Genomic DNA, 57,671 nt, shown 5'->3' with positions numbered 1-57,671 from the left:
ATATAACCATAGAAACCCTAGACGGATGTTATGTTGAAATGGGAAGCGATTATGATTACTTCGGAAAAGAAGCACATATAGACAATTATAACTTGCCCAAAGAAGTGCTTGCAAATCGTAAGCTTCTTTTTGAAGGAATGCGCAAATTTGGCTTTAAAAATATACGTACAGAATGGTGGCATTTTAATTTTGGAAGTACGAGGAAATATAAAACAATGAATGTCCCCTTGCCTTGTGAATAAGAATTATTGTTTAATTAGAAGTTTTACCCTCCTCCCCTTTATTCAATTTAAATGGAATATCCGGACTGTTTTTATAAAGTTTTAATTCAACAACATCTGAAGGTAAATTAAAGTCTCTTTCCGCAAGTGCGACTTTTACTTCTTTAATTATCATACCACGTAATATTCTTGAGGCCCTTCTATAATCAACAGTATCTACCCAAAAGAATACTTTTAAGTTTACAGTGCTTGCAGCCAACTCATCTTCAATAACAAAGTTTTCGTGCTCACCATCGCGAACAATTTCTTTGTTGTTGTCTAAAACATCTTGGATTACCTTTTTAGCAGCATCAATATCATCTTCATACCCTAAACCTACTGTGAAATCGACTCTATAGAAACCATCTGCTGTATAATTTTCAACTGGTTTAGTTAACACATCACTATTTGGGATATAGATATCACGTCCATCAAAAGTTTTTATATGTGAATATCTAAAACTCAATTCCTTTACTTTTCCGAAAATATCATCAACTTTTATAGTATCATTAATATTAAACGGCCTGTTAAAAGCCAAAATAATTCCAGCTAAAAAATTCTTACCAATGTCTTGAAATGCAAATCCTAAAATAATAGCTCCACCACCAACTGCAGTTAATAATCCCGTAGCGATATCATCTAATCCAGCAACTCGTAGTGCAAGCATTATAGTTATAATAATTAAAATTACTTTCACCGCTTGTGCCAAAAATTTCGACATTAACGGATCTTCAGATTTTTGCTGAAAACGTCTTTTATAGAAGCTCGTTAACATTTGAGCAAGTAAAACACCAAGGATTATAACCAAAATGGCCAATGCAATTCGAGGTAAAATTTTTAGAAATTCCTCGTAATATTGTTGAAGTGAAAGCTTAATTGTTTCAGTAGGTGATTGTAATAGTAAGGGCATTTATTTTTTCTTTTAAAGATAGTAATAATGGTGAAACATTTCTTCACTTAAATTAGTCTTAAAGTTTAGGAGAGCAGTTTTCAAGATGTATCTTTGCGAAAAATTAAGTATAGTGGAACTTTCAGTAAAAACATTCAAGCTCATTAGCACTTTGGAGGCTATTTCATTTTTAGTATTATTAGGTATTGCTATGCCTTTAAAATATATTTGGGATATGCCAGAAATGGTACAAATCGTTGGTATGGCGCACGGAATCTTATTTGTGCTTTATGTTGGCGGTGCAATTTATATGTACAAAAAACTTAATTGGTCTATCTCCGATTTGTTTATTGTGGTAATGTGCTCTGTGCTTCCTTTCGGTCCTTTTTATGTTGAGCGTAAATATTTATAATGAATCAAGATACACTTCAAGAATATAGTTGCTTATTACAGAACTTCCTTATAAATGAAGGAATGTATCCCCAATGGGCTATTTTCTTAAACGTTGTTGTAAACTGTATCGTTGTTTGGATAGTAGTCTATTTCCTTGACATTATCTTTAGAAAGTTAATTATAGAAACCTTTAAAGCATTAAGCAATAAAACTGTTTCTACTTTTGATGATTACCTGGTTAAAAGTAATTTTCCAAAGTATATTGCGCACGTACTACCGTTGGGAATTGTACACAACCTAATTCCTATAATCTTTATAGAATCTCCTCTAATTACCAATCTTCTATTGGTTATTACTAAGGTTCTTACTGTAATTCTTTTAATTTATATTTTTAGAAGTATTCTACGAACCACTCGTAATTATCTTCAAGGTACCGAACGATTTAGGGACAAACCTATGGAGAGTTACGTTCAGGTAATGATGATATTTACTTGGGGAGTTGGTATATTTTATATCATTCAGATGTTAACTGGTTTTTCATTAATCAGTTTAACAACTCTGGGAGCTGCTTCAGCAGTAATTTTACTTATTTTTAAAGACACCATACTCGGTTTTGTAGCTAGTATTCAGGTTGCGGTAAATGATATTGTTCGAATTGGAGATTGGATTACTTTTAGCAAGTTTGGCGCTGATGGATATGTTACTGAAATAAACCTTGCAACTGTACGCGTTCAGAACTGGGATAATACTTATACAACAATTCCTACATATAGCTTAATTTCAGATTCTTTCCAAAACTGGCGAGGAATGCAAGAAAGTGACGGTAGAAGAATAAAACGTTCTATTTATATAAAGCAATCTTCCATAAAATTTTTGTCTTCAGAAGATATTGAAAAACTCAAAAAGATTCAGCTAATTAAACCTTATTTAGAACACCGTGAGAAAGAGGTTTCTAAGTTTAACACGCAAAATGAAGCTGATAAAGAATTGCTTATCAATGGCCGTAATCAAACGAACTTAGGTGTTTTTCGTCATTATGCCGATGCTTATCTAAACGAAAACCCAATTATAAACAAAGATTTATTTTTGATGGTTCGTCATTTGGCACCAACAGACAAAGGGATTCCTATTGAGATATTTTGCTTCAGTAAGGATAAGCGTTGGGTAACTTACGAAAATGTTCAAGCGGATATTTTTGATCACCTTTTGGCAGCTATCCCCTACTTCGATTTAGAGGTATTTGAATTACCTACAGGTAAGGATATCCAACGTCTTTGATTACTTGATTTCTAAGTACTTCAGAATAAAAATTTCAACCATCACAAGTCTTTAATTTGCGGTGAAATAGTACCTTTGCAAACTATGTCGAAAAATGAGGATTTTATAGAAGTTTTGGGCGCACGCGTCCACAATTTAAAGAATATTGATGTTCGTATTCCTAGGGAAAAATTAGTTGTTATTACAGGACTTTCAGGAAGTGGAAAATCTTCTTTAGCTTTTGATACAATCTACGCTGAAGGGCAACGCCGCTATATTGAAACTTTTTCGGCTTATGCACGACAGTTTCTAGGTAGTTTAGAACGTCCAGATGTCGATAAAATTGAAGGTCTTTCACCTGTAATTGCAATAGAACAAAAAACTACAAGCAAAAGCCCGCGTTCTACTGTAGGTACAATTACTGAAATTTACGACTTCCTTCGTTTGTTTTATGCACGTGCAAGTGATGCGTATAGCTACAATACTGGCCAAAAAATGGTTAGTTATAGCGACGAACAAATTAAACGTCTTATACTTGAGGATTTTGCCAATAAAAAAGTTAGCATCCTCGCTCCTGTTATTCGTTCTCGTAAAGGACACTACCGTGAACTATTTGAACAAATAGCCAAACAAGGATTTTTAAAAGTCCGCGTTGATGGTGAAGTCAGGGATATTGTAAAAGGAATGAAAGTAGACCGCTACAAAACTCACGATATTGAGATTGTAATAGATAGGTTAAAAGTTCCACCTTTTACTGAGCAAGCAGCAGTTAAAGAAACAGATAACGACAAACGAATTTCAGAAACCATAAATACAGCAATGTATCACGGTGATGATGTTTTGATTGTTTTAGATAACGACACCAATGAAGCGCGATATTTTAGTCGTTCCTTGATGTGTCCAACTTCTGGGATTTCATATCCTAATCCCGAGCCGAATAATTTCTCTTTCAACTCTCCAAAAGGTATGTGCCCTAATTGTAAAGGGCTAGGGAAACTTTATGAAGTAAATCTAAATAAGCTTGTACCAAACCCAAAACAATCGATTAAACAGGGTGCTTTGGCTCCGCACGGACCACAAAAAAGTAATTGGATTTTTAAGCAGTTAGAGTTAATTGCCGAACGATATAAATTCAAATTAAGCGATTCTTTTGAGAGTATTCCTCAGAAAGCTAAGGATATCATATTTTTTGGGGGAAATGAAAAGTTTGAGGTAGAATCAAAAGAACTTGGAATTACAAGAAGTTATAAAATAGATTTTGAAGGAGTAGCAACCTTTATTCAAAATACATTTGATGCCAACGAATCTACTTCGCTTAAAAGATGGGCTAAGGAATATATGGATAAAATTCCTTGTCCAGAATGCGGCGGAACCCGACTTCGCAAAGAATCACTTTACTTTAAAGTAAATGAAAAAAATATTGCCGAACTAGCCAATATGGATATTGTAGAGTTGGCAGATTGGTTTAAAAATTTAGAAAAAAACCTTTCAGAAACGCAGCTAAAAATTGCTTCTGAAATAATAAAAGAAGTACGCTCTAGACTTCAGTTTTTAATTGATGTGGGGCTAACTTATTTAGCATTAGACAGAAGTTCAAAATCTCTTTCTGGTGGAGAAGCGCAGCGTATTCGACTTGCAACTCAAATTGGTTCACAGCTGGTAGGTGTTCTCTATATTTTAGATGAGCCAAGTATTGGTCTTCATCAGCGTGATAACGAGCGATTAATTTATTCTTTAAAACAGTTAAGAGAAATTGGAAACTCCGTTATAGTTGTGGAACACGATAAGGATATGATTGAAAGCGCAGATTATGTTATCGATATTGGTCCTGCCGCTGGGAAATACGGAGGTGAAATAGTTTCAGAAGGAACTCCAAAAGAAATTGAAAAACACGATACCCTTACTGCAGACTACTTAAACGGTAGAAGAAAGATAGAAATTCCAGAAAAACGCAGAGAAGGAAACGGAAAAACATTAACGCTAAAAGGCGCTACTGGTAATAACTTAAAGAATGTTTCTGTTGAGTTTCCTTTAGGAAAGATGATTGGCGTAACAGGTGTTTCTGGTAGTGGAAAATCAACCCTTATCAACGAAACCCTCTACCCTATTCTTAATGCTCATTTCTTTAATGGTGTGAAAAAACCTATGCCTTACAAAAAGATTGAAGGACTTGAGAATATCGATAAGGTTATAGATATTAACCAGTCCCCAATTGGGCGTACACCACGTAGTAACCCTGCTACTTACACAGGCGTATTTTCTGAAATAAGAAATCTATTCGCTAAAACCCCAGAAGCAATGATTCGCGGGTATAAACCTGGACGTTTTAGTTTTAACGTCTCTGGCGGTAGATGTGAAACTTGTAAAGGTGCTGGACTTAGAGTGATAGAAATGAATTTCCTTCCAGACGTTTATGTAGAATGTGAAACCTGTCAAGGAAAACGATTTAACCGTGAAACTTTAGAAATTCGCTATAAAGGAAAATCTATTTATGATGTATTGGCGATGACAATCAATGAAGCAGATGATTTCTTTGAAAACATCCCTAAAATACACCGAAAAATAAAAACCATAAAAGATGTTGGACTTGGGTATATAACGCTTGGACAACAATCCACAACCCTTTCTGGTGGAGAGGCGCAACGAATTAAATTGGCAACAGAACTTTCAAAAAGAGATACCGGAAATACTTTTTATATTTTAGATGAGCCTACTACAGGATTGCATTTTGAAGATATTCGCGTATTGATGATAGTACTGAATAAATTAGTTGATAAGGGTAACACCGTTTTAATTATAGAACATAATCTCGACGTTATTAAAACCGTAGATTATATTATAGACATAGGCCCTGAAGGTGGAAGAAAAGGTGGGAAAGTAATGGCTTTAGGAACTCCTGAAGAAATTGCAGAACACAAAAAAAGTTATACTGCGCGATTCCTTAAAAAAGAGTTACTTTAGAGGATTATTCCTGATAGCTTGGAGTAAAGATTATTAACAACATTAAAATACTATTCAATAAATGAGAAACGAATTAACACCTAAAAACTGGAACCAAGTAAAAACAAACGACTCTTGGGCTATTTTTAAAATAATGGGAGAATTTGTTAATGGATACGAGAAAATGAGTCGTATTGGACCCTGTGTATCTATTTTTGGTTCAGCTCGTACAAAACCAGATCACAAATATTACAAGCTAGCAGAAAATATCGCCAAAAAAATTACTGAAAACGGTTATGGTGTTATCACTGGCGGTGGTCCTGGTATTATGGAAGCAGGAAATAAAGGTGCTCATTTAGCAGGTGGAACTTCTGTAGGACTTAATATTACACTTCCATTCGAACAACACGACAATCCATATATTGACAGCGATAAGAGCATAGACTTTGATTATTTCTTTGTGAGAAAAGTTATGTTTGTGAAATATTCACAAGGTTTTGTTGTAATGCCTGGTGGTTTTGGAACTTTAGATGAGTTTTTTGAAGCATTAACACTTATTCAAACTCACAAAATAGATAAGTTCCCAATTATATTGGTTGGCACTGAATTCTGGGGCGGACTTTTTGAATGGATTAAAACAACATTAGTTGAAGCCAAAAACATCAATGTTGAAGATTTAGATTTGGTACATTTAGTTGATACTGAAGATGAAGTACTAGTTATCTTAAACGAATTCTACAATGAATATAATTTAAGTCCTAACTTTTAATTTTCCATAAAAACTCTGGAGGTATTTATAATTTGTGGTATTCTTCTAGCAGTTCAGAATTTAAATTCATTAAAATATCTTGATAGCAAGAAGTATTTTATACTGTATTTTCTTTTGCTTGACTTTTCAAGCAATGGCTCAGCATACAATAAATATTAATGCTACGCTAAACCCTTCTAATAAAACGATTTCGATTGAACAGAAGGTAACGTATAATAATACTTCTAATGATACATTAAATGAAATTTACTTTTTCGATTGGGCGAATAGTTTTTCTGCTAAAACGACACCGCTAGGTAAACGTTTTGCCGACAATTACGAGAGTGCTTTTCACTTCGAGAAAAAAGAAAATCGAGGAAAAACAGATATTCATAAAATCTATAACAACTCGGTTATTCCCTTACAATGGCAACGTGATAAAGCAGTAGATATTCTAAGAATAATTCCTGACAAACCTCTTAATCCAGGTGATAATTATACTTTCAATATAGAGTATACTGTAAAAGTTCCAGATGATAAGTTTACGCGATACGGAGTAGACAAAAACAACAACTACAAACTGCGGTATTGGTACATTTCCCCTGCTGTTTACGATGGGGAATGGCAAGTTTATAGCAATAAAAATACAGATGATTTATATTTAACTCCTTCTCATATTTCTATAAACTTAAATATCCCAAGGATATACAATGTAACGTCAGATTTAAACGTCGAAATTGAAACCCTTTCTACTAAAGAAAAAACTATTCATTTAGAAGGGGAAGGTCGCAACAGCGCTGTTTTATATATTGAAAAAAATCCAAGTTTTACAACAATTGAAACCGATAAAGTCAGCATTGTTACAAATATTCAAAACAGCCGTGTAAACCCTCCTGTTCAAGCTTTAGTAATCGATAGAGTCGCTCAATTTTTACACAATAAACTTGGACCTTATCCTTTTGAAAAAATAGTAGTTAGTGAGACAGATTACAAAACAAATCCCGTTTACGGTTTAAACCAACTTCCAAGTTTTATTAGTCCTTTCCCTGATGGTTTTGAATATGATATGGAGCATCTCAAAACCATTACCCGCCATTATATAGACAACACTTTAATTTTCAATCCTAGAGAAGATTATTGGCTACAGGATGCTTTGCAGATTTATTTAATGATGGAGTATGTAGATACCTACTACTCTAATATGAAAATAATTGGAAGTTTAAGTAATTGGTGGGTAATACGTTGGGCACACGCAGCAAACCTTGAGTTTAATGATCAGTATCCGCTACTCTACTTGAATATGGCTCGTAATAATATTCAACAACCACTTACTATTTCAAAAGATTCGTTGTTGAAATTTAATATGAATATTGCCAATGGCTATTACGGTGGTAGTGGTTTCAAATATTTAAATGATTATTTAGGAGATAATATACTTAGTGAAAGCTTCAAGGAATTCTATACTCAAAATAGATTAAAACCTGTAAAAACTTCAGATTTCGAAACTTTTCTATCTGGAAAAACTGACCTTCCTATTAATTGGTTTTTTGAGGATTTTGCAAACACTCGAAAAACTATAGATTTCAAAATTAAGAAAGTTCAAAAACAAGGCGATTCCCTTATAGTTTCCATAAAAAACAATAGAAAATCTAAACTGCCCGTTAGTTTATACGGCTTAAACGATGACGATGTTGTTTATAAAACTTGGACCAAGCCAATTGATAGCATAAGCACAGTTACAATTCCTTCTAAGGATATTAAAAAGTTAGTCCTTAATCACAAAGGAGAAATCCCTGAGTATAATCGTCGAAACAATTATAAAACGGTAGATGGATTATTAAATAAGCCTATTCAGTTTAGGCTTTTTCAAGATGTAGAAGATCCTAGCTTCACCCAGTTTTTCTTTATGCCAATATTCGAGTATAATTTGTACGACGGGGTATCTGCAGGTATTAGACTGTACAACAAAACTGTGCTTCCTAAGCCAGTTCATTTTAGTTTTGAACCCCAATATGGTTTTCGTTCTAAGAAATTAGTAGGAGGTGCTTCTGTAAGTTATATTCAATATTTAGATGAAGACAAACTTTACAAAATGCGATATGGTTTTTCAGGAAATTACTACTCCTACGATCGTGGTTTGTTCTATAAAAAATTCACACCCTATATCACTTTCTCTTTTCGAAACGATGATTTAAGAGATAATGAAAAACAATTTATCAATCTTAGAAACATAAACGTTTATAAGGATAAAGATCCTAACGATCCCGATCAAGAGCCAAATTACAGTGTTTACAATATTCAGTACGTCTATTCAAATCCAAACCTTATTAATTATTTCAGGTCTGTAGTGGACTATGAAATTTCGTCTAAATTCAGTAAACTTTCGGCAAACTTGGAGTATAGAAAGCTATTTCTAAGCAATCGACAGTTAAACTTACGTTTTTTTGCAGGGGTTTTTCTTTTCAACGATACACGTGAGAATGAAGATTTTTTCAGTTTCGCACTAGACCGCCCTAGTGATTATTTATTCGATTATAATTACTACGGAAGAAGTGAAGACTCTGGACTTTTCAGTCAACAATTAGTAATTGCTGAAGGTGGATTTAAATCACAATTAGAACCTGCTTTTGCAAATAGTTGGATGGTAACAGCCAATGCAAGTACTAATATTTGGAAGTGGATATATGCATATGGCGATGTGGGATTAGTTCACAATACACATAGTGGTACTACCGCAGTTTTTGATAGTGGTATTAGATTGAGTTTGGTAGCAGATTATTTCGAACTCTACTTCCCCCTTTATTCAAGTTTAGGATTTGAACCTAACCTCCCCCACTATGACGAAAAAGTTCGTTTTATAGTAACCTTAAGCCCTCAAACGCTACTTGGTCTGTTTACTAGAAAATGGTATTAAAGTAAGTTTATATTAAAAGAACAAATTGTATAAGATTACTTTAATCAAGAAACAATAAATTATAAATTCCCTATATGGATTTCCTAAACAACTGGCGTATAATTATTCTACTTTGTCTAACTCTTGGTTTAGCTCCTTTTATGCCCGAACCACATCTTTGGGGAAAGTTAAAATGGATTGCAGGAGGAGCGAATGGGATGCAAGCTGCAGATTGGTTTGATGTATTATTTCACGGTTTTCCATTTTTACTACTCTTTAGACTACTGATTGTTAAGGGGTTCAAGATTAAAAAAGAATAAACCTATTACCCACTATTTTAATTAACTTCTACTAAGCAAATTGGCGTTGTAAAACCACCCTAAATTTGCTACTTTTGCAATTCCTAAAATTTATTGAAATGCAGACAGATCCTAAGACAAATACAGAGATTTCTTTTGAAGATTTTAAAGAAACAGTTATAAACGATTATAAAATTGCTGTAACTAGCCGTGAATGTAGTTTACTTGGCCGACGAGAAGTGCTTACTGGTAAAGCTAAATTCGGAATCTTTGGAGATGGTAAAGAAGTCCCTCAACTTGCTTGGGCAAAAGCATTTCAAAAAGGAGATTGGCGTAGTGGATACTACCGCGATCAAACCTTTATGATGGCTATAGGCGAACTAACTATTCAGCAGTTTTTTGCCGGGCTTTACGCACATACCGATATTACTGTAGACCCAATGAGTGGTGGAAGACAAATGGGTGGACACTTTGCTACGCATAGTTTAAATGAAGATGGAAGTTGGAAAAATCTAACAGAACAAAAGAATAGTAGTGCAGATATTTCACCTACAGCTGGGCAAATGCCTCGTCTATTAGGTTTAGCACAAGCTTCAAAGATTTTCAGAAATGTTGAAGGCTTAGAAGACAAAACAAACTTTTCTATAAATGGAAATGAAGTAGCTTGGGGAACTATTGGAAATGCAAGTACTAGTGAAGGTCTTTTTTGGGAAACCATTAATGCTGCTGGTGTTTTACAAGTACCAATGGTAATGAGTGTTTGGGATGACGAATACGGAATTTCTGTTCACGCAAAATATCAAACTACAAAAGAAAATATATCTGAAATCCTAAAAGGTTTTCAGCGTACCGAAACTGAAAAGGGTTATGAAATCTTTCGTGTAAATGGTTGGGACTATCCAGAACTTATAGAAGTTTACAACCGTGCGTCTAAAATTGCTCGTGAAGAACACGTACCTGTATTAATTCACGTACAAGAACTAACACAACCTCAAGGTCACAGTACTAGTGGTTCGCATGAACGTTACAAAAGTAAAGAGCGCCTAGAGTGGGAAGCGAAAAACGATTGTAATTTAAAAATGCGCGAATGGATGATCGCCAATGATATTGCAACAGACGAAGAGCTTTCTGAGATTGAAAAAGATATTAAAAAACAAGTACGTGACGGGAAGAAAGCGGCTTGGGATGCCTTTATAAATCCACAAAAAAGAGAACAAGAAGAAGCTGTTTTATTATTAGGAAACCTAGCGGAAAACAGTGCAAATAAAAACTTCATCGAGAAGATTAAAAACGAATTAGAGGCTGATAAAAGTCCATTGCGTAAAGACATACTAGGCGCTGCTCGTAAAGCATTGCGTTATGTTGTTAAAGAAGATTCTCCTGAAAAGAAACAATTACAAGATTGGATTACGAATTACTTCGAAATAATTCAACCAAAATACAGTGCACACCTTTACTCTGAAGCTGAAGAAAATGCTAAAACAGTAAAAGAAGTGCCTGCTACATATTCTGATGATGCGGAAGAAGTTGACGGTCGTGTAATTTTACGTGACAATTTTGACGCTATTTTTAGTAAACACCCAGAAGTTTTAATTTTTGGTGAAGATGCTGGTGAAATTGGAGACGTAAACCAAGGTTTAGAAGGAATGCAAGAAAAGTACGGCAAACTTAGGGTTGCCGATGCAGGGATTCGCGAAGCTACAATTTTAGGTCAAGGTATCGGAATGTCACTACGTGGCCTACGTCCTATTGCTGAAATTCAGTATTTAGATTACATTTTATACTGTCTTCAAATTATGAGTGACGATCTAGTTACTACGCGTTACAGAACAAATGGTAAGCAAAAATCACCACTTATTGTTAGAACTCGAGGCCATAGATTAGAAGGTATCTGGCACAGTGGCTCTCAAATGGCTGGTTTAATCCACTTACTACGCGGAATGTATATCTTAGTACCAAGAGATATGACCAAGGCTGCAGGGTTCTATAACACACTTCTAGAAACAGACGAACCAGCATTAGTTATTGAATGTTTAAATGGTTACCGTTTAAAGGAAAAAATGCCTAACAACCTTGGCGAACTTAAAACTCCAATAGGGGTTGTAGAAACTATTAAGGAAGGTACAGACATAACTTTAGTGTCTTATGGAAGTACATTACGTATAGTTGAAGAAGCTGCTAAAGAACTACTTCAAGCAGGAATTAATGCTGAAATCATTGATGTTCAGTCGCTTCTTCCTCTAGATATTAATCACGATATTGTTAAGAGTGTTCAAAAAACTAACAGATTGTTAGTTATCGACGAAGACGTTCCAGGAGGTGCTTCAGCATATATCTTAAATCAAGTTATTGAAGAACAAGGAGGTTATAGATATATGGATAGCAAGCCGCAAACTCTTTCAGCGAAAGATCACCGTCCTCCTTATGGAACCGATGGAGATTATTTCTCTAAACCTTCAGTAGAAGATGTTTATGAAAAAGTTTATAGCATTATGCACGAAGCAAATCCAACTGAATTTCCAAAATTGAGATAATTTATAATTAAAGGGGAAATCCCCCTAAATTCTAATTTAAATCAATTGATGTATTGTTTTTAAGAGAATTTATCATACATTAGCAATATAATCAATAAAAAAACAAGTTTATGTCACTAGTTAGCTTAAATAACAACAATAATAATAACGAGCTGCCGTAACAAAAACTTGTCGCGATATATAGCCCGTCAGGTTTCTTACCTGACGGGCTTTTTTTTTGCCTCCACTCCACCCCACTCGGGAATCAAAAAAAATTAAAGCGAAACCAATTATCGTTAAACTCAACTATTAACCAAATATTTAAATTATGTGTGGAATTGTATGTGCATTCAAACTAAAAGAGCCCTCTGAGGTACTTAGACCTCAAATACTATCAATGGCAAAGACTATTCGTCATCGCGGACCGGATTGGAGCGGTGTATTTACCAATGATAAAGCAATTATGGCTCACGAGCGACTAGCTATTGTAGACCCTATATCAGGGAAACAACCGCTTTATAGCAGTGATGGAAACCTTGTTTTGGCAGCAAATGGAGAAATCTATAATCATTCCGAATTGAGAAAGCAATTAAATGGTTATGACTTTCAAACTAAAAGTGATTGTGAAGTTATTTTGCCCTTATACAAAGAAAAAGGCGCAGCTTTTCTTGACGAAATGAACGGCATTTTCGGTTTAGCACTATATGATATTGAAAATGACAATTATTTTATTGCTCGCGATCACATAGGAGTAATTCCACTGTATATGGGTTGGGATCAAAATGGAACCTTTTATGTTGCTTCAGAATTAAAAGCCCTAGAAGGTACTTGTACAAAAATTGAACTCTTTCCTCCTGGTCATTATTTAGATAGCCGAGAAGGTGAAATTAAGAGGTGGTACAAGAGAGATTGGATGGAGTTTGACACAGTTAAAGAAAATGAAACTAGTATTGAAGACCTTAGAAATGCATTAGATGCTGCAGTAAAAAGACAATTAATGAGTGATGTGCCTTATGGTGTTTTACTTTCTGGTGGCTTAGACTCTTCCATCACCTCTGCCCTAGCCAAAAAATATGCAGATAAGCGCATAGAATCTGGCGATACCGAAGGAGCTTGGTATCCAAGGTTACATTCATTTGCAGTTGGTCTAGTGGGTTCCCCAGACTTGGCTGCTGCAAAATTGGTTGCCGATCATTTAGGAACTGTACATCACGAAATCAATTTTACAATTCAAGAAGGGCTTGATGCCATCAGCGATGTAATTTACCACGTGGAAACCTACGATATTACTACTATCCGTGCCTCTACCCCTATGTTTTTATTAGCGCGTGCTATCAAGGCAATGGGAATAAAAATGGTGCTTTCTGGCGAAGGAGCTGACGAAATTTTTGGTGGATATCTTTACTTTCACAAAGCCCCTTCAGCGCAGGATTTTCACGAGGAAAATGTGCGTAAATTAGACAAACTACATATGTACGATTGCCTACGTGCAAACAAATCATTAGCTTCATGGGGAATCGAAGGTCGAGTGCCATTCTTAGACAAAGAATTTATGGATGTAGCTATGCGACTAAACCCTAAAGATAAAATGATAATTGCTGGTAAAAGAGGTTCTCACGAAAAGCAAGCAATGGAAAAATGGGTGTTACGCGAAGCTTTTGGAGATATGTTACCTGAAGCTGTTGCTTGGCGACAAAAAGAACAATTTAGCGACGGCGTAGGTTACAGTTGGATTGACTCATTAAAGGAAATGGTAAACAATAAAGTAACAGATGAACAAATGGCAAATGCTCATTATCGTTTCCCTATTCAAACTCCTACTAGCAAGGAAGAGTTTTACTACCGTACTATTTTTGAAAGTCATTATCCTAGTGATGCCGCAGCTTTAACAGTGCCTAGCGTGCCTAGTGTAGCATGTAGTAGTCAAGTAGCACTGGATTGGGACGAAAGTTTTAAAAACATGAACGACCCCAGCGGACGGGCAGTTGCAAATGTACACGACGACGCCTATTAGAACAAATATTGAGTATTGATTCAAAAAGCATCTAAGAGTTTTCTTAGGTGCTTTTTTATTAAAGAATTTGATAGCGAGTTTACAAAGTAGAAATTAGATGAGGTGTTGAAAGTTAAATAGCAATTTAATATTTATACTAATTATTGGTTTATTTAAATTAAATCATCAAACCGACTACACACATTTGTATCTTATAAAATCATTTACACTGACATAAAAACAGTAAATAAAAAAATCCACTCTCCATTAAATAAACAGCGGATTTTATTTAAACGTTTAAGTTGTTACACTTCTCTTCTAACCACTTGGGTAATAGGTTTAATCTTTATAATTCCTAAGGCGTGTAAAACCTGCATTATTTTATAAGTAATATCAACCTCGTGCCAGCGAACGCCTCCAAAATTTGCGCGACTTGCGTGTTTGTGGTGATTGTTGTGGTACCCCTCACCCATCATTAAAAAATCAAAAGGCAAAAGATTTTTTGAGGTGTCCTTAGATTTAAAGTTAACATATCCGTAGATATGTGCGTACCAATTAATAATTACTCCGTGAATCGGTGCCATAAACAGCGCTACCGGGAAAAATAGCCATTGCCACCAAGCTGTTGCGAAGTAAAAGAAAAATGCGAAATACAGTATACTCCAGATAATTCTAGAGAAATAAGAACTTGCAAAACTGTCAAAGCGTTCCCATTGTGGAACATTCTTAGTGAATTTTTCGTCAACCTCAATGCGTTTCTCATTTATATCAGCGTATATGTTTTTAGTTCGCCACATCATTGAAAAAACGCTGGCATCGTATTTTGGTGAATGAGGATCGTTTTCAGTATCGGCATAGGCGTGATGCATTCTGTGCATAACACCATAACCATAAGCACTTAAATAATTTGATCCTTGAAAAAACCAGGTTAACACAAAAGTTATTCTTTCGGTTAGTTTGGACATTGTAAAGGATTGGTGAGCGGCATAGCGGTGTAAGAAGAAGGTTTGGAAAAATAATCCTCCGTACCAAAGTACCACTATAAATATCAATATTGTCATTAGCTATTTTTTTTTACAAACATACTTGCAATAGCCAAGCCAAACAATGAACCTAAATCAATTAATACGTTTCCGAATGCGACTTAACGCTTGTGGCGTCACTCCAATGTAAGAACTGATATATTTTAGCGGGATATCCTTGATAAAATCTTGGCGGTTTTTAAATAGCTTTAAATACCGCTCTTCAGCAGTTTCATTTAAGAGAGATTGCTCGCGTTTCGATTTTAATAGAAAAAGACGTTCGGCAGTTAATCTTCCAATTAAATTTCCAAATTGAGTATTAGCATAAACATCCTGTAAATCGGAGTACGAAATGCTATACATATGTGTATCCGATAAAGCCTCCAGCTCATAAAGTGAAGGCTTTCTAGTTAAAAACGAATCGTAGGCGCTTACAAATTGGTTTTTAAAACTAAAACTAAAGGTTACCTCCTTTTCTACAAATTCCTTTGGCAGGTAAAATCGGACAACCCCAGATTTAATAAAAGAAATGTAGTTTTCAATCTCTCCTAGTTTTAAAAAAACGGATTTCTTTCTAAAATTTCGCTCTATTAATCTAGAGGAAAAGTAATGCCAATCCTCATCAGATATTTTTGATATACCTTCAATATGATTTCGGACAAATTCCATTTATTCTTAATCGATACTTTTGAAATCCGTTTAAATAACTTTACTATATATTAAATGTTAACTGCTTCAGAAAAATTATTCTATGGCAACCACTTTTTATCAAAGTTTGGTTTGCGTTTTTCTAGGAATGCATCACGACCTTCTTTTGCTTCGTCAGTCATATAAGCAAGACGTGTAGCTTCACCAGCAAACACTTGTTGCCCAACCATTCCATCATCGGTTAAGTTCATTGCAAACTTCAACATTTTAATAGATGTAGGGCTTTTTGCAAGTATTTCTTGCGCCCATTCGTAAGCTGTATCTTCCAGTTCGGCGTGAGGGATAACAGCATTTACCATTCCCATTTCAAAAGCTTCTTGTGCGCTGTAATTTCTTCCTAAGAAAAAGATTTCACGTGCTTTTTTCTGTCCTACCATCTTAGCTAAATAAGCACTTCCGTAACCACCATCAAAACTTGTTACATCGGCATCAGTTTGTTTAAAAATAGCGTGTTCTTTACTTGCTAACGTTAAATCGCAAACCACGTGTAAACTATGTCCGCCACCAACAGCCCAACCTGGTACAACACAAATAACGGCTTTTGGCATAAAACGAATTAATCGCTGTACATCAAGAATGTTTAATCGGTGATATCCATCTTCACCTACATAACCTTGATGGCCACGTGCTTTTTGATCGCCCCCACTACAAAAACTATAAACCCCATCTTTAGAGGAAGGACCTTCAGCTGAAAGTAAAACTACCCCAATTGATGTATCTTCTTGCGCATCGTGAAAAGCGTCAAGTAGTTCGGCTGTAGTTTTAGGACGAAATGCATTTCTTACATCTGGTCTGTTAAAAGCTATCCTCGCAACACCATTAGATTTTTTATAGGTTATATCGGTATATTCTTTTGCTGTTTTCCAATTGGGAGTATTCATAATTATTATTTTTGTTTTCAAAGATAGCAGATATTGTTTAGTATCATTTTCTATCTTTTTTGAAATTAAACATAAAATCTCTGCGCGCTCTACGCCTCTGCGGTGTCAAATTTACCGTAAAGACATAGAGTTCACAAAGAAAAGATGCCTCAAAACCCACAAATAAATAACATTAAAATAAATAAACGATGCGCAGCCTTCTACTCCTCTTGGTAATTCTATTTACATTAAATCTATCCGCTCAAGAAAAATACAAATTCACAACTGTTACCGACCTTGAAACTACACCTGTATTAAGTCAAGGAATTACGGGAACTTGTTGGAGTTTTAGTAGTATTTCATTTTTAGAAAGTGAAATAATTCGTCTAACTGGGAAATATATCGATTTAAGCGAAATGTATCAGGTACGTAATACCTATCCCCTAAAGGCTGAAAACTACATCATGAGACAAGGAAAAGCACAATTTGGGGAAGGTGGACTTGCTCACGACGTAATGAATGCTGTGGAAAAATACGGATTAGTACCTCAATTGGCTTTTAACGGAATGCCTGACGGGGAAAGCAAACACAATCATGCCGAGATGTCAGCTGTATTGGAAGCCATGCTAAAAACCTACGTAGAAAACCCAGGAAGAGAATTAAGCAGTAAGTGGCGTGCAGCTATCGATGCTGTTTTGGATATATATATCGGTAAGAATGTAAACAGTTTTACCTTCGAAGGGAAACAATATACACCACAATCTTTCCTAGAAATGACTAAAATTCAGCCAAAAAATTATGTAAGTTTAACTAGTTTCACTCACGCTCCGTTTTATTCAAACTTTATTTTAAATGTTCCTGACAACTGGAGTAATGGCAGTTTCTACAATTTACCATTAGATGAAATGATAGCAACCTTAGACAATGCATTAGAAAACGGATATACTGTAGAATTAGATTGTGATGTAAGCGAGCGTAGCTTTTCATCTAAAGAAGGAATTGCAGTTGTGCCAGAAGATGATGAAAATAAACTGAAAGCACTAAGTTCTATTTTTCCTGAAAAAACAATAACTCAAGAGTACCGCCAACAGGAGTTTGAAAACTACAATACTACTGATGACCATTTAATGCATATCACAGGAATCCTTCACGATCAAAATGGCACTAAATATTATAAAGTTAAAAACAGTTGGGGAGACGACGAGAGTCGAGTTGCAAATGGTGGATATGTGTATTTTAGTGAAGCGTATATGCGTCTAAAAACTATTAGTATAACTATTCATAAAGACGCAATTCCAAAAAAGATTGCTAAAAAAATAAGTATATAATATAAGGCTTTAATTGTTCGTTTCAGAATAAAAAAGACTTGCTAAAGATTAGTTTAGTAGACAAATTATCTATTTATTCTTGGCTTAAAATTTGATATCTTTGTTTCGATGAAAAAATTATTGTTTCTTATATTATTATTCCCATTATTGGCTTCGGCTCAATTGGATTACGAGACCAATAAATATAAGTTAGATTTTGTTAAGCTTCCAGAAATTGAAAGTTTAACTACCACTTCCTTGTTATTTGAAGGAGATTTTCGATCTAAAGGTTTAAAAAGACTCCCATCTTTTAAGTTGAATAAACAAAATTATCGCGAACCGGTAAGTATGATTGATGCGATGATTACAAACCAAAGTTACGTAGAATCTGATCTTAAAATATCTTTAGACCCTAGAGAATACGGAGTTTACGGCGGTAATAGCAGTTATAGTGCAGATGGATCTACCAAAGTTAAAAACGAGGCATATTATGAAGCAAGCCGTGGATTTTTAAACGCAAACACTTGCCCTCCACACGGAATATGCGCACGTTGTGCACCTTTTAGACTAGGGCGTAGATATTACTAAGTTATTTACTAAAATCTACAACCCTATCTAAATATTTGAATTTAATAGGATTTACTTCAACTCAATACCATCATCTTTAATGATGATTTGTTTGTCTTTATAAAGCGTTCCTATTGCTTTTTTGAAGCTTTTCTTACTCATACCCAACATATTTTTAATAGTGTCTGGATCTGATTTGTCGTGAAGTGGAAGAAATCCTCCTGCGGCCTCTAATTCTTCTCTAATAAAATTAGCGTTAGGCTCTATGCTTTTATAACCCGGTTGTTGAAGAACTAAATCAATTTTATTGTCAGGGCGAATTTTCTTTACGAATGCTTTTAGCTTATCACCTGTACGGATATCTTCAAAAATGTCTTCTATATAGATCAATCCTTTATGAACACCATTAACAATAGCATTTGCTCCTTTTTCAGTTAAATGTGTTACTAAAATATCAACTTCTTGATAAGCTTCAACCGTTAGGTTTTCATTTTGAAGAAAATGGTTTGTTTTACTTGAACCAACTAAGCGGTTAGTTTTTTCGTCTATATATAAATAAACGATATACCAATTTCCTTTCTTCATTGGGCGTGCTTGTTCCTTAAAAGGCACAAACAACTGTTTTTCTAATCCCCAATCCATAAAGGCACCATATTCGGTAACATCGCTACAATGTAAATATCCGAAAGTATTTAATTGTAAAAAAGGGTCTAAAGTGGTTGCTATAGGACGTTCTTCATTATCAAGGTATATAAAAACCGTGATATCATCTCCTATTTCATATTCTTCTGGTTTGTATTTGTGAGGCAAGAGAACTACGTTTTCTTCGTCATCACCTAAATATAGACCCGGTTCGGTTTCCCTTAGGATCTCTAATGTATTGTATTCACCCAATTTTATCATAACTGCAAAGGTAGTGTTTTAAAGAAAATTAAAAATATAATAAACAATGGAAAACTTAACAAATTCTAATGTAATAAATTGGTCTTAGGCAATGAATTTAAAGTAATCCAAAAGCACTTTATCGTTGATAGTCGAAGGTGTAAAAATCTCTAACAAAGAAGGGCCTTCATCTGCTTGGAAGAATGTAGTAATTCCTTTACTTAATTCTTCTTTTTCAACTATAGATTGATACTTAAAACCATACATTTCTGAAAGATGTCTGGCAGTTAGATTGTGTTTGGTTTCAAAATAAGTATCAAACACTTTAGTGTCTTTTTCTCCAGGAAGAATTCTAAAAATACCTCCACCTCCATTATTTATTACAATAATTTTAAAATTCTTCGGTATATAATTATTCCACAGCGCATTGCTATCGTAGAAAAAGCTCAAATCTCCAGTAATAAATACTGTCGGCAACTTTGAAGCGTACCCTGCTCCTATTGCTGTACTTGTACTACCATCAATTCCACTAGTTCCTCGATTACAAAAAACTTCTGAGGATGCTGGTAAATTAAATAATTGGGCATATCTGATTGTAGCACTATTACTTAATTGTAGCTGAACACTTTGTGGAAGCTGTTTAAATATTTCAGAAAACACCATAAAGTCTGAATACGGAATTTGGGTTTCATATATATTATGACGTTGTAATCTATAAGATTTTAACGATAACCATTGTTCGCAATAGTCACTATTTACAGCATTTGTATTCGGAAGAAATTCAGTAAGAAATTTATTTATTGGCGTTTTAAAATGATGCGTTAAAGCAAAGAAAGTATCGTAAGCTTTTTTTGAATCTACGTGCCAATGTTGTTCTGGAGCATAATTTCTCAAAAACGCTTTAATTCTTTTAGAAACCACCATTCCTCCAAAACTCAATAATATTTCTGGTTGGAGATTTTTAAAATCCTCTTCTGTCAATGGAGTTATAAGCTGATCTATAGCAGAAATAAAATTTTCATTATGAAGATTTGAAGTTGTTTCGGTTAGAACTAAAACACTTTTATCTTTTGCTAAATGTTCGATAAAGCGTTGCTCTACACTATTTGGCGGCAGAACTCCAACCAAAATCATCTTGCGACTACTACTGTTCCACTTTCGTTGAAAAGGTGTTAAATCTTCTAATAAGTCGAAACTATCCAACCTAGCTTTAACGTTTTGTGGTGAAACTAATAGCTTGTCAACGGTTTGGTATAAAGGTTCGGAAAAAGGAATATTAATATGAACAGGTCCAGATAACTCAATTGCTGTGTTTAAGGCAACATTTATTTCGGTTTCATTTTTTTGTTGAAATTCATCACCCTCGATACAGTTGGCACTGTAAAGAATATGGTTATGAAAAACATTTTCCTGACGAATGGTTTGTCCATCGCCTATATCTATTCGGTCTGCAGGCCTATCTGCTGAAATAGCTATAAGCGGAATATCGCTATAAAACGCTTCCGTAATTGCTGGGTAATAATTTATTAGTGCAGAGCCGGAGGTGCAAACAACAGCTACAGGTTTTTTTAATTGTTGAGCCATTCCCATTGCAAAAAATGCAGCAGCACGTTCATCAACTATACTAAAGCACTTAAATTCCGGATGTTCTCCAAAACCTATGGTTAATGGTGCATTACGCGACCCTGGAGAAATTACGATATGATTAATTCCTTTATCCAAACATAATTGAATAAGGGTTTGTGCGAGGATTTTATTTGTAAATTTCATGGAGTGTAAAGGTACAAAGACACTGTAGATTTTAAAGCATTGGCTGCAACACTTGTAACATTGTTTGCATTTTATTTTGAGTTTCCTGCCATTCTTCTTTTGGATTAGACTCTAAAGTAATTCCACCACCAACAAATATACGCGCAACGTCATCTTCTATTTTCATACATCGTAAGTTTACCATAAGGTTAGCCGAAGTCCCATCGTTGAATATAGGACCAAAAAAACCTGTGTAAAATTCGCGATTGTACCCTTCATTTTCTAAAATGAATTCTTGTGCTATTTCTTTGGGGTTTCCACCTACTGCTGGTGTTGGGTGTAGAGCAGACGCTACGGCTGTGAGCGTTGTATTGTTATTTAGTTTACCCGTTATGTCTGTTCTAAGATGTAATAACGAACCAGCACGATGGGTATATGTTTTAGAAATCTCTAATGAAGAAGTCGCAGGTTTTAATTTATCTAAAATCATATTGGTTACCTGCTGTTGTTCATCTTGTTCTTTAGGTCTCCAAGTTACAGGCTCATCATTAATATAAGGTTGAGTTCCTGCCAAAGCCATAGTTGTAAACATATTATTATCTAAATTCACAAGTGTTTCTGGCGTAGCACCACACCATAAACCAGTTCTGGGATGAAACCAAATATATCGGAACGCTGTAGGATAAGCTGAGAATAAACGTTTTAGTAATTTATCAATAGAAAAACTTTGAAGCTTTACGTTTTTTGGGCGTGAGATAACAATTTTACTTGCTATGTCATTTTTAATTGCTTCTATTGTATTTTCTAACAGTTTAATATAATTACCTTCCTCATGTTCATCGTTTGAAACTGAAGTAACTTCTGCTGTAAACGGTGCTTTTACAAATTCAGAAATATAAATCTCTGACTCGATTTCAGGTATAAAAAAAGAAGAATTGTGATAGTTGAATGGCGAAAGTACAAATCCAGCTTTATTTAATTCTTTAATTTCGTGTAAGAAATCATCCTTTTGTAGAAGAGCTGATAAGTCATTACTATTTGGTTTACTGTATATTACAAATGGTAATTTCTTCAAATAATGATTTGAAATTTTCTTAGATAATAAATTAAAATTCATTATTTGGTTTTTGGTAAACTTATAGTTGTGAGTTTCACAAGAGAAACGAGATCGCCTTCTTCATTGGTAATCTTTATCTGCCATAGCTGAGTTGTACGTCCTTTATGAAGAATACTTGCGTGAGCATACACAAAACCTTCACGTACACTTTTTACGTGGTTAGCGGCAATTTCAATTCCGCGAACAACGATGTTTTCAGCGTTTAAAAAGAAATAGGCTCCTGCACTTCCAACACTCTCTGCTAAAGCGACAGATGCGCCACCGTGTAAAACACCGTCTGGTTGATGAACTCTAGGAGTTACAGGCATTTTTGCAATTAAAAAGTCATCTCCGACTTCCGTAAATTCTATATTTAAGGTTTCCATTAATGTGTTTTCACACATTTTTTTGGACATAGCTAAAATTTGATCTTTAGTGTACTTCATCTTATTAAATTACATTTGTAAAAATACAAAATTGAATACAACAAATGAGCACTGAAAAAGAAGCTTCTTACAAATCGGTCAACACTTATTCAACATTAAATACATTAACCGAAAACACTAAAAATGTTTGGGTAGTTTTTCACGGTTTGGGGTATTTAAGCAAATACTTTATTAGATATTTTTCTGAGTTAAATCCTGAAGAAAATTACATAATAGCACCACAGGCTCCTTCAAAATACTACCAAGACAGAAAATTTAAACACGTGGGCGCTTCTTGGCTTACCCGTGAAAATACAGTTATAGAAACTGAAAATGTATTAAATTATATAGATGCTGTTTTTAAAAAAGAAATAACTAGAGAAATACCTAATTTAATTGTTTTAGGATATTCTCAAGGAGTTTCAATTGCTTCACGTTGGATTGCAAATAGAAAAATAAATTGTGACAAACTAATACTTCATTCCGGAGGAATTCCTAAAGAATTGAAATCCTCTGATTTTGAATTTTTAAATCCTTCTACTAGGGTTATTTACTTATATGGTGATAAGGATGAATACATTACAGAAGCGAGAAAAACCGAAGAGCAATTAAAAGGAAGCGAGTTGTTTAATAACAGACTAGAAATTAAAGTTTTCGATGGAATCCATGAAGTTAATCGAAAATTTATAAATGAGATTGCTATATAAACTTACAAATCCTTTAAAAGTTAAATTTTCAAAAATTATCATCAATTGGTTTGGGATAGTGTTTAATAAATTATATTTTGGCCCCCGGTTACCTATTGGAAACCCCCACTTTCCAAGTATGTGACCTTAAAGCTTAATAATTGGTTAAAATAAAAAGCTTTAAAATTGAACGGCCCTTTCGGGGGCCGTTCTTTTTAGGTCTGTTAGTTCGAAATCTCAACTAACCACTTTTCCACATTTTAATTATAATTATCTAAGATTTTAAGAAGGTCAATAATTCTGCTATTTATTCTTTAATTCGTCTTTATAACTAAATTATACCTCAATTAATCAAAACAAAAAACCGCAACCTTTTCAGGTTGCGGTTTTGTATTAAGCTTATATAATCTTGCTTGTAAAAATCCCTCGACTATGCTTGGGATAAGCGATTGATCTATTTTCGCTTAGAGCGAAAATAGCTCTCAGCTTACTTTACTTCTTCGAAGTCAACGTCTTCCACATCACTGTTTTCAGTGTTGCTTCCTTGCTCAGCTCCTGCTCCAGCATCACCTGTTGGTGCACCTTGAGCATCTGCTTGCGCTTTGTACATTTCTTCAGAAGCAGTTTTCCAAGCTTCATTTATCTTATCTAAAGCTGGTTGAATTGTAGCTAAATCTTGTGATGCGTGTGCTTTCTTCAATTCTTCTAAAGCTTCCTCAATTGGTTTCTTTTTATCATCAGATAATTTATCACCAAATTCTTTCAGTTGCTTTTCAGTCTGGAAGATCATTGCATCCGCTTCATTCAACTTATCTACTTTTTCTTTTGCAGCTTTATCGCTTTCAGCGTTTGCTTCTGCATCAGCTTTCATCTTCGCGATTTCTTCTTCTGTTAATCCTGAAGAAGCTTCGATACGGATGTCTTGAGTTTTATTAGTAGCCTTATCTGTAGCGCTTACTTTAATGATACCATTAGCATCAATATCAAACGTTACTTCAATTTGTGGCACACCTCTTTGTGCTGGTGGAATTCCGTCTAAGTGGAAACGACCAATTGTTTTGTTATCGTTTGCCATTGGACGCTCTCCTTGCAATACGTGAATTTCAACACTCGGCTGATTGTCTGCAGCTGTAGAGAACACCTGACTTTTCTTAGTAGGAATTGTAGTGTTAGCTTCAATTAATTTAGTCATAACACCTCCCATAGTTTCAATTCCAAGAGAAAGTGGAGTTACATCTAAAAGAAGTACATCTTTTACATCTCCAGTTAATACACCTCCTTGAATTGCAGCTCCAACAGCTACTACTTCATCTGGGTTTACACCTTTATGAGGTTTCTTTCCAAAGTATTTTTCAACAGCTTCCTGAACTGCAGGAATACGAGTTGAACCACCAACTAAAATTACTTCATCAATATCGCTCTTGCTTAAACCTGCAGCTTTCATTGCAGTTTCACAAGGAACCATAGTTCTCTTAACTAAATCGTCAATTAATTGCTCGAACTTAGCACGAGATAATGTTTTAACCAAGTGTTTTGGTCCGCTAGCAGTAGCAGTAACATAAGGTAAGTTGATTTCTGTTTGTGCAGCAGAAGAAAGTTCAATTTTTGCTTTTTCAGCAGCTTCCTTTAAACGTTGTAACGCCATAGGGTCTTTACGAAGATCGAAATCTTCTTCAGCCTTAAACTCATCTGCTAACCAATTGATTATTTTTTGGTCAACGTCATCACCACCTAAGTGTGTATCTCCATCAGTAGCAAGTACTTCAAAAACTCCGTCTCCTAATTCAAGGATACTAACGTCATGTGTACCACCACCAAAGTCAAACACAACTACTTTTTGGTCTGTTCCTTTTTTGTCAAGACCATATGCAAGTGCAGCAGCAGTTGGCTCATTAATAATTCTTTCTACTTTAAGACCAGCAATTTCTCCAGCTTCTTTAGTAGCTTGACGCTGACTGTCATTAAAGTATGCAGGAACAGTAATTACTGCACGAGTAACATCTTGTCCTAAATAATCTTCTGCAGTTTTCTTCATTTTTTGAAGAATCATTGCACTTAATTCTTGTGGCGTATATAAACGGCCATCGATATCAACACGAGCTGTATCGTTATCACCTTTTACTACCTTGTATGCAGAATGTTCTGTTTCTTTTAAAGACTCAGAATATTTATTCCCCATAAATCTCTTAATAGAGCTAATGGTTTTTGTTGGGTTTGTAACAGCTTGACGTTTTGCAGGATCACCTACTTTAATTTCGCCACCTTCCACAAATGCGATTACAGAAGGAGTTGTTCTTTTCCCTTCAGCATTAGGAATAACTGTTGGCTCGCTTCCTTCCATCACGGAAACGCAAGAGTTTGTTGTTCCTAAGTCGATTCCAATTATTTTACTCATAATAGTATTGTTTGTTGTTTATGATTTATGTTGTGTATTCTTAATTTCGAGTTCTATAAGTCAATGATTGTGCCAACCAAATTGTACTGCCATCATGTCAGAAATAAATTTAAATCCGTCATTAATAATGGTTTAAATATATTCCTGAGCTTATCAAAAAGGTGAAATCCTATTATAACTACATTAAAAACATCATTTTTGTAAAATACACTACTTTTACAAGAAGCAGAATCTATAAAACACACAATTGAATAATAAAAAGCCTTCAAGACAATATATAGCATATATTATCCTATTAATACTTGCGGGGGAAGCTGCTTTTATCTTACCATTTGTGTTGGCACGGGTTTTTAGAGCTACTGTTCTTGAAGTTTTTCAAATCAATAATACAGAATTGGGATTTTGCTTCTCGGTATATGGAATAGTGGCTCTCTTCTCTTATTTATTTGGGGGTCCTTTAGCAGATAGATTTCCTCCTCGCAAATTGATGGGCACAGCTTTAATACTTACGGCATTAGGCGGACTTGTTTATGCCAGCTCCCCTACTTTTCAAACTTTAATAATTCTTTATGGTTTTTGGGGGTTTACAACAATTTTTCTATTTTGGTCGGCAATGATAAAGGCCACCCGCGTTTGGGGTGGAAATGACAGTCAAGGAAAAGCATTTGGCTTTTTAGACGGAGGACGTGGATTAGTAGGCGCTCTCTTTGGATTGCTTGGTGTATTTGTGTTTTCTCTGTTTGTTTCTGAAACTGAATTATCTTCTGAAGTTCAATTAAAAGCCTTCCACTATGTAGTATATACCTCCTCGGCCCTAGTTGCTATAATTGGAGTAATAGTATTGTTTTTCTTAAAAATTGATAAAGAAACTGAAGCAACAAACCTTGAGAAAATTACCTTTAAAAACATAAAAACAGTCCTAAAGTTACCTTCTGTTTGGCTCCTTATGGTTATTATTATATGTGCCTATGTAGGTTATAAAATAACCGACATATTTTCGCTTTATGCCAAGGATGTAATGTTGTATAGCGAAGTAGATGCTGCCAAAACAGGAACATTCTTATTATTTATACGCCCTATTGTAGGTGTTGTAATCGGATTTCTTGCAGATCGTTCTCGTCCTTCCATTTACCTGTGTATCGGATTTGTACTTTCATTTTTTGGAGGGTTACTTTTTGCATCTGGCATTTTGGACCAAGAAACAGATGTTTTATTCTTTCTTTCTATAATTGTTACAGCCGTCGGAGTTTACGCTGCTCGTGTTCTTTATTTCGCTGTTATGAAAGAAGGCGACATACCTTTAACGCTTACAGGAACTGCAGTGGGAATCATTTCCTTTATAGGCTATACACCAGAAGTTTTTGCAGGTCCCGCTATCGGTTATTTTTTAGATGGCTCCCCTGGTGAAAAAGGCCATCAGCAGGTATTTTGGATGCTGACAATCTTCTCGGTAATAGGATTTTTAGCGTCATTTATTTTTTATCGAATTTCTAAAAGTAAAAATAAAAACCTATTGGAATTGGCGGATAACGATTCCGCTTTTAAATGAGATTTATTTAGAATCGTTTTCCTATGATTATGATTTCTTGATTTCTAAGCATAATACATCTATAGTGAACTTATCTATTGCCTTGTATATAAGTCTCCCCTCTTTGTATTATCCCTTTGCCTCCATCTATTTAACGGGCTTCCACTCATTAATACATGTCGCTATTCCAAACTTTTAGTTAGCTACATCAAAAGTTTAGTTTGAGTTCATGATTAAAGACTATAGTTAATTCTAAATGATTTGAACTAAAACTAACAAAGCCTATCAGTATCAAAACACTTATCTCGTGTCTTCTCTTTATTTTTGTAGGTTTACCTGAAAAAAATGTTTTCAAGCATTAATTGTTAACAATTAACGCCTTCTGTTTAGCTAAATGTTTTAAAATTTCTTAGGTTTGACTCAAGAAAAAATTTATGGAAAGTATTAGTGTTTTTGACATGTTGTCGATAGGTGTTGGTCCGTCTAGTTCCCACACTTTAGGTCCTTGGCGCGCAGCATTGCGTTGGATTGAGGAGTTGAAAGATGATAATAAATTTGATGAGGTAGTATCGCTAACTGTAGATCTATATGGCTCGCTTTCACTAACGGGAAAGGGTCACGCTACAGATATAGCCGTAATGCTAGGTTTAATGGGGTTTGACCCTGTTACATTTCCCATTGAAAATATAAATAAAGAGATAGACTTTATTACTTCGGAAAACAAGCTCAAACTTAACAACGAGTTAGAGGTACCGTTTATTCCGAAAGAAAATATAATCTTTAATAGAAAGTTTCTTGAATTCCATCCTAACGGAATGACTTTCAATGCCAGCTTTAAAGACGGATCGAAAGAATCTACCTCTTTTTATTCCATAGGTGGAGGGTTTACTGTTAAAGAAGAGCGCAAGCAGGAAAAAGTAAAAATGGAAAAATTTGCACAGTTCCCTTTCCCTATTCAAAACGGAGCGGAGCTAGCTGCATACTGCAAATCTGAAAATAAAAGTATTTCAGAAATAGTTCTCGAGAATGAAAAATCATTGCGTTCTGAAGCAGAAATCACAAAAGGTTTAAAAGAAATTTGGGCTGTAATGCTCGACTCTATGTATGTGGGAGCACATACTGAAGGAATTTTACCTGGTGGCCTAAATGTTACCCGAAGAGCCTTCGAAATGAATAAAAACCTTATTGGGGACACCACATACAATAATGCTGAAGAATGGATAGATGCCATTAGAAATACCGAAGTAAAATTTCGACAAATTCTGAAATGGGTTTCTTGTTTCGCATTAGCTGTTAACGAAGTAAATGCATCTTTAGGTAGAGTTGTAACCGCTCCAACAAATGGAAGTGCTGGTGTAATTCCTGCCGTAATGATGTATTATATGGTGATTGAAAACCACGATGCAAATTTTGAAGACGTACAGAAATTTTTATTAACTGCAGGAGAAATAGGAAGTCTTTTCAAAAAAGGAGCTACTATCTCAGCGGCTTTAGGTGGATGTCAGGCAGAAATTGGTGTATCATCATCGATGGCTGCAGGTGCGTTATGCGAACTTATGGGCGGAACGCCAGACCAATGCTTAATGGCTAGTGAAATTGCAATGGAACATCACCTAGGTTTAACCTGTGACCCAATTGCTGGTTTGGTTCAAATTCCTTGTATAGAGCGTAATGCAATGGGAGCAATTAAGGCAATAAATGCTTGCGAAATGGCACTTAACAGTGATCCTGCCAAGGCAAAAGTACCTTTAGATAAGGTAATCGCAACAATGTGGGAAACGGCAAAAGATATGACATCGAAGTATAAAGAAACTAGTGAAGGAGGTCTTGCAGTACAAGTTAATGTGAGTGATTGTTAATTCACAGTATTTATAATTGATATAAAAACACTCTAGGAATTATCAAATCCAAAATCCAAGTTTCTAATGTCGTAATTTATTACTTTTACCATTCAATTTCAATATAACTATGAGTATAGCTAAAAAAGAATACAAACGCATTACCACCAAAACTTTGGTGGATATGAAAAAGAAAGGTGAAAAGATTTCGATGCTAACTGCATACGATTTTACCATGGCCAAAATTGTAGACAGTGCAGGAATAGACGTTATTTTAGTAGGTGATTCTGCTAGTAATGTAATGGCTGGACACGAAACTACCCTACCAATTACCTTAGACCAAATGATATATCACGCAGCTTCTGTAGTTCGTGCTATTGAACGCAGCTTAGTTGTAGTTGATTTACCATTTGGAAGCTATCAAAGCGACCCAAAAGAAGCACTTCGTTCTGCCATCAGAATTATGAAAGAAAGTGGCGGACACGCAGTTAAGCTTGAAGGGGGAAAAGAAATAAAAGAATCGGTAAAACGAATCTTAAACGCAGGTATTCCTGTAATGGGACACTTAGGGTTAACACCACAATCAATTTATAAATTTGGAACGTACACTGTACGCGCTAAAGAAGAGGAAGAAGCCGATAAGTTAATTGAAGACGCTCTTTTATTGGAAAGAATTGGATGCTTTGCAATTGTTCTAGAAAAAGTACCAGCTAAACTTGCACAACAAGTAGCAGAAAAAATTAGTATTCCAGTTATTGGAATTGGAGCCGGAAGCGGCGTTGATGGACAAGTTCTAGTGCTTCACGATATGATTGGAATGACTCACGAATTTAATCCTCGTTTCCTTAGACGTTATTTAGATTTGTATACTGATATGAAAAATGCATTTACGCAGTATAGCAAAGACGTAAAGAGCGGCGATTTCCCTAATGAAAGTGAACAATATTAGGTCTAAAAATTTAAAACTCTGAATTCTAATTTAATTTTTAGAATTCAGAGTTTTAATTTACTTCTTACTCTTCAGGTGCATATCCGTGAACTTCTTCAAAGATTTCATCAAAGTTCTCTCGAAGATAATTTCTAAACTTTAAACGGTAATCTTCTTTTAACCAACTTATGAAGTTACCTGTACTTTTACTAATGCACTGCGCATATTTTTCAATTCGATGATCGATATCATCTCCTAACATTTTCGCTAAAGCAAGTGCGTCGTAAACATCTTCACTGTTTTCTACACAAATTCGCGCGTGTTGTTCAATAGACCTTTCTAAAATTACCTTACTAGATTCCCCTTTTGCTACAGAGTCTTGATAGGTTTGTTTAATATCAAAATAAACGTTCTCACTCTTTGCAAACTCATTGCGAACCTCTTCTGGCATTTCGTAACGGAAGTTACTTTCTAATTCCTCATCGCTTACTAAGCGATCCATAAAGAAGTCAGGTGAATTGAATATTGCCTGCCAATCTAAAGGTGCCTCCCATGGTCCAAATCGCTGAAAGTTGTTACCAAGGTCGATAACCGAGAACTTAGTTTTATTATTCCAAATACGCGAACCACGACCTATCATCTGAAAGTAAAGCGTTAAAGAACGTGTCGCTCTGTTAAGAATAATTGTATCTATCGATGGTTCATCAAATCCTGTAGTTAAAATACTTACAGATGTAAGTATAGCATCAGGAGTTTCACGGAACCAATTTAAAATTTGCTTTCGCTGTTTTTTTGTTGCTGTATTATCTAAATGCATTACAGGCAAACCTTCTGCCTTTAAATGATAATACACTTGGATAGATGTATTAATACCGTTGTTGAAAATCAATGTTTTCTTACCGTTGGAGTGCGTTCTATACGACTCAAGTAAACGGTCAAGCATATTCACTCCAGAATAAAGATCGTCTGATGATTTTACAGTATAATCACCATTAGAACCAATCTCCAATGAAGTTAGCCCCATATTGTATTGAAAAACTTCAATTTGAGCTAGAAACTCATTATCAATTAACGACTGAATACTTTCTCCAACAATCAGTTCTTGATAGTTATCCTTCATCGGAAGATTTCTATTAGAACTTAATGGAGTTGCTGTAACCCCTAGGATAAATGATTTTTCAAAGAATTTAAAAAGTTTTGTAAATGAGTTATAGTGAGCCTCATCAATAATAACTAGTCCAATATCTGAAATATCAAGTTTGTCATCGTTCAAACGGTTGTTTAAAGTTTCAACCATTGCCACAAAGCAACTGTATTTTGCTTGATCGGAAAGATTAGCAGTACTATTAACAACTTTGTTTACAACACCAAAACTTGTAAGCATTTCAGAAGTTTGCTTACAAAGCTCCACTCGGTGAGTCATCACCAAAACTTTTTTATTGTGAAGTTTAAGATATTGACGGACAATTTCAGAAAAGATAACTGTTTTACCTCCACCTGTTGGTAATTGATATAACAAATGATAATCGTCTGGAGCGGTTTCAAATTTTTCAAAAATTTGATCTATTGCCCCTTTTTGGTAGCTATATAGCTCCTTATCAGTTTTTTTTTCTTTTAGTGCGTCTGTTACCTCCATCATAAATTCTACCTTTTTTAGAAGGTGCAAAATTACGTCCTTTTTTCACAATGCAAAATAATATCTTTTGACGCTTGAATTTTTAACGAATAACAGCAAAAAAAGAGCAGCTAAACACCCTCACCATCAGTGTTTAAAGGAATTTTAAGTAATGAAATTTAAAATTAGATTTTTAATTCTATTTGAGCTTATCACTGTGCATTTTACGTAACCTAGCCAGTTTTGGAGTAATTACCGCTGTACAATATCCAGCAGTTTGATTGTTTGCATAATAATCTTGGTGATCTTCTTCAGCTTCATAAAATGTTTGTAACGGACTTATTTCTGTTACAATGGGATTTGTGTAATAAGGCGACATCTCCTTCACGATAGTTTCTGAAATTTCCTTTTGAGCTTCGTTGTGATAATAAATTACCGAACGGTATTGTGTCCCTACATCCGCCCCCTGACGATTTAGAGTTGTTGGATCGTGACTCGTCATAAAAATTACTACTAAATCTTCGTACGAAATTACTTCAGGATCGAAACTAACTTGTACTACTTCAGCGTGACCTGTTAATCCTGAGCACACTTCACGATAGGTTGGTCTTCCAGGAGCAGTTCCTCCAGTATAACCCGAAACAACTTTTTCTACTCCTTTCACTTGATCAAACACTGCCTCAATACACCAAAAACATCCACCGCCAACTGTCATTAATTCCATTATATAGTCTTTTTAATTTTATAATAATATTTTTAAAATTTCATCGAAATAGAGAAGCTATTATATCCACTTTTTTCTTTTGAAATACCAAAGTAAGCCCAGAAAAACAAGAATCATTAACCCCCAAAGGTAATAATACCCATATCTAAGATGAAGTTCTGGCATATGATCAAAATTCATTCCGTAGATACCTGCCATAAAGGTGAGCGGAATAAATATAGAAGCCATAATTGTCAAAACCTTCATAACTTCATTCATCTTGTTACTGATAGTCGTCATATACATATCCATCAAACTCCAAATCATCTCTCGATAAATTTCCACACTTTCATTAACTTGAATTATATGGTCGTATAAATCGCGAATATATTTATTGGTACGCTCTTCTATAATTGTGTAATCTATTTTTTCTAATCTATTTACAACTTCTCGCAAAGGAACGACTGCTTTTCTAATTTTTAATATTTCCTTTTTTAGTTGTTGAATCTCCTCTGCTATATCTGGGTCTTCTTTTTTATCGAAAAGCTTATCCTCTAACAACTCTACTTTATTGCTTAAATACTCAATAACTGAAAAATAATTATCTACAACTGCATCTAGGATTGCAAACATTAAATAATCTGCTCCTACCCCACGAATCCTACCTTTACCGTGTTCTAAACGTTCCCTCAAATCACTAAAAACATCTCCTTCGGCTTCTTGAAAAGTTAACACATAATCCTTCCCCATAACCATACTAATATGCTCATTGTTAAGCCTATCATTGTCGTAATGAAGCATTTTAAATACTATAAATAAGTATTCTTCGTATTCATCAATTTTTGGACGTTGATATGTACTTACTATATCTTCTTGAATTAATGGATGTAGTTCAAAATGGTTACCGAGTGTAATAATATCATCGGTATTGCTAAGTCCGTTTACATTTATCCAAGTAATATTTGTAGAATCTTCGTAGTTAAAAGCCTCATTAATATCATTTGTTTTAAATCGATGATAATGATCCTTAGAGTAATCAATTATATCTAACTCTGTAATTGTCGTGACTTTTTTACCAGTATACTTAACAGTACCAGGAGATAAATTTCTGGCTCTTTTGGGTTCTATTTTAGTTGTTTTCGCTTTACTCCTACGTTTTGCCGTCATAGAAAATCAATTATTTTTTTAAAGGTAGGAAATAGAAATTACAATTTTTAGTATGAAATGTAAAGTTCCAACAAATGGTTTAAAACCATAATGTTAAATTGGCGTGTTATATATTTAAAAGAAATATTCAATGATTGAACTTTGTAAATTGTTTAAAAACTTGTGAATATTTAAATTACCGAACTTTTAAAAAGCCTTTCAAAATAAGTACTTTAACCGAAGTTTAAAAACAACCAATTTTACTAAAATTATGCACTTAACCACCATCGATTGGATCGTTATAATTACATTTTTTATAATATTTATTACAATTGGTCTAGTTGTAGCTAAAAAAGCTGGAAAAGATTCAAAATCCTTTTTTCTTTCCGATAGAAATATGCCTTGGTGGCTTTTAGGGGTTAGCATGGTTGCTACGACCTTTGCTGCAGATACACCAAACTTTGTTGCAGGTGTTATTCGTGAAGATGGAGTTTTTGGTAACTGGATATGGTGGAGTTTTCTACTTACCGGAATGTTAACTGTCTTTTTTTATTCTAAACTTTGGCGAAAAAGTGGCATTACAACCGATTTAGAATTTTATGAATTGCGATATAGCGGAAAAAGCGCCGCCTTTTTAAGAGGTTTTAGAGCCATCTATTTAGGAGTTTTCTTCAACATTGTAATTATGGCGAACGTTTGTCTCGCGGCAATTAAAATTGGACACGTTATGTTCGGTTTATCTTCATATGAAGTATTATTAATTGCTTCGCCGGTAGTGGTTATTTACTCAGCCTTTGGGGGCTTAAAAGGAGTTTTACTTACAGATTTTGTTCAATTTATAATCGCCATGGTTGGAAGTATTTGGGCTACCGTTTACATAGTAAATATGCCTGAAATTGGGGGGATAGATAAATTACTCGCTACCCCAGCTGTAGCAGCAAAAACAGCAATGCTACCTGACTTTTCTAAACCTGAATTATTGATTCCTTTGCTTATAATTCCGTTAGCCGTGCAATGGTGGAGTGTTTGGTATCCGGGAGCTGAGCCAGGTGGTGGTGGTTATATTGCCCAAAGGATGTTAGCCGCCAAAGATGAAAAACACGCAACCTATGCTACCCTATTTTTTAATATCGCACATTACGCACTTAGACCTTGGCCGTGGATTATCATTGGTCTTGCATCTATCGTGATTTTTCCAAATATAGAAAGCCTACAAGCTGCATTTCCGAATTTACATCCTGATTTTGTGAAAAATGACCTTTCTTATCCAGCAATGCTAACTTTCTTGCCAGCCGGTTTATTAGGAATTGTAATTACATCATTAATTGCAGCTTTTATGAGCACAATCTCGACGCATTTAAACTGGGGAAGTTCTTATGTTGTAAATGATTTTTACGTACGTTTTCTTCGAAAAGAAGCTACTGGAAAAGAGCAAGTTGCTGCTGGTAGAGTTTCTACGGTTGTAATGATGATTTTCGCAGGCTTATTAGCACTTGTTCTAGAAGAAGCTCGTGATGGTTTCAACTTATTACTTTCTATTGGAGCAGGTACTGGATTACTGTTTATTTTAAGATGGTTTTGGAGTAGAATAAATCCCTATAGTGAAATTGCCGCTATGCTAATTTCATTTTTAATTGCTGCCTTTTTCTTTGTTAATGGAAAAATGGACACTCCAATGATTGAAATGGCTGGTCATTGGCAATTAGTTCTTGGGGTTGTAATAACCACAATTGGATGGGTACTTGTAACGCTATTAACAAAACCGTCAAATGCTGAAACACTTAATAGCTTTAATAGCCTAATTTTTGGAAATGAATCCAAGTTTAAAGGGTTTGGAATGAAAATTCTAGGCTTTTTTGCAGGAGTTGTAGGTGTTTACTGTACACTATTTGCCATCGGGAACTTTATTTACAGCAATACTATTTTAGCTTTTAGCCTTACTGCTGTAGCTGTAATCTGCGGACTGGTAGTTATAAAATCTTTTCAGAAAACGGAATAAACTAAATAGTAAAGACCTTCTAATTTAGAAGGTCTTTATTTTTATTCATTAAGTCAGTCTATCGATGTTGGTCTATTAAAATAATATTTCCATCAGGATCAGAAAGAGTTATACTTGCGGGACCCGATGTATTTTCATCTGCTTCTGTAGAGAGTTCTACCCCACTTTGTTTAAGGCTTTTTTGAATTTCCCTTACATCATCAAAGCTTTCTAAATTCTGTGCGTTTTCATCCCAACCTGGGTTAAAGGTTAAAATATTGCCTTCAAACATTCCTTGAAAAATACCGATTAGTGCATTTCCATTTTTCATTATAAGATAATTGTGCTCCATACTTCCACCAAAGACTTTAAATCCTAAGTTTTCGTAAAATTGTTTTGAAACCCTTAAATCCTTTACATTAAGACTAACTGAAAAGGCACCTAATTTCATATCGTTATCTTCCATTTTATTAATTTTAGTTAGTGTAAGATTATCCTCCTTTGGAAAATTCGCAAATACATTATTGATATATAATCCGATCGCAAAAGACAATAGAACTGTTAATATTGATAAACTTATTTTTTTAGTTTTCATAAATGAGTTTTTTAAGAGGTTAAATTGACTTTTAAAAAAATTATTTCACCCTAAGAATTTTCTCCATTTTGCGACCTTTAGCTAACTCATCTACCAATTTATCTAGGTAACGAACTTGTCTTGTTACTGGATTTTCAAGTTCTTCTATGCGATATCCACAAATCATACCTTTGATGAGGCTGGCATTAGGATTAAGATTTGCTTGTTTAAAGAAGGTTTCAAAAGTTGCTTTTTCTTCAATTAATTTCTTTAAATCCTTTTCATTGTACCCTGTAAGCCATTCGATTACTTGATGTAATTCTTCTATTGTTCTATCTTTCTTTTCAACTTTTGTGATATAATGTGGGTAAACCGAAGCGAAAGTCATTTTTGCAATACGCTCGTTATGTTCTGGGGTGGTTTTCATATAGTTTTAATAGATTACTGTTTAGATATCATTTTACTTATCCATGTTCCTATAAAATAAAATAAAATTAAATACCCTATAAATAACAAGCTGCCAATAACCCATCCTATAACTCCTAAAGTAAAACTGAAGCTAAAAAAATAAGTTTGAAAACTTCCTATAGGATCAAAAGCTACTGGAAGATTTGAAGGTTTAGAAATTAAATCTACCAAGAGAATAAATAAGATGATTCCTATTATCAAGCTAATTAAACCGAAAGTTATTTTGGTGTTTTTCATATTCTGTTACTTTTATAGGGTCAACCTTGGTAAGCATAATTCAAAATTAGGAAAACAATGTTAGTTATATCGATGTTTATAATCCTTTCTGAGTTTGTTCCATAAAAAAACCTTCCACATGGGAAGGTTTTAAATATTTACATTCGATAGATTTCAATACCCATTGCAAACTAAGTGGAATGTATCGGTCTGAAATTGATTTTAGTTATTACCTAAAATTAAAGGTAAACCACTATCTCCAGAACCAACGATTACAACTTTAGCGTTTGGTGATTTAGCAAGTTCTAAAGTAGCGTCAATTCCTTTATCTTGAAGAACCTTATCTGTCAAGGAAGCACTTAAAATTGCGTTTGCATCTGCTTTACCTTGTGCTTCAATTCTTACTTTTTCAGCTTCTTTAGTCGCTTTTTCCAAGCGGAATTCATACTCTAATGACTCTTGTTCCTGACGAAGCTTACGCTCAATAGCATCTTTAATTGCCGGTGGTAACGTAACATCACGAACTAATACTTCATTTAATTGAATGTATTGTTTGTCTAAAATTTTCTTAGTTTCTTCATAAATCTCTTCTTGAATTGCATCTCTTTTACTAGAATAAAGTTGTTCAGGTGTATAACGACCTACAACACTTCTTGCCGCACTTCTAATTGCTGGCTGAATTACACGTTGTAAATAGTTTTCTCCCTTTTCTTGATGAAGTTTCGCTATATCGTTACTCTCTGGTTGATACCATGCAGAAGCATCTAGCTTTATTTCTAGTCCGTTAGATGACAGAACTTGCATTTTCTCACTTAACTCTTGCTGACGTACTTCGTAAACAAATACCTTGTTCCAAGGAGCTATAATATGAAAACCTTCACCTAATGGCGGTTCATCGGTTACCACACCATTTCCGAAAGTTTGATATAGTACTCCTGCGTGACCAGAGCTAATAGTTACAGATGATTTTGAAATTAAAATAATAAATAATACAATTCCTACAATTACAGGTATTGTTAACTTGGGAAGTTTTTCCATTTTTAAAAAGTGTTTGGGTTTCTATATAAGTCCGTTATATTTTCTGATAAACCATTCTGAAACGAGTGCTAGAATGATAAGTGCTAGAAGATATTTCCAATCTATCAAAGGTACTACTTTTTGTTCGCTTCTTTCAATGTTTTGGTAGTTTGTGTCGGCTATCAACAAATCTATCAATGCATCGCTTTGTAATGCGAAGTATGCTTTTCCATTTGAGTTTACTGCCACTCTATTCAATTTTGAAACATTTGCGTTTAAAAATTGTTGTTCTACATTAAAATCTAAAATAGTAAAATCTCCACTGCTTTTAATCGATTCGTCTGCAGTTGAAACTGTAAACTTATACTCACCAGCAGCAAGGCTATTTAAATCTACTTCATAATAATTATTACGAAGCAACATTGGGAAAATCGTTAATTCGTCAGTTTCAGTGTTTCTTACCTTTATATTTAGTGAAGCACGATTGTCGAATACATAGTTTTTATCAAAATATTGGGCTGAGATTTTAATAGGGTTATTGTTGTAATAGAATGTTTCAGAAGACACTTCTAGTCTACTTCTGCGTTTATTTGATGCTAAATACTGAACAATATTCCCGATAAAATCATCAAATTCTTTAAAGCTATTACTATTCACAAAGTTACGTGCTCTCCAACGCCAAAAGCCTTCACCATCCCAAATAGCGTTGCGTATACCATTTACTTCAATGGTAGCTAGCAGTGGATTGCCATTAGAAATTCCACTTACAGTTTGCGCTAACATTTCTTCATTTGCAACAGTTACAGACAAAGATCCAAATTCAGTATGCAAGGGTGGAAAATCGTCAAACCCTATATCGTCGAACGCAAATGTGCCGTAATTACTATTTACTTTTGCTTGAACATCTTCTGTTTGTGTAGATGCTTCTTTAATAAAATTGTTTTGAGCAGCATTTAGAAAATGCCAATCGGTTTGCAATCCAGAGAATACCCAAGTGTTTTTGTTTAATTTTTCTATTTCAGAATATACTGTAGCGAAATTTCTATCTGGCTGATAGAGAATCACCAATTGATAATCGTTTAAAACTGAAACAGCTTCAAAAGGTTTTTTAAAAGTAATAGTTCGGCGTTCGTTTGAAGTAATTGCCTTTTTAAGCACACCCAAGTCTGGATGTGTTATATTACTAACTACCAAAACATTTGTTGCTTGGTCGATAACTTCTACAGCAAAATGCTTACTGTTATTAGTTTTATTTTTTTCATCTGAAAGCGGAAGAATTTGTGCTGAATATTTTTGAAGTCCTACCGAATTTGCAGAAAGCGTAAAGTTTATTGTTTTTGAAGTTTCATTATTTGAAAACGAAACATTAGTTCGATATACAGAAGAAGCACCTTGATTAACGATAAATTCGGTGTTGACAGGTGTTGGACCTGTATAATTGACAATAACTTCAACTGGAAATTGATTTTTTAAGAAAGCATAACGATTTGTATTTAATTGCGATATTTTCAAATCTTTATGCTGTACAGAATCCCCAAGAATAACAGGATAAATAGGGTTTCTGTTTGTTGCAGAAGAAAATTCGTAATCACTCCCAAGTGTTTGATTTCCATCCGAAATAAGAATTATTGGGGCGATTTCATTTTTAAAAATTTCATTTGATGATGAAAGCGCTTTTGAAATATTGGTGTTCCTATCATCAAAAGTTAAAGAGTCGCTTTCTTTGAAATCGCTTCCGAAAGAAAAATAAGAAAGCTCAAATTTATTATTTAACTCTTTATTGTTTTTTAATTTTTCAAGAAATTCAGAAACATTTTCTGTTTGCTCTAACTCAGTTATAGATGCTGAATTGTCTATTAATACAGGGAGTTTAGGCCTTTCGATGGTATACGTTTCACTTTTAAACTTAGGATTAATTAATAAAAGTAAAATTGAAAATATTGAAATAAATCTAAGTGCGCCAAAAATCCAAGCCAATAATCCTTTTTGTTTGGACTTATATCCATACATAAAAACCGCCAGAGCAATAGAAATTACTCCGGCGATTAAAATATAAAATATGGTTTCTGTGGTCACTAAATTAGTTTCAAGTTTATAATTTCAAGGTACTGATTTTTACCACCGAAAAGGATTTTTTTAAGTAAGCATTCCTCCATCTACATTAAGAACTTGTCCAGTAACGTATGCTGATAAATCACTTGCTAAAAACACACAAGCATTAGCAACATCTTGTGGAGATCCACCACGTTTAAGTGGAATCATGTCTGTCCAACCTTTTACTGCGTCCTCATTTAGGTTTTGCGTCATTTCAGTTTCGATGAAACCAGGCGCAATTGCGTTACAACGAATGTTACGTGATCCTAATTCGATAGCTACAGATTTTGTAAATCCTATAACCCCTGCTTTGGAAGCTGCATAATTTGTTTGACCTGCATTACCTTTTACTCCCACAACAGAGCTCATATTAATTATAGAACCTTGGCGTTGTTTAAGCATTGTACGTTGTACAGCCTTGGTCATATTGAAAACGGATTTTAAGTTTACTTCGATTACTTTATCAAAATCTTCCTCAGAGATTCTCATTAAAAGATTGTCTTTAGTAATCCCAGCATTGTTTATAAGAATATCAACACTTCCAAAGTCTTTTAAAACTTCATCTACCAATGCTTGAGCTTCAGTAAAAGAAGCGGCATCACTTTGATATGCTTTAGCTTTAACACCTAATTTGGTAACTTCTTCGGCTAAATTATTTGCAGCTTGGGCTGAGGAGCTATAGGTAAAAGCTACATTTGCGCCGTGATTAGCAAATACTTCTACAATTCCTTTTCCAATTCCGCGGCTTCCGCCAGTAATAATTGCTGTTTTTCCTTCCAGTAATTTCATATTAAGGTCTGTTTTTATTTAATCTAATATACCCTCAAGATTATTTAAACCTTGTAAGATAACCGCGAGAGGCGGGTTTCAAATATAACAAAAGCTTGTGGCTTCACCATAAAAAAAGCCCTGTGAATTTCACAGAGCTTTTTAATCTATATGTTGAAAAGATTAGCCTAAAACTTCTTTTACTTTCTTTCCAATTTCTGCTGGAGAATCCACTACGTGCATTCCACATTCGCGCATTACTTTTTTCTTTGCCTGAGCAGTATCATCGCTACCACCAACAATTGCACCAGCGTGCCCCATTGTACGTCCTGCAGGCGCTGTTTCACCAGCGATAAAACCAATTACTGGCTTTTTGCTTCCGCTTTCTTTGTACCATTTTGCTGCATCAATTTCTAATTGACCACCAATTTCACCTATCATTACTACCGCTTCACTATCTGGATCGTTAATAAGCAATTCTAAAGCTTCTTTTGTAGTAGTTCCAATAATTGGATCTCCACCAATACCGATTGCTGTAGTAATTCCTAAACCTTGTTTTACAACTTGATCTGCAGCTTCATAAGTAAGTGTTCCTGATTTTGAAACAATACCTACACTACCTTTTTTGAAAACGAAACCTGGCATAATACCAACTTTTGCTTCACCTGGAGTAATAACTCCTGGACAGTTAGGACCAATTAAACGACAATCTCTGTCTTTAATATAGTTTGAAGCAGTAATCATATCTTTTACTGGAATACCTTCAGTAATTGTGATAATTACTTTAATACCTGCATCAGCAGCTTCCATAATGGCGTCTGCAGCAAATGCAGGCGGCACAAAAATAATAGTGGTGTCGGCACCAGTTTCTTTTACAGCTTCTTCAACTGTATTAAATACTGGCTTATCAAGATGTTTTTGTCCACCTTTTCCTGGAGTTACTCCTCCAACAACATTAGTTCCGTATTCAATCATTTGTTCAGCGTGGAAAGTTCCTTCACTCCCAGTGAATCCTTGAACTATTATTTTTGAATCTTTATTTACTAAAACGCTCATTTTTAACTATTTTGTAATTGTTATATATAATTTAAATTCAAATAAACCTTTCGAATTTTATTCAGAATTCCTGCAAAGATACAGTTTTTGACAACGGATTTAAAAATTATTAAACCTTAACTTTTTGATAACTTTCGGTAGTGTCGTCATTTTCGGTAACAGGCTGACTAACTTGATATCCTTTGTAAATTTTATCGTCTTTAACTTCCCAAATGCCAATGAAATGAGCAATTCCTAACTCTTCATCTGGATTTTCCATAGTACGGATATAATACTTGTAACGTATTGTTACGTGTGGCCCGTCTGCTAAGAGATGACTAATTTCAATCCTTAAATCGTTATAAGAACGCTTAACCTCACCTAAGAAGTTCTTTAAGTCGTCATAACTTAAAATATTAAGACCATCAGCACTATTCCATATCAACTGTAAATCAGGATGGAAAAAACGCTCTAAAATTGTTTCGTCTTTTAATAAATCGGAATTATAAAAATCCCTAACTAATTCTTTTGCTTTATTACTCATGGCAATTTATCCAGTTTTTTAATTATGTCTGGAATTAGCTTAACCATGGCCAATTCCTTATATTTTTTTCTAAATTCTTCTGCAGGTGAACCAAAATATGATTTATGCCCAGGAAGTGATTTACTAACACCACTTTGTGCAGATATTATTGCTTTTTCACCTACAGTAACCCCACTAGTAATTGCTGCCTGCCCCCAAAGTGTTACAAAATCTTCTACCAAAACACAGCCTGCTATACAAACTTGAGCTGCTATTAAACAGCGTTTACCAATAACAGTATCGTGTCCTACGTGAACTTGATTATCGAGCTTTGAGCCTTCTCCAATGGTAGTAGATGCTGTCACTCCTTTGTCTATAGTACAAAGTGCGCCAAGATCTACATTGTCTTCTATTACAACGTTTCCGCCACTTAATAATTTATCAAAGTTTTCGGGACGGTTTTTATAATAAAAAGCATCAGCACCTAAAACAGTACCCGCGTGAATCGTAACATTATTTCCGATTACAGTATTATCATAAATACTAACATTAGGATGAATTAAACAGTTTTTCCCAATTTTTACATTGTTACCAATAAATACATTGGGTTGAATAACTGTTCCCTCACCTATTTCAGCAGATTCTGAAATTAACCTGTTAGAACTATTAAAAGGTTTGAAATAACGAGTAAGCTTGTTAAAGTCTCGGAAAGGATCATCAGAAATTAATAGTGCTTTCCCTTCAGGACAATCTACTTTTTTATTAATAAGTATAACTGTAGCCTGCGATTGTAATGCTTTATCGTAATACTTTGGATGATCTACAAAAACAATATCTCCTGGCTGAACAACGTGAATCTCGTTCATTCCAAAAACTGGAAAATCAGGACTACCTACGTAATCAGAACCAATTATAACGGCTATATTTTCAAGAGTTTGTGGAGTTGGAAATTTCACTTTTAGTTAGCTATAGAATTAAAGAATACTGTTTTTGAAGTTTAATAAATGAATAAAATTTATTCTTTCATTCTTTCCTGGTACTGACCTTTTTCGGTATCAATTCTAATTTTATCCCCTTCGTTGATAAACAATGGAACATTAATTTCAGCTCCAGTTTCTACAATTGCTGGTTTAGTAGCGTTTGTAGCTGTATTTCCTTTTACACCTGGTTCTGTTGATGTTACTTCTAAAATTACATGCGCAGGCATTTCAACTGAAAGTGGCGCACCGTCTTCTGCATTAATAAGTACAGATACAACTTCTCCTTCTTTCATTAATTCTGGAGTATCAAGTATTCCTTTCATTAACTGAATTTGAGAATAATCCTCTGTATTCATAAAGTGATACGTTTCACCTTCACTGTATAAATATTGAAATTTATGAGTTTCAACACGAACATCATCAATTTTATGACCAGCTGAAAAAGTGTTGTCTATAGTTTTACCGGTAGTAACACTTTTTAATTTAGTTCTTACGAATGCAGGGCCTTTTCCTGGTTTAACGTGAAGGAATTCTATAATCTTGTAAATATCGTTGTTGTAACGAATGCAAAGTCCTTTTCTTATATCTGATGAAGTAGCCATTATTTATATTTATGGTTAATTGATTGTAATTTTATTTTAATTAGTTTGAATTGAAATATCCCTTCATAATTCCACGCTTGGAATTTTTAATAAACTGAAGGATTTCATCTCGTTCAGGAGTTGCCTCCATTTCAGCTTCAATAATTTCTGTAGCTTGGGAGGTGTTATAATTCTTCTGATATAGAAGTCTATAAATATTCTGAATTTCAGTAATTTTTTCTGAAGTAAACCCTCTTCTTCTTAACCCAATAGAGTTTATACCCACATAGCTAAGTGGTTCTCGAGCAGCTTTAACGTATGGTGGTACATCCTTTCGTACTAACGATCCACCTGTAACAAATGCGTGATTACCAATCATACAGAACTGATGAACAGCAGTCATTCCTGCTAATACTACGTGATCGCCTACTGTAATATGCCCTGCAAGTGTACTGTTATTACTAAAAATACAGTTATCTCCAACGATGCAGTCGTGAGCAATATGACAATAAGCCATGATCCAGCAGTTTTTACCGATTACGGTTTTTCCGCGATCTATTGTACCTCTATTGATAGTAACGTATTCTCTAATAGTAGTTCCGTCACCAATTTCGGCCGTTGTTTCTTCGTCTTTAAATTTCAAATCTTGAGGAACTGCAGAAATTACAGCACCTGGAAAAATATTACAGTTTTTACCAATACGTGCACCTTCCATAATAGTTACATTACTTCCAATCCAAGTTCCTTCGCCAATTACGACGTTATTATGGATTGTTGTGAAAGGTTCTATCACAACGTTTTTGGCAATTTTTGCGCCCGGATGGACGTATGCAAGTGGTTGGTTCATTTATAAATTTTTTGTTTTAACCATTTGAGCCATAAGCTCAGCTTCTGTAACTAATTTACCATTCGCATAAGCGTTTCCTTGCATATGTACAATTCCTCGGCGGATAGGGGTAATTAGTTCCAATTTAAATATAAGTGTATCTCCAGGATTAACCTGTTGTTTAAACTTTACATTGTTTATTTTCATAAAGAATGTAAGGTAGTTTTCAGGGTCTGGTACAGTGCTTAAAGCTAAAATCCCACCTGTTTGTGCCATAGCTTCAACAATTAAAACTCCTGGCATAACTGGTGCTCCTGGGAAGTGACCTACGAAGAAAGGTTCGTTCATAGTCACGTTTTTAAGACCTACCACCCCTGTTTCAGTCATTTCCATAATTTTGTCAACCAATAAAAATGGTGGTCTATGTGGAAGCATAGCCATTATTTCATTTACATCTTTTACAGGTGGTTGGTTGATATCAAATTTAGGAACTTTATTTCGTCTTTCAATTTTAATTCTCTTTGAAAGCTTTTTAGCAAATTGTGTATTTACGTGGTGGCCTGGCTTGTTAGCTATAACCTTCCCGCGAATTCGAGTACCTATCAGCGCTAAATCACCAATAACATCTAACAGCTTATGTCTAGCTGCTTCGTTTGGATAATGAAGCGTAAGGTTGTCCAGAATTCCATTTGGCTTAACCGAGATATTATCTTTCCCAAAAGCCTTTCGAAGCTTTTCCATAGTATCTGGAGAAAGCTCTTTATCTACATATACAATAGCATTGTTTAAATCACCACCCTTAATTAGGCCGTGTTCTAACAACATTTCAATTTCGTGAAGGAAACTAAAAGTTCGTGCATTTGCAATTTCGTCCTTAAAGTCTGAAATCTTTTTTAATGAAGCATTTTGAGTACCTAAAACCATAGTGCCAAAATCCACCATTGTAGTTACTTGGTATTCATCCGATGGCATAACTATTATTTCACTGCCTGATTCTTCATCTACATACGAAATAACTTCAGTTACGATATACTCATCTCTTTCAGCTTCTTGCTCTACAATTCCAGCTTTTTCAATAGCCTCAACAAAATACTTAGATGAACCGTCCATAATTGGCGGTTCTGAAGCGTTAAGCTCCATAATACAGTTATCAACCTCAAGTCCTACTAATGCAGCAAGAACGTGTTCTGAAGTTTGGATTTTTACACCTCGCTTTTCCAAATTAGTTCCGCGTTGTGTATTAACCACAAAATTAGCATCTGCTTCAATCTCAGGATGACCTTCCAAATCTATTCTTACAAAAGAATAGCCATGGTTTTCAGGTGCAGGTTTAAACGTAATTGTAACTTCCTTGCCAGTATGTAGGCCTACCCCAGTAAGAGATACCTCTTTACCAATGGTGCGTTGTTTTACCACACTTTTATTCATTATCAAGTTTTTTTTCTACTATATTAAACCTTTCCATTATTTTAGGAAGGTTTTTAAAATATACATAACTTTTATTAAAATCGCCGTAACTTAGAGCTGGAGAGCCTTGTAAGGTTTCATTGTCTTTTACATTTCTTCCTATACCACTCTGAGCTTGTATTTTTACATTGTCTCCAATTACAATATGCCCAGCTATTCCTACTTGGCCACCAATAATACAATTTTTTCCTATCTTGGTAGAGCCTGCTACTCCAGTTTGAGCTGCAATAACGGTATTTTCTCCAATAGTTACATTATGAGCAATCTGAATTTGATTGTCTAACTTAACCCCTTTCTTAATTATTGTAGATCCTAATGTAGCGCGATCTATTGTCGTTCCCGGACCTACATCAACGTTGTCCTCCAGGATTACATTTCCAGTTTGAGGAACTTTTTTATATTCCCCTTTTTCATTTGGTGTAAAGCCAAAACCATCAGCACCAATAACAACTCCACTATTAATAACACAGGACTCGCCTACTTTAGTTTCTGAATACAATTTTGCACCAGTAAAAATCACAGTATTATCGCCAATAGTTACATTGTCTCCTAAATATGAATTCGGATAAATTTTTACATTATTCCCAATCCTAACATTTTCACCTATATATGAAAAAGCGCCTAAATACAAGTTCTCACCGTATTTGGCACTTTCTGAAATAAAAACAGGGTTTTCAATACCCGTCTTATTCATCTTTACTTGATTATAATATTCTAGTAATTTAGAAAATGCATTATAGGCATTTTCAACACGGATAAGCGTAGTTGAAATTTTATCGGTTGCAACAAAGTCATTATTAACAATAGTTACCGAAGCCTTTGTTGAATATATAAAATGCGTATACTTAGGGTTTGCCAAAAAGGTTAAGCTTCCTTCACTACCTTCTTCAATCTTAGATAGTTCAGAAACCTCAACACTTTCGTTTCCCTCTACGGTTCCGTCAAGTATTCCTGCTATTTGGGCTGCTGTAAATTTCATAATGCGAGTGGATTTTCTTCAACCGAATTTCGGAAAATAATCAACCGCAAATTAGCATTAATAAAATGATTTAAATATAGGTTGTTAATTTTCATTCCTGCAAAAATAGAAAAAAAGGACTTAGTCTCGATAGCTATCAGTATTGTTTTTTGGATAACACATATAGTACTTAACCACAGACTTAGATAAAGCCTCTAAGTTTAGCTGATCACTAGCCTTTGCTACATCTATAATTTTTCCATTTTTCAACAATAGATTAATGGTTTCTTTTTCCATACTATAAGCCTGATTCTGTAGCGTGCCACTGAAAACAAAGTATGCAGCTTCTTCTTCTGAAAGCTGATATTTATCCATCAACTTCTCTCTTTTACTTTTTACTTTCTTATCTAAATAAGGTTTCGACTTAACTTTCACTTTTAATAAGTCGCGATTAAGTAGCATTGCAGATAAATTCTTTAATACAAAGTCGTCACTATCCACCCAGACCTTCATCGCAGATACAATATCGTAATCATCTAACTTAGAAAACGTATCGAGTACCTCCTCCGAAAAACTATCTAAGGTTATGTTATTTTTTAGGAAAAACTGTAAATTTTTACTAGCATGCAACTCTTCTCCTTTTGCAGTAAGCTGTTTTGCACGTTTTAAAACTCTAACTAAAAGTTGTTCAGCTACTATACCTGTTTTATGAAGATAAACCTGCCAATACATCAAACGCCTTGCTACAAGAAAATTTTCTACCGAATAAATTCCTTTTTCATCTACAACTAAAGCATCGTTTTTTACATTCAACATTGCAATTAAACGTTGAGCATTTACAGTTCCCTCTGGAACTCCTGTAAAGAAACTATCGCGCTTTAAATAATCCAATCGGTCCATATCCAATTGGCCCGATACCAATTGATGGAAAAATTTACGAGAGTATTCATCTTTAAATATCTTAATAGCCAAGGATAATCGATTATTAAACTCACTGTTTAAAGCTTCCATAAACAGTAGTGAAATATGCTCGTGACTCACACTTTCTACTATACTGTTTTCCATAGCATGTGAAAAAGGACCGTGACCGATATCGTGTAAAAGTATAGCTATATACAACCCTTCTTCTTCCTTAGTAGAAATTTCAACTCCTTTAGACTTGAGAGTTTGCACAGCTTTCTGCATTAAGAACATGGCACCTAATGCATGATGAAATCGCGTGTGATGGGCTCCTGGATATACTATATAGGAAAAACCCATTTGTGAAATCCTGCGCAATCTTTGAAAGTATCTATGCTCTATCAAATCGAAAACCAATTTACTTGGTATGGTAATAAAACCATAGATAGGATCGTTTATAAACTTGAGTTTGGGAAAGGTTTTCAAACTTTAACTTTAAATTAATAGCTACAATATTCTTTTGACACAATTCGGGGCTATTTTTGAAGTGATTCTTCGCAAATTTGTGAGAATTATACCAAATTGATTTTAACAACACTCCTATGCTAGCAACTTTTATAAGAATTATTATATAGGCTAAGTACAAAGGAGCAACAACACAAATATACATATATGAGCGACATAAAAGTACTATGGGTAGATGATGAAATAGATTTACTTAAACCACATATTCTTTTCTTAGAAAATAAAAACTATAAAGTAACTACTGCACAGAGCGGTATGGAAGCCCTAGAAGAAATAAAAAAACAAGTTTTTGATATTGTTTTTTTAGATGAAAATATGCCGGGCCTTAGTGGCCTTGAAACTTTAGCAGAAATTAAAGAACAACAAGCTTCGATTCCTATTGTAATGATAACAAAAAGTGAAGAGGAGTATATTATGGAAGAAGCTATTGGTTCTAAAATAGCCGATTACTTAATTAAACCCGTAAATCCACATCAGATTCTTCTTAGTTTAAAGAAAAACTTAGACCACAGCAGGTTAGTGTCTGAAAAAACAACTTCAAACTATCAGCAAGAATTTAGAAAAATTGCGATGGACCTTTCGATGGTAAACAGCTTTGACGAGTGGAAAGATCTTTATCAAAAATTAGTTTACTGGGAATTAGAATTAGAAGGAATTGAAGATTCGGGTATGTTTGAGATTTTAGAATCACAAAAAACCGAAGCCAATAATCAGTTCTGTAAGTTTATAGATAAAAATTATCCTTCTTGGTTTGAAGATACAAGTGAAGCGCCAGTAATGTCGCATACACTTTTTAGAGATAAAATACAGCCAGAGCTTAAAGCAGGGACTCCTACCCTTTTAGTTGTTGTGGACAACCTAAGGTTTGACCAATGGAAAGCCTTCGAACCTACTGTAGCCAACATTTACAAAAAAACTTCAGAAGAACTGTTTTGTAGTATTCTTCCAACGGCTACTCAATATGCTAGAAATGCAATTTTCTCAGGTTTAATGCCTAGTGAAATGGAAAAACTTCACCCAGATTTATGGTTAAATGATACAGATGAAGGTGGGAAAAACATGAAGGAAGAAGAATTCCTAACCGCTCAATTAAAAAGATTGGGAGTTAATATAAATTGGAGTTACCACAAAATCTCAAGTTTAAAACAAGGGAAAAAACTTGTTGAAAATTTTAAAAGCCACAAAGACGAAGACCTAACTGTAGTAGTTTATAATTTCGTTGATATGCTTTCACACTCCAAAACCGAGATGGAAGTAATTAAGGAACTTGCTTCTACAGATAAGTCGTACCGTTCGTTAACTCAAAGTTGGTTCAAAAACTCGCCTTTACTAGAAGTAATTCAACAAGCTGCTCGTTTAGGTTTTAAACTTATTATAACTACCGACCACGGAACAATTAATGTAAAAAACCCGTCTAAAGTTATTGGTGATAAAAACACTAGTTTAAACTTACGTTATAAAACAGGTAGAAGTTTAACCTATGAAGACAAGGAAGTTCTAGCAGCTAAAGACCCTAAGAAGCTGTGCTTACCAACTATAAATATGAGTAGTTCGTTTATTTTTGCTAAAGGAGATTACTTCTTTGCATACCCTAACAATTACAATCATTATGTTAGTTATTATCGTAATACATACCAGCACGGAGGGGTTTCTTTAGAAGAAATGATAATTCCATTTTCTGTATTTACACCTAAATAAAAAAAATGAAATTAAGGTGTTCAATTGCTTTCCTTAATTTATTTTTGACTCGATAAATAGACATTTATAATGGAGATTGTTTATACTGAAGATAAAATTGCTGAAGTAGCTAAACAGCTACTTGAGAAGGCACCTCATAATATATTTTTATTCTTTGCAAAAATGGGTGTTGGTAAAACAACACTCATTAAAGAATTAATTAAACAACTTGGCTGCACAGAGATAGTTGGAAGTCCAACATTTTCAATAGTAAACGAGTATCAAGCTGAAGATTTACAAATTTATCATTTCGACTTTTATAGATTAGAAGATCCATCAGAAGCTTTTGATATGGGAGTTGAAGAATATTTTGAAACTGGAGATTACGTTTTTATTGAATGGCCAGAAAAAATTTCTTCATTACTACCTGAAAATGCAACAAAAGTCTACTTATCCAAAAATGACGACGGAAGTAGAATTTTAAAGATTGATAACTAAGTTCACTTCTTATAGTTTATAAATTTCTGAAGTCTAATTGCTATTGAAATTTCCTTATCAAAAATGAAAATTATTCGTAAATTGAGACGGTTAAACTAGTACTATGTCTCATCCCACTTCTCCTTTCACACACGCTCAATTAATTCCTCAAGAGGAAACCCTTGAAATAACCAGACAAAAGGGTGAACTCCTTATAGGTATACCTAAGGAAGCTTATTTTCAAGAAAAAAGAATTTGTCTTACACCAGATGCCGTGAATGCAATGGTTAACAACGGGCATAAAGTTTTAATTGAACGAGGCGCTGGAGATGATGCAGGGTTTACAGATAAAGATTACTCTGAAGCTGGAGCTCAGATTACCGAAGATAAAACCAAGGTGTTTGGATGCCCGATGGTATTAAAAGTCGAGCCACCAACTCTTGACGAATTAGAGCTTATAAAACCTAAAACTGTTTTAATATCTGCACTACAATTAAAAACACGTCAAAAATCATATTTTGACGCTCTTGCAAAAAAGAAAATTACCGCTCTCGCTTTTGAATTTATAAAAGACGAAGATCACACCTACCCTGCAGTTAAAGCTTTAAGTGAAATTGCAGGAACTGCTTCTGTTCTTATAGCAGCAGAATTAATGGTAAACGCAAAAAAAGGTAACGGATTACTTTTTGGAAATATTAGCGGCGTTCCTCCAATTGAAGTTGTAGTTATTGGTGCTGGCACAGTTGGTGAGTTTGCAGTGCGATCTGCTCTTGGATTAGGTGCCAACGTTAAAGTTTTTGATAGCTCAATAACCAAACTTCGAAAAATTCAGACTAATGTAGGTCGTATATTATATACCTCTACTATACAGCCAAAGAATTTAATGAAAGCCTTACGACGTTGTGATGTGGCGATAGGCGCCGTTAGAGGTCACAACCGCGCCCCTATCATTGTAACAGAAGACATGGTTGAGAATATGAAGAAAGGCGCTGTAGTGATAGATGTGTGCGTAGACATGGGAGGTTGTTTTGAAACTACAGAAACTACTAGTCACGATAATCCAACAATAATTAAGCACAATGTAATACATTACGGTGTGCCTAATATTCCGGCACGATACCCGAAAACCGCTTCTATTTCTATTAGTAATATATTCACCCCCTATCTTTTAGAAATTGCCGAAAGTGGTGGGTTAGAAAATGCTGTTCGTTTTGACAACGGTTTGAAAAATGGTTTGTACTTTTACCGCGGAATTTTAACCAACAAAGCAATTGCCGATTGGTTTGATATGTCTTATAGCGATATTAATTTATTGATTTTTTAAATTTCGATATAAAATTCCACTTTAATAAATACACATACCAAAACTCTAATCCCATAAAATGAAATTAACACACCGATTCGCCTATTTTTCAGGGGGTTTCTTATTAGGAATACTTTTATTGTTTTTTATTTTAAGCGGAAAAAAGACATCTTGTGATTATGGTCCAGAATCTCGGACACTAAAAAACATTCGCAATAAAGAAAGAGCGTTTACCGAAGAAAGCTTGAGAGTCCTTCGCGAAAACAAAATGGACACTTCGGCTATATCTAGTTTATTAGTTGATGGAGATGTAATATTCTCTCAAAGTATCACCAATTTAGACTCCTGTAATCAATATGTAATTGAGAAGAAGTTTTCAGAGAAAACGCTAAAGATTAGAGTTGAAAATTGCAATAAAACGGCAACTGTTTCAAAAGCGGAAATAATTCAGAAATAATAAAAACATAAAAAAAGCCTCTTAATTAAGAGGCTTTTTAATTTCTTAGAGGTTTCTACGCTCTTTTTCTTTTTTAAGTAAAGTAAGTTCCCTACTAGTTTGCCCAGCCACAGATGTGTTTTCTTCAGCACGACGAATCAAGTAAGGCATAACATCTTTTACAGGTCCGAATGGAATGTATTTTCCTACATTATATCCTTCAGCACCAAGATTAAAAGAAATATGGTCACTCATACCAAATAACTGACCGAACCAAACCCTGTCATCACTTTTAGAGATGCCTTTTTGCTTCATTATATCCATTGCAATATAAGTACTGGATTCATTATGAGTACCAGCGAACAACTCGATATCATCTAGGTTATCAAAAATGTATTTTAAAACATTATTGAAGTTATCATCGGTTGCTTTTTTACTTTCGCAAATAGGCGTTTTATAACCTTTTTCAAGGGCGCGATCATTTTCTTTTTCCATATATGCGCCACGAACAACCTTAAACCCTAGTTTAAATCCTTTTTCTTTAGCGCGTTTATGCAATCCTTTTAGATAGTCTAATCTATCCCAACGATAGCATTGTAAAGTATTAAATATAATTGGTCGCTCCTTATTGTATTTCTCCATCATCTTTTCGCAAAGATCATCTGCTGCGTCTTGCATCCAAGATTCCTCAGCATCAATTAAAATACGAATATTACACTCGTGGGCTACCTTAGAAATTCTATCGTATCTAGACACGATATTATTCCAAAGATCTTTCTCTTCATTTGTTAAAGCTTCTTTTTCTGTAAGCTTTTGCCAAATTTTGAACATCCCAAGACCAGTAGGTTTAAATACTGAAAAAGGCATTGCTTCCTTATTCTTGGCAAATTTTGTTAGTTCAATTACTTTTTTGGTAGTTGCTTCAAATTGTTCCTCTTCCTCTTTACCCTCTACAGAGTAATCAAGTACTGAAGAAACACCCACCTCGTACAGTCTATCAACTGTAGGCATACAGTCTAATTCATTCACACCACCACAAAAATGATCGAATACTGTAGAGCGTATTAGCCCTTCTACAGGCAAGTTTATATTTAATGCAAACTTTGTAACCGCAGAACCTATTTTCACTAGAGGTTCGTTAGAAATCATTTTAAACAGGAAATAAGCGCGTTCTAGTTCTGAATCGCTTTTTAACTGAAATGCAGTTTCCGTATTATCGAAAAGAGAATTTGTTGACATAAAAGGGGAAATAAAGTGTACAAATATACTTAGATTTGAATTGTGTTTACACCATAAAATTCAAGAAATTAATGTCTACAAATAAAAAGGATAAAGAATTGATTTACAACAGCAAAGAAGCTTGGAAAGCCTTAGATAATTTTATCAAGAAATCAAATCCTTCTAATCTCTTCATTCTAACCGACGAAAATACGCGCAAACACTGCATTCCTTACTTTTTAGAAAAGACTTTTTTTGAATTTACTCCTTATATTATTACAATACCAACCGGAGAGAAATATAAAAACATTTCTACCTGTGTTGATGTCTGGAATACACTTTCAGAAAACGGAGCCGACAGAAACAGCTTAATAATAAACTTAGGAGGTGGTGTGGTAACAGATTTAGGTGGTTTTGTGGCATCTACATATAATAGAGGTGTAAATTTCATTAACATACCTACTTCCCTACTCGCTATAGTTGATGCTTCAGTAGGAGGAAAAAACGGAATAGACCTAGGACATCTAAAAAATCAAATTGGAGTTATTAACTCTCCAGAAATGGTGATTATTGATACAGCGTTCTTAAAAACACTCCCTTCAGAGCACTTAACTTCCGGGATTGCCGAAATGTTGAAACACGGAGTTATACACAATAAAGAATATTGGAATGAAGTTAAGAATATAAATGTGTTCAATAAAGATGAGTTTGAAAACCTAATTTGGGGTTCTATAAACATTAAAAAAGAAGTTGTCACTAAAGATCCTTTTGAAAAGGATTTAAGAAAAACTTTAAATTACGGCCATACACTTGGTCACGCAATAGAATCCTACTTTCTTGAAAGTTCAGAGAAAAAAACATTATTACACGGGGAAGCTATTGCGATAGGTATTATATTAGCAACATATATTTCATCGGAAACACATAATTTTCCAAAAAACACCTTAGAGGAAGTTTCAAGAAGCATTTTGAATTATTTTTCAAAGGTAGAATTCACTAATATTGACATTGAAAACATCATTAAATTGTTGGTGTTTGACAAGAAAAACAGAAACGGAAAGGTTCTTTTTGTACTTTTAGAGGACATTGGTGTTTATCAAACCAATTGCACTGTTAACAACGAATTGATTTACAAAGCTTTCGAGTACTATAAAAATTTGTAAAAAAATTCTTTAAAACATTTTTAAGTAATCATATTTTAAATAGTTTTATCCCATAATTTAAAGATTAAAAATTACATGAAGCGCATAATTGTAGATTACCGAAAGTTAACCCCCGAGATACTTTCTTTATTAGTTGAAAAATACCCTGATGGGTATGATGATGACCATGTTATTACCTTTAAAAACGCAAAAAACGAATTGGTTGAAGCGGTTGAGGTAAGAACAGAGGATGCCATTTATCTGGTAAAAGTAAGCTCTCGACTTGAAGTGTCCATGGCTAATTTTGATGAAGACGATTACGAAGAAGCAGACTTCAACGAACCAATTAGCGAAATGTTAGATAAGAGAAAAATGGATGAGGAGGAGTAATCCTTTTTACAACACATTTATAAAGAAAGAGGCTCAATAGAGCCTCTTTCTTTATATATAAGCAATGCTTATTCTTTCGCATTATTTTTTAAGGCTAAGGCTTTTTTTTTATCTTCCTCAATTTTACGTTTATATTCTCTTAGTTCCTGCATTTCTAATTCGTATGATAGCGTTGCATTCTCAGTGGGTTCAATTTTAATATTCTTATAAAGCGCCCAATTTACGGTAAATTCAGCACCAAAGAATAATATTAAACAAGTATAATACACCCATAATAAAACCAAAACAACACTTCCTGCAGCACCATAAACTGAAGCTGGATCTGACTCTGAAAAGTAAAATCCTATTAAGTATTTTCCTACTAAGAATAACAAGGAAGTCATAAAGGCTCCAATTAAATTGGTTTTCCACTTAACTTTTACATCTGGAAGTAACGTAAAAATTGATGCAAATAATGAGGTTATTATAATTTGTGAAATAACAAAGTTCAGCAGTTTTATAAAAAATGTAGAAAACTCGTTCAAATAGTTTCCAATTAAATCACTTAATGCATTTACAGCTGTGCTTAACACTAATGATATTAATAACAATAAACCTATAATTAGCACCATTCCAAAAGAAACCGCTCTTCGTTTTAAGGTATCTAAAATGTTATTTTTTAGTGCGCGAACGCTCCAAATATTATTCAAAGCTTTTTGAAGCTGAAAAAACACTCCTGTAGCACCAAAAATAAGAACTCCTACACCAAAGATTATAAATAGTAGAGAACTTTCAGATAATGCTGAATTTATTATCATTGTTTGAATAAGATCTGCACTTCCCTTTCCTATTAAGCCACTTATTTCTTCTGTAATTTTTCCCTCTACCGCTTCTCGACCGAAAAATACGCCTGCAAAATGAACAGTAATAATCAGTAAGGAAGGCAATGAGAATAATGCATAATAAGCGATAATCGCACTTTTAGCCCAAGGATCATTTTTGTCCCAACTTAAATAAGTATTCTTTAAGAGTTTGAATAGCTTCATATTCAATTATTGATTTTTATAAATTTAGAAAAACTTAAGTAATTACAACTCCTTAAGTTTTGAAATAAAAAAAACCTTTACCAAACGGTAAAGGTTTTAATAGCGTCTATTTAATAAGATTACATCTCATTAAAGATAGAGTGTAACATTCTCTTCTTATCATTAATGCTTTCTTCCATAGAAATCATTGTTTCTGTACGACTTACACCTTCGATATCGTCAATTTCGTAGATAATTTCTTTAGCATGAGCTGTATCTCTTGCTCTAATTTTACAGAAAATATTGAATTTCCCTGTAGTTACGTGAGCAACTGTAATAAATGGAATTTCACTAATACGTTCTAAAACAAATTGTGTTTGAGAGGTTTTGAAAATAAAGATTCCAACATAAGCAATGAAAGAGTATCCTAGTTTTTGATAATCTACCTGTAATGAAGAACCTGTGATTATTCCTGCATCTTCCATTTTCTTAACCCTAACGTGTACAGTACCTGCAGATATTTCAAGCTTCTTAGCGATATCTGTGAAAGGAATACGCGTATTGTCAATTAATAGATCTAAAATTTTGTGATCCGTTTCGTCTAATTTGAATTTACCCATTTTCGTATATTTTTTTCGCGAAATTAGGTAGTTTTACCTTATTACGGAAGCTTTTTTTTGAAAAAATATCATCAATTCATCACTTTTATCAAATAATTCTGAAATTTGAGTGCCAATTGTTAAATTTTGTTGGGTTTTTGTTAAAATATTTTTGTTTTTAATATTTTTCTCTTTATGCCCTTTACGGTTTTCTAAATCCCCAAATGCATCAATTATAGGCTCAAAATGAATTTTATCACCTTTAAGCACTTCTTTATACTGAATTGCGATATCAATGGACTTCTCTTCGGTTTCGATTTTTACATTTCTTAAAATAATGTCATTATAATTTTTTTGATTTTCACCGATTTTGAAGTAATCCTCATAGTCTATTAGTTCTTTTTCATTACCAATGATATCGAATAATGATAAAAGCGCATAAAATATAAATTCACGAGTCTTTTCCCTTTCATAATCTAGTTCGAAATGCCCCGCTTCAAAAAGTATAGTAGCAACACCAGCTTTTTGAAAAGTGTCACCTACACATGCTGCATTAAAACTATCATCATACCTTCCCACCTGGCCAGGAATGATGTTTTGAAGGTAATTATTCATCTTTACAATCTTCTCCATCGCCAATTTTCTTGCCTCTGTAAGAGATCTACTTTCATCTGCAGCAGGTGACAAGAAGGAAACAGCAGCTGGTTTTCCTGTGTTTAAGCCAAAAATAGAACGTTGATCGTGCATATTAAGGCATAATTCAGGCTTTAGCTCACTGAAGAGCCTGTTAAGGCACTTACTTTCCTTTTGTGATAAATTTTGAGCATCTCGATTTAAGTCAATTTCGTTCGCATTAACTCTTGTATAAGATTGCG

The 57,671-nt window shown here is 34.3% G+C and carries 52 protein-coding genes (2 of these 52 cut by a window edge); 22 read left to right on the top strand and 30 right to left on the bottom strand.

Annotated features, from left to right (window positions below):
• On the top strand, positions 1-242 hold the 3' portion of the coding sequence (locus G3A46_RS12035; protein ID WP_139854599.1) for a M15 family metallopeptidase. The gene continues 364 nt to the left of window position 1, outside the view; 242 of the gene's 606 nt are visible here — the last part of the coding sequence; its start codon lies off the left edge, out of view; the stop codon is at positions 240-242.
• Positions 243-252: 10 nt separating this feature from the next.
• Here G3A46_RS12035 and G3A46_RS12030 read toward each other — a convergent pair whose 3' ends face one another.
• Positions 253-1,170 (bottom strand): mechanosensitive ion channel family protein, encoded by a 918-nt coding sequence (locus tag G3A46_RS12030; protein ID WP_165150120.1) that lies wholly within the window; start codon positions 1,168-1,170, stop codon positions 253-255.
• Between the two features lie 85 nt (positions 1,171-1,255).
• On the opposite strand from G3A46_RS12030, the gene G3A46_RS12025 reads away from it, so the two are divergent.
• From G3A46_RS12025 to asnB, 8 genes are all read left to right on the top strand, one after another.
• Positions 1,256-1,561: a DUF3817 domain-containing protein gene (locus tag G3A46_RS12025; protein ID WP_165150118.1), complete on the top strand. Its 306-nt coding sequence runs from the start codon at positions 1,256-1,258 to the stop codon at positions 1,559-1,561.
• Entirely contained in the window at positions 1,561-2,820 is a 1,260-nt protein-coding gene (locus G3A46_RS12020; RefSeq protein ID WP_165150116.1) for a mechanosensitive ion channel domain-containing protein, read from the top strand. The genes G3A46_RS12025 and G3A46_RS12020 overlap by 1 nt, the downstream gene beginning before the upstream one ends.
• 84 nt (positions 2,821-2,904) lie before the next feature.
• Positions 2,905-5,760: an excinuclease ABC subunit UvrA gene (gene uvrA / locus G3A46_RS12015; protein ID WP_165150114.1), complete on the top strand. Its 2,856-nt coding sequence runs from the start codon at positions 2,905-2,907 to the stop codon at positions 5,758-5,760.
• 61 nt (positions 5,761-5,821) lie between these two features.
• On the top strand, positions 5,822-6,508 hold the full coding sequence (locus G3A46_RS12010; protein WP_165150112.1) for a TIGR00730 family Rossman fold protein: 687 nt from the start codon (positions 5,822-5,824) through the stop codon (positions 6,506-6,508).
• A 133-nt stretch (positions 6,509-6,641) separates the two neighbouring features.
• Positions 6,642-9,401: a metalloprotease gene (locus G3A46_RS12005; RefSeq protein WP_241836894.1), complete on the top strand. Its 2,760-nt coding sequence runs from the start codon at positions 6,642-6,644 to the stop codon at positions 9,399-9,401.
• A gap of 74 nt (positions 9,402-9,475) precedes the next feature.
• Complete coding sequence (locus G3A46_RS12000) at positions 9,476-9,700, top strand: hypothetical protein (RefSeq protein WP_165150108.1); 225 nt, start codon at positions 9,476-9,478, stop codon at positions 9,698-9,700.
• Positions 9,701-9,798: 98 nt separating this feature from the next.
• The gene (locus G3A46_RS11995; protein ID WP_165150106.1) at positions 9,799-12,213 is read left to right on the top strand and encodes an alpha-ketoacid dehydrogenase subunit alpha/beta; all 2,415 of its coding nucleotides are present in this window, start codon (positions 9,799-9,801) and stop codon (positions 12,211-12,213) included.
• A gap of 307 nt (positions 12,214-12,520) precedes the next feature.
• Positions 12,521-14,206, top strand: a complete 1,686-nt coding sequence (gene asnB, locus G3A46_RS11990; protein ID WP_165150104.1) for an asparagine synthase B — start codon at positions 12,521-12,523, stop codon at positions 14,204-14,206.
• 284 nt (positions 14,207-14,490) lie between these two features.
• On the opposite strand, the gene G3A46_RS11985 is transcribed toward asnB, so the two are convergent.
• From G3A46_RS11985 to G3A46_RS11975, 3 genes are all read right to left on the bottom strand, one after another.
• A complete protein-coding gene (locus G3A46_RS11985; protein ID WP_139854580.1) occupies positions 14,491-15,246 on the bottom strand; it encodes an acyl-CoA desaturase in 756 nt (251 codons plus the stop codon).
• 57 nt (positions 15,247-15,303) lie between these two features.
• On the bottom strand, positions 15,304-15,876 hold the full coding sequence (locus G3A46_RS11980) for a Crp/Fnr family transcriptional regulator (protein ID WP_139854579.1): 573 nt from the start codon (positions 15,874-15,876) through the stop codon (positions 15,304-15,306).
• An 80-nt stretch (positions 15,877-15,956) separates the two neighbouring features.
• Complete coding sequence (locus tag G3A46_RS11975; protein ID WP_139854577.1) at positions 15,957-16,796, bottom strand: 1,4-dihydroxy-2-naphthoyl-CoA synthase; 840 nt, start codon at positions 16,794-16,796, stop codon at positions 15,957-15,959.
• A gap of 188 nt (positions 16,797-16,984) precedes the next feature.
• On the opposite strand from G3A46_RS11975, the gene G3A46_RS11970 reads away from it, so the two are divergent.
• Positions 16,985-18,103, top strand: a complete 1,119-nt coding sequence (locus tag G3A46_RS11970; protein WP_165150102.1) for a C1 family peptidase — start codon at positions 16,985-16,987, stop codon at positions 18,101-18,103.
• Between the two features lie 108 nt (positions 18,104-18,211).
• Complete coding sequence (locus G3A46_RS11965) at positions 18,212-18,670, top strand: hypothetical protein (protein ID WP_165150100.1); 459 nt, start codon at positions 18,212-18,214, stop codon at positions 18,668-18,670.
• Between the two features lie 51 nt (positions 18,671-18,721).
• Here the strand turns inward: G3A46_RS11965 and G3A46_RS11960 are convergent, their stop codons facing one another.
• The 4 genes from G3A46_RS11960 to G3A46_RS11945 form a co-directional block, all read right to left on the bottom strand.
• Positions 18,722-19,552: a S1-like domain-containing RNA-binding protein gene (locus tag G3A46_RS11960; RefSeq protein ID WP_165150098.1), complete on the bottom strand. Its 831-nt coding sequence runs from the start codon at positions 19,550-19,552 to the stop codon at positions 18,722-18,724.
• A gap of 84 nt (positions 19,553-19,636) precedes the next feature.
• Positions 19,637-21,301 carry a 2-succinyl-5-enolpyruvyl-6-hydroxy-3-cyclohexene-1-carboxylic-acid synthase gene (menD, locus tag G3A46_RS11955; protein ID WP_165150096.1) on the bottom strand — a complete coding sequence of 555 codons (1,665 nt, stop codon included), beginning with the start codon at positions 21,299-21,301 and terminating at the stop codon, positions 19,637-19,639.
• Between the two features lie 31 nt (positions 21,302-21,332).
• A complete protein-coding gene (locus G3A46_RS11950) occupies positions 21,333-22,397 on the bottom strand; it encodes an isochorismate synthase (RefSeq protein WP_165150094.1) in 1,065 nt (354 codons plus the stop codon).
• Positions 22,397-22,822, bottom strand: a complete 426-nt coding sequence (locus G3A46_RS11945; RefSeq protein ID WP_139854567.1) for a hotdog fold thioesterase — start codon at positions 22,820-22,822, stop codon at positions 22,397-22,399. Before G3A46_RS11945 ends, G3A46_RS11950 begins: the two co-directional genes overlap by 1 nt.
• Positions 22,823-22,866: 44 nt before the next feature.
• On the opposite strand from G3A46_RS11945, the gene G3A46_RS11940 reads away from it, so the two are divergent.
• The gene (locus G3A46_RS11940; protein ID WP_165150092.1) at positions 22,867-23,508 is read left to right on the top strand and encodes an esterase; all 642 of its coding nucleotides are present in this window, start codon (positions 22,867-22,869) and stop codon (positions 23,506-23,508) included.
• Between the two features lie 466 nt (positions 23,509-23,974).
• On the opposite strand, the gene dnaK is transcribed toward G3A46_RS11940, so the two are convergent.
• Positions 23,975-25,882, bottom strand: coding sequence for a molecular chaperone DnaK (gene dnaK / locus G3A46_RS11935; protein ID WP_165150090.1), 1,908 nt, complete (start codon positions 25,880-25,882; stop codon positions 23,975-23,977).
• A 247-nt stretch (positions 25,883-26,129) separates the two neighbouring features.
• On the opposite strand from dnaK, the gene G3A46_RS11930 reads away from it, so the two are divergent.
• The 3 genes from G3A46_RS11930 to panB all read left to right on the top strand — a co-directional run bounded on the left by G3A46_RS11930 (position 26,130) and on the right by panB (position 30,197).
• Positions 26,130-27,431, top strand: a complete 1,302-nt coding sequence (locus G3A46_RS11930; protein WP_165150088.1) for an MFS transporter — start codon at positions 26,130-26,132, stop codon at positions 27,429-27,431.
• Between the two features lie 413 nt (positions 27,432-27,844).
• Positions 27,845-29,269, top strand: coding sequence for an L-serine ammonia-lyase (locus G3A46_RS11925; protein ID WP_165150086.1), 1,425 nt, complete (start codon positions 27,845-27,847; stop codon positions 29,267-29,269).
• A 109-nt stretch (positions 29,270-29,378) separates the two neighbouring features.
• The gene (gene panB, locus G3A46_RS11920; protein ID WP_139854559.1) at positions 29,379-30,197 is read left to right on the top strand and encodes a 3-methyl-2-oxobutanoate hydroxymethyltransferase; all 819 of its coding nucleotides are present in this window, start codon (positions 29,379-29,381) and stop codon (positions 30,195-30,197) included.
• A 64-nt stretch (positions 30,198-30,261) separates the two neighbouring features.
• On the opposite strand, the gene G3A46_RS11915 is transcribed toward panB, so the two are convergent.
• The 3 genes from G3A46_RS11915 to corA form a co-directional block, all read right to left on the bottom strand.
• On the bottom strand, positions 30,262-31,815 hold the full coding sequence (locus G3A46_RS11915) for a DEAD/DEAH box helicase family protein (protein ID WP_165150084.1): 1,554 nt from the start codon (positions 31,813-31,815) through the stop codon (positions 30,262-30,264).
• Between the two features lie 175 nt (positions 31,816-31,990).
• Positions 31,991-32,515 carry a peptide-methionine (S)-S-oxide reductase MsrA gene (gene msrA, locus G3A46_RS11910; protein ID WP_165150082.1) on the bottom strand — a complete coding sequence of 175 codons (525 nt, stop codon included), beginning with the start codon at positions 32,513-32,515 and terminating at the stop codon, positions 31,991-31,993.
• 60 nt (positions 32,516-32,575) lie between these two features.
• Complete coding sequence (corA, locus tag G3A46_RS11905) at positions 32,576-33,661, bottom strand: magnesium/cobalt transporter CorA (protein ID WP_165150080.1); 1,086 nt, start codon at positions 33,659-33,661, stop codon at positions 32,576-32,578.
• Positions 33,662-33,911: 250 nt separating this feature from the next.
• Here corA and G3A46_RS11900 point away from each other — a divergent pair, with 250 nt between their 5' ends.
• Entirely contained in the window at positions 33,912-35,639 is a 1,728-nt protein-coding gene (locus G3A46_RS11900) for a sodium:solute symporter family protein (protein WP_165150078.1), read from the top strand.
• Positions 35,640-35,697: 58 nt separating this feature from the next.
• On the opposite strand, the gene G3A46_RS11895 is transcribed toward G3A46_RS11900, so the two are convergent.
• The 14 genes from G3A46_RS11895 to G3A46_RS11830 form a co-directional block, all read right to left on the bottom strand.
• Positions 35,698-36,069 (bottom strand): VOC family protein, encoded by a 372-nt coding sequence (locus G3A46_RS11895; protein ID WP_165150142.1) that lies wholly within the window; start codon positions 36,067-36,069, stop codon positions 35,698-35,700.
• A gap of 184 nt (positions 36,070-36,253) precedes the next feature.
• On the bottom strand, positions 36,254-36,619 hold the full coding sequence (locus G3A46_RS11890) for a DUF2200 domain-containing protein (protein WP_165150076.1): 366 nt from the start codon (positions 36,617-36,619) through the stop codon (positions 36,254-36,256).
• Between the two features lie 14 nt (positions 36,620-36,633).
• On the bottom strand, positions 36,634-36,897 hold the full coding sequence (locus tag G3A46_RS11885; RefSeq protein WP_165150074.1) for a hypothetical protein: 264 nt from the start codon (positions 36,895-36,897) through the stop codon (positions 36,634-36,636).
• Positions 36,898-37,098: 201 nt separating this feature from the next.
• Positions 37,099-37,914, bottom strand: a complete 816-nt coding sequence (locus tag G3A46_RS11880) for a prohibitin family protein (protein WP_165150072.1) — start codon at positions 37,912-37,914, stop codon at positions 37,099-37,101.
• A 21-nt stretch (positions 37,915-37,935) separates the two neighbouring features.
• Positions 37,936-39,969, bottom strand: a complete 2,034-nt coding sequence (locus G3A46_RS11875) for a VWA domain-containing protein (protein WP_165150070.1) — start codon at positions 39,967-39,969, stop codon at positions 37,936-37,938.
• A gap of 60 nt (positions 39,970-40,029) precedes the next feature.
• Positions 40,030-40,776, bottom strand: coding sequence for a 3-oxoacyl-[acyl-carrier-protein] reductase (gene fabG, locus G3A46_RS11870; RefSeq protein ID WP_165150068.1), 747 nt, complete (start codon positions 40,774-40,776; stop codon positions 40,030-40,032).
• Between the two features lie 162 nt (positions 40,777-40,938).
• Positions 40,939-41,811 (bottom strand): succinate--CoA ligase subunit alpha, encoded by an 873-nt coding sequence (gene sucD / locus G3A46_RS11865; protein ID WP_165150066.1) that lies wholly within the window; start codon positions 41,809-41,811, stop codon positions 40,939-40,941.
• A gap of 109 nt (positions 41,812-41,920) precedes the next feature.
• A complete protein-coding gene (locus tag G3A46_RS11860) occupies positions 41,921-42,334 on the bottom strand; it encodes a nuclear transport factor 2 family protein (RefSeq protein ID WP_165150064.1) in 414 nt (137 codons plus the stop codon).
• On the bottom strand, positions 42,331-43,269 hold the full coding sequence (locus tag G3A46_RS11855; RefSeq protein WP_165150062.1) for a UDP-3-O-(3-hydroxymyristoyl)glucosamine N-acyltransferase: 939 nt from the start codon (positions 43,267-43,269) through the stop codon (positions 42,331-42,333). The genes G3A46_RS11860 and G3A46_RS11855 overlap by 4 nt, the downstream gene beginning before the upstream one ends.
• A 59-nt stretch (positions 43,270-43,328) precedes the next feature.
• Positions 43,329-43,895: an elongation factor P gene (gene efp / locus G3A46_RS11850; RefSeq protein WP_165150060.1), complete on the bottom strand. Its 567-nt coding sequence runs from the start codon at positions 43,893-43,895 to the stop codon at positions 43,329-43,331.
• Between the two features lie 40 nt (positions 43,896-43,935).
• Complete coding sequence (gene lpxA / locus G3A46_RS11845; RefSeq protein WP_165150058.1) at positions 43,936-44,721, bottom strand: acyl-ACP--UDP-N-acetylglucosamine O-acyltransferase; 786 nt, start codon at positions 44,719-44,721, stop codon at positions 43,936-43,938.
• Positions 44,722-46,128, bottom strand: coding sequence for a bifunctional UDP-3-O-[3-hydroxymyristoyl] N-acetylglucosamine deacetylase/3-hydroxyacyl-ACP dehydratase (locus G3A46_RS11840; protein WP_206736013.1), 1,407 nt, complete (start codon positions 46,126-46,128; stop codon positions 44,722-44,724).
• Positions 46,121-47,146, bottom strand: a complete 1,026-nt coding sequence (lpxD, locus tag G3A46_RS11835) for a UDP-3-O-(3-hydroxymyristoyl)glucosamine N-acyltransferase (protein ID WP_165150056.1) — start codon at positions 47,144-47,146, stop codon at positions 46,121-46,123. Before lpxD ends, G3A46_RS11840 begins: the two co-directional genes overlap by 8 nt.
• Before the next feature lie 120 nt (positions 47,147-47,266).
• On the bottom strand, positions 47,267-48,511 hold the full coding sequence (locus G3A46_RS11830) for an HD domain-containing protein (RefSeq protein ID WP_165150054.1): 1,245 nt from the start codon (positions 48,509-48,511) through the stop codon (positions 47,267-47,269).
• Positions 48,512-48,697: 186 nt separating this feature from the next.
• Here G3A46_RS11830 and G3A46_RS11825 point away from each other — a divergent pair, with 186 nt between their 5' ends.
• From G3A46_RS11825 to G3A46_RS11810, 4 genes are all read left to right on the top strand, one after another.
• Entirely contained in the window at positions 48,698-50,248 is a 1,551-nt protein-coding gene (locus G3A46_RS11825) for a bifunctional response regulator/alkaline phosphatase family protein (protein WP_165150052.1), read from the top strand.
• 69 nt (positions 50,249-50,317) lie between these two features.
• Positions 50,318-50,725 carry a tRNA (adenosine(37)-N6)-threonylcarbamoyltransferase complex ATPase subunit type 1 TsaE gene (gene tsaE / locus G3A46_RS11820; RefSeq protein WP_165150050.1) on the top strand — a complete coding sequence of 136 codons (408 nt, stop codon included), beginning with the start codon at positions 50,318-50,320 and terminating at the stop codon, positions 50,723-50,725.
• Between the two features lie 103 nt (positions 50,726-50,828).
• Positions 50,829-52,028, top strand: coding sequence for an alanine dehydrogenase (locus G3A46_RS11815; protein WP_139854528.1), 1,200 nt, complete (start codon positions 50,829-50,831; stop codon positions 52,026-52,028).
• 58 nt (positions 52,029-52,086) lie between these two features.
• On the top strand, positions 52,087-52,464 hold the full coding sequence (locus G3A46_RS11810) for a hypothetical protein (protein WP_165150048.1): 378 nt from the start codon (positions 52,087-52,089) through the stop codon (positions 52,462-52,464).
• A gap of 45 nt (positions 52,465-52,509) precedes the next feature.
• On the opposite strand, the gene G3A46_RS11805 is transcribed toward G3A46_RS11810, so the two are convergent.
• Complete coding sequence (locus tag G3A46_RS11805) at positions 52,510-53,682, bottom strand: proline dehydrogenase family protein (protein ID WP_165150046.1); 1,173 nt, start codon at positions 53,680-53,682, stop codon at positions 52,510-52,512.
• Between the two features lie 71 nt (positions 53,683-53,753).
• Between G3A46_RS11805 and aroB the strand changes: the two genes are divergently transcribed.
• Together aroB and G3A46_RS11795 are read left to right on the top strand one after the other, a co-directional pair.
• Positions 53,754-54,824 carry a 3-dehydroquinate synthase gene (gene aroB, locus G3A46_RS11800; RefSeq protein WP_165150044.1) on the top strand — a complete coding sequence of 357 codons (1,071 nt, stop codon included), beginning with the start codon at positions 53,754-53,756 and terminating at the stop codon, positions 54,822-54,824.
• Between the two features lie 75 nt (positions 54,825-54,899).
• Positions 54,900-55,193: a hypothetical protein gene (locus G3A46_RS11795; protein ID WP_139854524.1), complete on the top strand. Its 294-nt coding sequence runs from the start codon at positions 54,900-54,902 to the stop codon at positions 55,191-55,193.
• 68 nt (positions 55,194-55,261) lie between these two features.
• Here G3A46_RS11795 and G3A46_RS11790 read toward each other — a convergent pair whose 3' ends face one another.
• From G3A46_RS11790 to G3A46_RS11780, 3 genes are all read right to left on the bottom strand, one after another.
• Positions 55,262-56,218 (bottom strand): YihY/virulence factor BrkB family protein, encoded by a 957-nt coding sequence (locus G3A46_RS11790; protein ID WP_165150042.1) that lies wholly within the window; start codon positions 56,216-56,218, stop codon positions 55,262-55,264.
• A 119-nt stretch (positions 56,219-56,337) separates the two neighbouring features.
• The gene (locus tag G3A46_RS11785; RefSeq protein ID WP_139854522.1) at positions 56,338-56,817 is read right to left on the bottom strand and encodes a winged helix-turn-helix transcriptional regulator; all 480 of its coding nucleotides are present in this window, start codon (positions 56,815-56,817) and stop codon (positions 56,338-56,340) included.
• A gap of 33 nt (positions 56,818-56,850) precedes the next feature.
• Positions 56,851-57,671, bottom strand: the 3' portion of a protein-coding gene (locus G3A46_RS11780; protein WP_165150040.1) for a M14 family zinc carboxypeptidase. 346 nt of this gene lie beyond the right edge of the window; the window shows 821 of its 1,167 coding nt (coding positions 347-1,167); the start codon falls outside the window, past its right edge — the gene reads right to left on this strand; the stop codon is at positions 56,851-56,853.

It is taken from the genome of Aequorivita sp. KMM 9714 (assembly GCF_011065475.1).
Taxonomy (GTDB): domain Bacteria; phylum Bacteroidota; class Bacteroidia; order Flavobacteriales; family Flavobacteriaceae; genus Aequorivita; species Aequorivita sinensis.
The sequence above is the reverse complement of the archived record's forward strand: the minus strand, read 5'-3'. Positions and strand labels throughout refer to the sequence as shown.

What these genes read in the sequence shown, in the direction of transcription:
- G3A46_RS12030 (WP_165150120.1), bottom strand. Translation starts at nt 1,170, where the DNA reads ATGCCCTTACTATTACAATCACCTACTGAAACAATTAAGCTTTCACTT.
- G3A46_RS12025 (WP_165150118.1), top strand. Translation starts at nt 1,256, where the DNA reads ATGTATCTTTGCGAAAAATTAAGTATAGTGGAACTTTCAGTAAAAACA.
- G3A46_RS12020 (WP_165150116.1), top strand. Translation starts at nt 1,561, where the DNA reads ATGAATCAAGATACACTTCAAGAATATAGTTGCTTATTACAGAACTTC.
- uvrA (WP_165150114.1), top strand. Translation starts at nt 2,905, where the DNA reads ATGTCGAAAAATGAGGATTTTATAGAAGTTTTGGGCGCACGCGTCCAC.
- G3A46_RS12010 (WP_165150112.1), top strand. Translation starts at nt 5,822, where the DNA reads ATGAGAAACGAATTAACACCTAAAAACTGGAACCAAGTAAAAACAAAC.
- G3A46_RS12005 (WP_241836894.1), top strand. Translation starts at nt 6,642, where the DNA reads ATGGCTCAGCATACAATAAATATTAATGCTACGCTAAACCCTTCTAAT.
- G3A46_RS12000 (WP_165150108.1), top strand. Translation starts at nt 9,476, where the DNA reads ATGGATTTCCTAAACAACTGGCGTATAATTATTCTACTTTGTCTAACT.
- G3A46_RS11995 (WP_165150106.1), top strand. Translation starts at nt 9,799, where the DNA reads ATGCAGACAGATCCTAAGACAAATACAGAGATTTCTTTTGAAGATTTT.
- asnB (WP_165150104.1), top strand. Translation starts at nt 12,521, where the DNA reads ATGTGTGGAATTGTATGTGCATTCAAACTAAAAGAGCCCTCTGAGGTA.
- G3A46_RS11985 (WP_139854580.1), bottom strand. Translation starts at nt 15,246, where the DNA reads ATGACAATATTGATATTTATAGTGGTACTTTGGTACGGAGGATTATTT.
- G3A46_RS11980 (WP_139854579.1), bottom strand. Translation starts at nt 15,876, where the DNA reads ATGGAATTTGTCCGAAATCATATTGAAGGTATATCAAAAATATCTGAT.
- G3A46_RS11975 (WP_139854577.1), bottom strand. Translation starts at nt 16,796, where the DNA reads ATGAATACTCCCAATTGGAAAACAGCAAAAGAATATACCGATATAACC.
- G3A46_RS11970 (WP_165150102.1), top strand. Translation starts at nt 16,985, where the DNA reads ATGCGCAGCCTTCTACTCCTCTTGGTAATTCTATTTACATTAAATCTA.
- G3A46_RS11965 (WP_165150100.1), top strand. Translation starts at nt 18,212, where the DNA reads ATGAAAAAATTATTGTTTCTTATATTATTATTCCCATTATTGGCTTCG.
- G3A46_RS11960 (WP_165150098.1), bottom strand. Translation starts at nt 19,552, where the DNA reads ATGATAAAATTGGGTGAATACAATACATTAGAGATCCTAAGGGAAACC.
- menD (WP_165150096.1), bottom strand. Translation starts at nt 21,301, where the DNA reads ATGAAATTTACAAATAAAATCCTCGCACAAACCCTTATTCAATTATGT.
- G3A46_RS11950 (WP_165150094.1), bottom strand. Translation starts at nt 22,397, where the DNA reads ATGAATTTTAATTTATTATCTAAGAAAATTTCAAATCATTATTTGAAG.
- G3A46_RS11945 (WP_139854567.1), bottom strand. Translation starts at nt 22,822, where the DNA reads ATGAAGTACACTAAAGATCAAATTTTAGCTATGTCCAAAAAAATGTGT.
- G3A46_RS11940 (WP_165150092.1), top strand. Translation starts at nt 22,867, where the DNA reads ATGAGCACTGAAAAAGAAGCTTCTTACAAATCGGTCAACACTTATTCA.
- dnaK (WP_165150090.1), bottom strand. Translation starts at nt 25,882, where the DNA reads ATGAGTAAAATAATTGGAATCGACTTAGGAACAACAAACTCTTGCGTT.
- G3A46_RS11925 (WP_165150086.1), top strand. Translation starts at nt 27,845, where the DNA reads ATGGAAAGTATTAGTGTTTTTGACATGTTGTCGATAGGTGTTGGTCCG.
- panB (WP_139854559.1), top strand. Translation starts at nt 29,379, where the DNA reads ATGAGTATAGCTAAAAAAGAATACAAACGCATTACCACCAAAACTTTG.
- G3A46_RS11915 (WP_165150084.1), bottom strand. Translation starts at nt 31,815, where the DNA reads ATGATGGAGGTAACAGACGCACTAAAAGAAAAAAAAACTGATAAGGAG.
- msrA (WP_165150082.1), bottom strand. Translation starts at nt 32,515, where the DNA reads ATGGAATTAATGACAGTTGGCGGTGGATGTTTTTGGTGTATTGAGGCA.
- corA (WP_165150080.1), bottom strand. Translation starts at nt 33,661, where the DNA reads ATGACGGCAAAACGTAGGAGTAAAGCGAAAACAACTAAAATAGAACCC.
- G3A46_RS11900 (WP_165150078.1), top strand. Translation starts at nt 33,912, where the DNA reads ATGCACTTAACCACCATCGATTGGATCGTTATAATTACATTTTTTATA.
- G3A46_RS11895 (WP_165150142.1), bottom strand. Translation starts at nt 36,069, where the DNA reads ATGAAATTAGGTGCCTTTTCAGTTAGTCTTAATGTAAAGGATTTAAGG.
- G3A46_RS11890 (WP_165150076.1), bottom strand. Translation starts at nt 36,619, where the DNA reads ATGAAAACCACCCCAGAACATAACGAGCGTATTGCAAAAATGACTTTC.
- G3A46_RS11885 (WP_165150074.1), bottom strand. Translation starts at nt 36,897, where the DNA reads ATGAAAAACACCAAAATAACTTTCGGTTTAATTAGCTTGATAATAGGA.
- G3A46_RS11880 (WP_165150072.1), bottom strand. Translation starts at nt 37,914, where the DNA reads ATGGAAAAACTTCCCAAGTTAACAATACCTGTAATTGTAGGAATTGTA.
- fabG (WP_165150068.1), bottom strand. Translation starts at nt 40,776, where the DNA reads ATGAAATTACTGGAAGGAAAAACAGCAATTATTACTGGCGGAAGCCGC.
- sucD (WP_165150066.1), bottom strand. Translation starts at nt 41,811, where the DNA reads ATGAGCGTTTTAGTAAATAAAGATTCAAAAATAATAGTTCAAGGATTC.
- G3A46_RS11860 (WP_165150064.1), bottom strand. Translation starts at nt 42,334, where the DNA reads ATGAGTAATAAAGCAAAAGAATTAGTTAGGGATTTTTATAATTCCGAT.
- efp (WP_165150060.1), bottom strand. Translation starts at nt 43,895, where the DNA reads ATGGCTACTTCATCAGATATAAGAAAAGGACTTTGCATTCGTTACAAC.
- lpxA (WP_165150058.1), bottom strand. Translation starts at nt 44,721, where the DNA reads ATGAACCAACCACTTGCATACGTCCATCCGGGCGCAAAAATTGCCAAA.
- G3A46_RS11840 (WP_206736013.1), bottom strand. Translation starts at nt 46,128, where the DNA reads ATGAATAAAAGTGTGGTAAAACAACGCACCATTGGTAAAGAGGTATCT.
- lpxD (WP_165150056.1), bottom strand. Translation starts at nt 47,146, where the DNA reads ATGAAATTTACAGCAGCCCAAATAGCAGGAATACTTGACGGAACCGTA.
- G3A46_RS11825 (WP_165150052.1), top strand. Translation starts at nt 48,698, where the DNA reads ATGAGCGACATAAAAGTACTATGGGTAGATGATGAAATAGATTTACTT.
- tsaE (WP_165150050.1), top strand. Translation starts at nt 50,318, where the DNA reads ATGGAGATTGTTTATACTGAAGATAAAATTGCTGAAGTAGCTAAACAG.
- G3A46_RS11815 (WP_139854528.1), top strand. Translation starts at nt 50,829, where the DNA reads ATGTCTCATCCCACTTCTCCTTTCACACACGCTCAATTAATTCCTCAA.
- G3A46_RS11810 (WP_165150048.1), top strand. Translation starts at nt 52,087, where the DNA reads ATGAAATTAACACACCGATTCGCCTATTTTTCAGGGGGTTTCTTATTA.
- G3A46_RS11805 (WP_165150046.1), bottom strand. Translation starts at nt 53,682, where the DNA reads ATGTCAACAAATTCTCTTTTCGATAATACGGAAACTGCATTTCAGTTA.
- aroB (WP_165150044.1), top strand. Translation starts at nt 53,754, where the DNA reads ATGTCTACAAATAAAAAGGATAAAGAATTGATTTACAACAGCAAAGAA.
- G3A46_RS11795 (WP_139854524.1), top strand. Translation starts at nt 54,900, where the DNA reads ATGAAGCGCATAATTGTAGATTACCGAAAGTTAACCCCCGAGATACTT.
- G3A46_RS11790 (WP_165150042.1), bottom strand. Translation starts at nt 56,218, where the DNA reads ATGAAGCTATTCAAACTCTTAAAGAATACTTATTTAAGTTGGGACAAA.
- G3A46_RS11785 (WP_139854522.1), bottom strand. Translation starts at nt 56,817, where the DNA reads ATGGGTAAATTCAAATTAGACGAAACGGATCACAAAATTTTAGATCTA.